Raw genomic sequence first — 54,962 nt, 5'->3', positions numbered from 1 at the left:
ACATCCAGGAGCACCACATCCGGTTGCTGTTCGGTGATCACCTCGATGGCTCCCTCCACGGTGCCAGCTTCCCCGACAATCTGGATGTCCTGGGCCAAATCGGCACGTAAACCGGAACGGAAGATGGCGTGGTCATCCACCAGCACTACACGGTAGTTCTCGGTGGTGTTCTCAGCGTTCATGTTTCTATTCTTCCTCCATGTTCAGTGGCATGCTCAGCTGCACCTCAGTTCCGGATTCACCGCTCCGGATATGCGCCATGCCGCCTGCGCGTTCCATGCGGCCAATGATTGATTCCCTGACGCCGTGCCGGTCCGCCGGTATTCCATCTACTTCGAAACCGGTGCCGCGGTCACGCACATACACTTCTACTTGTTCGGCCGAGCATTCGATGAATACCGAAATCTTGCCCTCGGCATGCTTCGCTGCGTTCATCATCGCCTCGCGGCTAGCGGCCACCAGTGCCTGCTGCCCGGCAAAGCCCTGAGCATTGCCTACGGATATGACTTCTACATCACGCAGTAGCAGCTGTTCGATGTGGCTTGCCTCGTGCTGGATCTCAACGATTACATCTTCATCATCAAGGTCATGGTTGCCGTACAGCCATTGGCGCAGTTCACGCTCTTGGACACGTGCCAAGGTTCTCACCGCCGCTGGGTCTTCACTGCGTTTTTGAATCACTGCCAAGGTCTGCAAGACCGAGTCGTGCAGGTGGGCCGCGAACTCTGCACGTTGGGCCGCCGCCTGGCGCGAGCTCCGTTCAGCGATGAAATCGCGCCACAGCCGAGTACCCCAGGGAAGCAAGACCACGAGTGCGCCGACAATGATCGCCAAGGCCGCCCACAAGCCGCCGAGCAGGTCTGCGGCTCCGACAGTATTGCCCAGCAGGGCCAGCAGACCGCCGATGACCAGGACCAGGCCAAAAGCCAGGCGCAGCAGGAAAGGCAATGACGGGCGCTTCTTGTGCTCGGTGATACCTTCATCGAACTGGATCCAAGCCAGCACAATACCGGCAATCACGCCCAAGGTAGGCCAGATCAGATCCCAGCGGATATTCCAGCCGGTCCACTGTCCATAAGCCATGACGGCGAGCGCCAGCAGGCCCGCACCGATCAGCGTGTCACGCCAGGTGGAGTTCCTTTCCCAACCTTCGCGTGGACGGAAGATGCCTTGCTGCACCCGGTTCATTTCTTCAGCAATGCTGCGTGATCTGGTGCCCCAGGAGCGAAGCTCGTCAGCGTGCGCCTCTTCGGCGCTCGGGACGAATACCCAAAGCCACGCGTAGAGCAGAATGCCGATGCCGCCCAGTGCGGACAATCCCAGGAACCCAATACGCACGTACCCCAGCGGGATGCCGAGGTGCTCCGCGAGGCCGCCGCAGACGCCGGCGATTAGCCGGTTCTCGCTGCGCACCATCAAACGCCGTTCAGGACTTTCCATAGTTCTAAGTCAAGCACGTTCTTGTCGTTTCTTCCCGGTTGATCACCGGATCTAGGGGCACCCCTAGGGGAAGTTCAGGGTATCCCCTCATAGCGCGGGACCCCTGCCACACGAGAACATTGGACTATGAACAACGAAGGCTCTCAACGTCGTCGCGGCTTTTACGACCAGCTGCGCAAATCACCGATCACTCGCCAGGACTCGCAGTGGCTCGGTGGCGTTGCAACTGGTATCGCCGATTATTTCAAGGTCGATGTAGTGCTGATCCGCGGCATCTTCGTGGTGCTCGGTGTCCTAGGCGGCTTGGGCATGGTGCTCTATGGACTGGCTTGGGCGTTGCTTCCTGATGCGGGAGGCAAAATGCATCTGGAAAGTGCCGTGAACCGGAACTGGACCAGCGGCATGACTGGCGCGGTGATCATCTTAGCGCTGGGCATCTTCCCTGCTCCCTGGTTCTTGGATTCGCTGGCACCGGTCCTGTGGCCCCTGGCTATTGTTGCGGCTATCGCATTCATTATCTTCAGCAGGAAGAACACCCGGTTTGCGCGTCCGGACCAAGCTCGCAATCCGGCAGCGACCGGTGACAGCTCTGCTGCCTCGCCAAGGGCTGCCGAGAAGAGCACCGCGTTGGAGCATCCTTGGCGTGAGGACGGCACCCAGAGTTTCAATGCGAGCGTAGCTAGCGGGTTCGGGACGAACTACCCGGATGCGCCGATGAAGGAGCACCCCATGAATTCAGGTGATTCTGGCCCAGCGGGCCAATACGAAAATAGCTATTCGCCGGATCCCGCATATACGAAGGCCTACAGTGCCAAGGCGAATCGCAAGCCGATCAGCCGCCCGATTCCGGGTTGGCTTGGCACCACCGTCTTCGGCGTTACCGTGCTGGTGGTCGCCGTGGTCATGCTGGCCGACTACCTGGATATCGTGGCCTTGCCTGGTTCGGGCTGGACCGTGGCTTTGGCTTGCGGCCTGTTGCTTGTTGGCATCACCATTGTCTTAGCGGCCCTCTCCGGGCGAACCAGTGGAGGCCTGTTGGGTTTGGCCATTCCATTGCTGGTCCTGACGGTGATCTTCTCTGCTACGTCTTTCGAGGAATCTGCCCGCGGGTTCGTTCGATCGGCTACCGGCAGCGACAGCCAATACAGCGCTGTTTTCAGCAGCTCAACGGTTGACCTGACCCATCTGGGCAGTATCACCAAACCCACCACGGTGGAGATCGATTCGGTCTTCTCCAGAATGGATCTGCTGCTGCCGGAGAATGTTCCGGTGAAGATCGAGACCGACGGCGCATTCCTTTCCGGAATGGATATGGAACTGCCGCAGGACCGGCGGTCCTTGCCGGGAAATGCACCAATGCTGACCATTGAAGTAGACGGAGTTTTTTCCTCGTTCTCCACGACCGTGGATGATCCCAGCATCCTGAACCCCAGCAACACGGATTTCTAAGGACTGAGCCCCATGAATACTTCTTCTACTCCCGCTAGGAAATTCCCTACCGGAACCTTGGTCTTCGGCCTGATTCTGATCGTTGTCGCCCTGGCATCGCTCAGCCGTCTGGTCTTGCAGTGGAGCTTTGACATGCCGCTGTTCTTCATCGCCATCGTCGCCTTGGCCGGCGTAGCCATGATCTTCTCCGGATTGGCATCGGCCGGCAAGGCCCGCAAATCCGAAGCCGAACCACCGGTTCCCACCGACCCCAATCTCTAAGCCCTCCAAGCTTTTCTAACAATTAGGAGTTCTCTGATGGACGCATTCTTCAACTCGCTTCGTTCCATGCCGCTTCGTCGCGGGCCAGGCCGATTGGCCGGTGGCGTCGCCGGGGGCATCGCCGACAAGTTCGGGTGGGATGTCACCTTGGTGCGTATCGCCCTACTGCTTTCGTTCTTGCTTCCGGTAATGGGTGTTGCCGCATATATCCTGGCGTGGATCCTGATCCCAGCGCAGGACAACACCATCATCTTGCAGAACTGGCTTCGCAAATTCTAAATACCGTTCCCGGCTGGCCTGCTCGGGAACGATGCTTGACATCGCTATCCGGCTAGGGCGAGGCTCGTGCACTTCCGTGACATGAGACTCGCCCTAGTGGCTTTAAGCACGTACAATGGCACGCAGAGTAGATGCTCAATGGCGCGCGGATATTGACTGAAATCCGAATGGAACTCTTTGCTGTTACAGCGTTATCACGGGGCCTGCACGCTCCAGCTGTCGCACAAGGCTTTCCCATTACTAAGCGAGGGCCAATGCGCATTGGAATCATGACCTCAGGCGGCGACTGCCCCGGTCTGAACGCCGTCATCCGCGGTGCGGTACTGAATGGCATCAAAAGCTACGACGACGAATTCGTCGGTTTCCGCGACGGCTGGCGCGGCGTCAAGGAAGGCGACTTCTTCGACCTTCCGCGAACCGCTGTGCGTGGCATCGCCAAGCAAGGCGGCACCATTTTGGGCACCTCACGCACCAATGCGTTTGAAGGGGAACTTGGTGGCGCGGAGAACATTTCCAAGGTTCTCAAATCCAATAGCATCGATGCGCTGATTGCCATCGGCGGGGAAGGCACCTTAGCTGGCGCCCAGCGCCTATGCGAAGCCGGCCTTCCTATCGTTGGCGTTCCCAAGACCATCGATAATGACTTGGACGCCACGGATTACACCTTCGGTTTCGATACCGCTAACCAGATTGCGGTCGAAGCCATTGACCGCCTGCGCACCACCGGCGATTCCCACCACCGCTGCATGGTGGCCGAGGTAATGGGCCGCCACGTAGGCTGGATTGCACTGCACGCGGGGATGGCATCCGGTGCGCACGCGGTGCTCATCCCGGAGGTTTCCACCACCATGGAGCAGATCTGCCAGTGGGTGAACGAAGCCCATGAGCGCGGACGCGCCCCGTTGGTGGTTGTGGCCGAAGGCTTTGTGCCAGAAGGCATGGAAGAAGCGTTCTCGGTACGTGGTCTCGATTCCTTCGGACGCGCCCGCCTTGGCGGCATCGGGGAGATGCTCGCCCCGGTCATTGAGGAACGTACCGGCATCGAAACGCGTGCAACCGTGCTGGGACATATTCAGCGCGGCGGCGTCCCCACCGCTTTTGACCGTGTCCTGGCCACCCGTTTGGGAATGGCTGCGGTGGATTCCATCCATGCCGAGGCGTGGGGCACCATGGTGGCGTTGCACGGCACCAAGGTGCTGCGCGTACCGCTGCGTGCCGCACTGAACAACCTCAAGCGTGTCCCCATGGAACGCTACGAAGAGGCCGCCGTGCTCTTCGGCTAGGCCTGGAGATACACCAAGGGCGTGGGTTGGAATGCTGTTCACAGCATTCCAACCCACACCCTTCTCTTTGGCCTTTAGCCTTGCGGCGGGGTTCTCAGGAACCCGGTAAAGCGCCCAGCGACCTGGCCGGCGTCGGTCGCCACAATGACTTCCTGCGTTGCCGGGTAGCTCGTTTCGGCGTCCACCACGGACAGAACCGCTTCCGGGTCAACGTTGCGCTTGACCACGGCCAAGGCGATTGGCCCGGCTTCATAGTGCAAAGTCGCGGAAGTGATCCGGCCAACCGTGCGCTCCCCCAGCTTCACTTCGGCGCCGGTGGCAGGCAGCGTGTGCATGGAACCGTCGAGGTCCAAGAAAACCATGCGACGAGGCGGGTGGCCGATGTTGTGCACCCGGGCAATTGTTTCCTGGCCTTTATAGCAGCCCTTGTCCATGTGCACCGCGGTACGCAGCCAATCCAACTCGTGGGGAATGGTCTTGTCGTCTATCTCGGCACCGAAGCGCGGCTCCCACGCGGCGATACGCAAGGCCTCGACAGCCATCATGCCTGACAGCTCTTCGTCAGCTACTGCGACGGCAAGCTGCTCCAACTCCACGATATGCAAGAACCACGGACGTTCCTTGCCCGGGTGATCCTCACGGGAATAGGCCCAACCACCGTCGGTGATTCCGGGCCATGGGTTCTCCCAGACCAGGCTCCCGGCAGTGCCAATCTTGCGGGTAGCCGCCAATACGCCATAGCTCTCGGAAAGATCATTGACCTCAACGCGCAGCATGAAGCGCATTGAGTTCAGGAACTGCGCCAACGCTGCTCCGGCACCAGGTTCAACGATCAGCAGCAAGCGATCTGCGGTGGCCAGCACCTTCATTTCGTGCTCAATGCGTCCTTGAACCGAAAGCAGCAGCGTCTGGGTGCTGTCTCCTGGCTTCAGGCTGGAAATGCGCTGGCTGCTGAGCGTATCGAGCCAACTCTGGCGGTCTTCGCCGCGGATCTCCACGACATCGAAGTGGCTCAGATCGGCAATTGCCTGGCCCTCAGCGAGTTTGCGAGCTTCGCGGGTAGGAGCGCCGTAGTGGGCTGCGACGCCGGCATCTACGCCGCCAGCTTCCACTGCAGCAGCACGGTCCAGCAGGACCGAACGGTATTCAGTGGCCATGATTAGTGCACCGTGCCTTCCAAGGTGACACGCTTGAGCGCCGCCGAGGCGTGCGCTTGAAGATCCATATTGCCCTTGGAAACATCCCAGCGCCAGAACAGCTCGCCATTGACCAGACCGTAGATCCGGGTTGAGGACGCGTAAGCTTGGGCGTTCTTGCTGCGCAGCAAGCTCTCGGTGGCCAGCTGAATGCGTGGTCCATTAATCAGGCCGTAATACAACTCTGAGATGCCGTCTGGTCGGACAATTTGCGCCTGGATCTTGAAGCCGTCTTCGGTATGCAGCTTCTGCACATCGTCGGCCGAACGCAGTACCGGGAAGATGTCACCGGGCTCCATGCCAGGACCGGCATCGGCTTCCTGCTGTTCACGGTCCAAGGACCAGAAGCCGGTTTCAACGGCTAGGATCCGCAGCTTCGTGCCATCGGCTTCGGTCAGCCAGGCTTCACTGCGGTATTCAAGGTACGGCCCGCCAACGTCACGGAAGGTGACTTGCTGCCAGAAAAACTCGTCCTCGGCTTCGCCTTCGCCAAGACGGCCAGCACCTTCCCAGGTGCCGATGAGCCATGCGAAAGGTACAAGTTCCGGGGTGAGGTCCGTAGGTAGGTCAAAAGCCATGGACTACTCGCTCCTAAGTCAGTTAGTGATGAAATGAAAACAGCGCACACGTTGTTGTGTGCGCTGTTTCTACTTCTGGCCCTGGAAGAGGCGCTTCACTACCAAGCCTGCGAACCCAGCCATTCCGAGACCGGCGATCACTACAAGTGCCTGGAAGAAAATTTCGATTGCAAGGTAATTTTCATTCATGGCTTCATCTTAGCGCGGGAGGCAGGAGAACTTCGACACGCGTGACGCAGCTAGCATCATATTTGAACCGCTCACCGCTAAATGAAAGCCAGCACTTCCATCGCGTACCAGCTGACCGCACCGCTCATCAGCAAGATGGCGCAGGCAAGGCCAAGGATTCCACTCATGTTTCGTACGCTGCGGCTGACCAAGGCCAATGCCCGTAATGAACCCACCAGCAAGCCGGTCAGCAGTCCCAGGGTCGCCCCTTGGTACCAGAGCATATCGATTGGCAGCGCGCTGGAGGCCGCGCCCAATGCGGCAGCGACCACAGGCGCCAGAATCATGGTCATCCGGTTTGGCAGGCGGGTAACGGCAACCGCACCAGCCCCAAGCAGAGCGACCACGGTTGTGACGGCCAGCCCAAAGCCGTAGGGCACATAAGCACTAGCGGCCCAGGCGGAACCCAGCACGCCCAGGACTATGCCGGTCACGCCAGAAACCACACCGGCCAGCCGGCCTTCGGCTTCTGCCCCGCGCAATACCTGGCTGATAAATACCAGAAGCACGCCAACGGCGATTGCTTCGACACTATGTGACATCACCGACCCGCCTGGCATGAACATGGTCGAAGCCGTAGCCGCCAAAGAGCACAACGCCAAGATGATGGTGATCGGCCATGGCGCATCGGAGCGGACCATTCGCGGCCAGGTATAGGCGAAAATCAGCTGCAAGACCGCGGTGAGCACACCCATCAGCCAGCTCATCGAATCCAGACTTGCAACAACGACAAGCAGTGCCGCTGCAACGAGTCCACTGAATAAAACCTTGATTCTCAAATTCTGATTCCTGACGGTAATGTGTCCGCACTTGCGTGTTCACATGCGTGCTTCAACTGATTCATTCCTTATACTGTGACACGTGAAAGTGATTTTTTCGCAACTATCTGGCAGGAGGAAGACCGATTGGCTCACCTACTGCTATTAAGTAATCATGCCGAAAATGCCGCTGAAGTTCTTCCGGCACTCGAACTGTTATTGCACGAGATTTCTTTCTTCCCTGCAACAACGGAGTCGCTGAGCCAAATCCCTGAGTGCGACGCGGTCATCCTCGATGCCCGTACAGATCTCATTCCGGCGCGCTCCCTGGCGCAGTTATTGCACGCCAATTTGAATCTGCCCTTGCTGCTGGTTGTCAGCGAAGGCGCACTGGGCATTTTGAACTCGGATTGGTTTGCGACTGATTTCCTGTTGCCTTCCGCCATCCCTGCCGAGCTTGATGCACGCATCCGCCTGATGCTCTCCGGAGCCACGGTTCCCGCCCCCGCACCGGTGGCCGCTGAAAGCACTTCGGGCCTGCGCATCGATGAGTTGAGCTACACCGCCCGTATCGATAACCGCATGCTGGACCTGACATACAAAGAGTTCGAACTGCTCAAGTACCTGGCACAGTTCCCCGGCCGAGTCTTCACCCGCGAACAGCTGCTGCATGAAGTGTGGGGATACGACTACTACGGAGGCACCCGTACCGTAGACGTGCATGTGCGACGTTTGCGCGCGAAACTCGGCACCGATCATGAACAGCTCATCGGAACGGTGCGCAACGTCGGCTACCGCTTCCACACCGAATCATAACTTTCAGATAACTCCTACCCACTTCGCACATTTTACGACTATCGTGAAATGCATGAGCGAACTGCCACAGAACACTGTTTCCATCCAGCACGTCCCCGGTGAGCTTGATGAACGGGCGCTATCCGACGTGCGCCAGCTAGCCCTCGATGCGCAGAAAGCCGATGGCAACCCGCCGTTGAGCGACCAGACCCTGGTGGCATTGGCAGCCGATGAGCCTAGCCAGAATCTGCTTGCCCTGCTGGCTGAAGCCGGCGAAGGCGCGGAGTCGACGTTGGCCGGCGTTGCCATCGCGGTTCGGGAATCCCCGGATCAGCCTTGGGTGCTGGAACTGGTAGTCCACCCCGAGCATCGCCGCGCTGGCATTGGCCGGGCCCTGCTGGGCGAGCTCGGTGAGCTGCTGGATCTCTCGACGATCCAGGCGTGGGCGCACGGCGACCACGATGCAGCCAAGAAGCTGGCCGCAGGTGTGGGCCTGGACCGCGTACGCGAGCTGTTCCGGATGCGCCGCGAAGGCACCGATTACCTAGAAGAGCCTGCGATTGATCGCCGGATTACGGTCCGCACCTTCCGTGTTGGCGAGGACGAGCCGCAATGGCTGGAGGCTAACGCCAAGTCCTTCGTGCATCATCCCGAGCAAGGTTCGCTAACCCTCAATGACCTCGAAGCGCGCATGTCCGAGGATTGGTTCGACCCATCCGGCTTCTTCCTGGCCTTTGACGCGGAGGAGAATCTGCTCGCCTACCACTGGACCAAGATCCACCCTGCTACCGCAGACGCGGTCCGCCCCACCGGCGAGGTTTACGTTGTCGGTGTCGTTCCCGAGGCGCAGGGACTAGGCCTGGGCCGTTCTTTGACCACCACCGGCATCAACTACCTGCTGGAACTGGGCGTCGATGCGGTGATCTTGTACGTGGATGCCGATAATGAAGCTGCAGTTAAGCTCTACCGCTCGCTGGGCTTCACACTTTGGGATGCGGACATTATGTACGGTCCGCAGAAGATAGACTAGGGGTACCGGCAGTCCCTGATTTATCGGGACTGCCGCCAGCGGTGTCTTTAGCGTCCACTTGCAGGAAAGAAGTGAGTTCAGCCGATGAATAGCTACCCCAAGGAAACTGGTACTCAGCTACGTGATGTTCCTTCCTCGAAGGTCAATGAAGATCGTATAGAGCCAGCAGATTCGCTACCGGATCTGCATCCCGATGGCGGATTCAAAAATGAGCGTTTCCTTGACCGTGAGCTCAGCTGGCTGCATTTCAACGCCCGCGTTCTGGAGCTGGCCGAAGACACCGATCTGCCCTTGCTTGAACGGGTGAACTTCCTGTCCATCTTCGCCTCGAACCTTGATGAGTTCTTCATGGTTCGCGTTGCCGGGCTGAAGCGCCGCATCCACGCTGGACTGGCGGTGCCGGCGGCTAACGGAATGAACCCGGTAGACCAGTTGGAGTTGCTGCTATCCTCGGCCCACGCGCTGCAGACCCGCCATGCCAAAGTCTTCGCCGACTCGGTATACCCCGATTTGGCCGAGCAGGGTATCCGCATCACCACCTGGGAAGACCTCTCGGCATCCGAGCGTGACCTGCTTTCCAAGTGGTTCGTTTCCCAGGTATTCCCGGTACTCACTCCGCTGGCGGTTGACCCTGCTCACCCATTCCCGTACATCTCCGGGCTGTCGCTGAATCTGGCTGTGGTGGTCCGCAACCCGCTGACCGGCAAGGAACTATTTGCCCGCTTGAAGGTGCCAGACACCATCGCCCGCCTGATCAGCATCGACGGCACCCGCGCGGCGCACTCTTCGTTGCGTACGGCCCGGTTCATCCCGCTCGAAGCACTTATTGCGGTGCACTTGGAGCTGTTGTTCCCGGGGATGGAAATCGTCGAGCACCACTTCTTCCGTGTCACCCGCAACGAGGACCTGGAAGTTGAAGAGGACGATGCAGAGAACCTGCTGCAGGCGCTGGAGAAGGAATTGCTGCGCCGCCGCTTCGGTCCTCCCGTTCGCCTGGAAGTCGCCAATGACATCAACCCTGAAATCATGGAGCTGCTCACCCGCGAGCTCGGTGTTGAAGAGGACGAGGTTTTCAAGCTTCCCACCCCATTGGACCTGCGCGGTTTGGGCGTTATCGCGTCGCTGGACCGTTCAGAGCTTCACTACACCAAGCATGTTGGCCATACCTCGAACTACCTGAACGAGTCAGAAACTGCCAAAGCCGCCAATGTGTTCGCGGCCGTTCGGCGCCGCGACATCCTGCTTCACCATCCCTATGATTCCTTCTCCACCAGCGTGCAGGCCTTCCTGGAACAGGCCGCAGCTGATCCGAAGGTCATGGCCATCAAGCAGACCCTGTACCGCACCAGCGGCGACTCGCCCATCGTCGATGCGCTGATTGATGCGGCCGAAGCTGGCAAGCAGGTTCTGGCCCTGGTAGAAATCAAGGCCCGCTTCGACGAGCAGGCCAACATCTCTTGGGCGCGCAAGCTGGAACAGGCGGGCGTGCACGTGGTCTACGGCATCGTGGGCCTGAAAACCCACTCCAAGCTCTCCTTGGTGGTTCGCCGCGAAGGCGACAAGCTGCGCCGCTATTGCCACATCGGCACCGGCAACTACCACCCGCGCACCGCGCGGTATTACGAAGACTTCGGCCTGCTCACCTGCGACGACGAAGTTGGCGAGGATATCTCCAAGCTGTTCAACCAGCTTTCGGGCTACGCCCCGCGCTCGACCTACAACCGCCTGCTGGTTGCTCCGCGCTCGGTACGCACCGGCTTGCTGGCGCATATCGAGAAGGAGATAGTCAACGCCGCGGCCGGCAAGCCGGCAAAGGTCGTCATCAAGGTCAATTCCATCGTGGATGAAGCCATCATCGATGCGCTGTACCGGGCCAGCCAGGCAAGGGTCAAGGTGGAAGTCATCGTTCGCGGCATCTGCGCCCTGCGCCCGGGAGTGCCGGGACTGAGCGAGAACATCGAAGTACGTTCCATCTTGGGCCGGTTCCTTGAGCACAGCCGCGTGTTCATGTTTGAAAACGGCGGAGATCCACTGGTGTACATCGGCTCCGCCGACATGATGCACCGCAACCTGGATCGTCGCGTGGAAGCCCTGGTCTCGCTGCGCAACCAGGAGGACATTGATCGCATGATCACCCTGCTGGCCCGCTACATGGACGACAAAACCGCTTCGTGGCACCTGAACTCCGATGGCGACTGGATTCGCCATTACCAGGACGAGGATGGCAAGGCGCTCTCGGACGTCCAATTCTGGTTAGTTGAAGAACATGCCCGCCGACGAAACAGTGGACGTAATAGCTAGTGACCGAACCAGAGCTGCGCGATACCCGCACCAGGGCTCGTGACATCATCCGTTCTGCAGATGCCGAGGAAATCCGCCTTGGCGAATACGACATCGTGGCCGCCGGGGCAATCCCCTGGCGCGTGAAGGACGGCAAACTCCAAGTTCTCCTGATCCACCGCCCAAAGTACGATGACTGGTCCTGGCCCAAGGGCAAACTGTATCAGGGTGAATCCATCGCCGAGTGTGCGCTGCGCGAGGTCCGCGAGGAAATCGGGTTGCGCATCACCTTGGGCATCCCGCTTTCAGCCACCGCCTACTCCGTGGGCCAGAAAACCAAGGTTGTCTACTATTGGGCAGCCAAGACCGATGCGCAGACGGTAATTGAGCCTGATGGCGCGGAATGCGACGAGGCTCTTTGGACCAGTCCCAAGAAGGCTGCCAAAATGCTGTCCATTGCCACGGACAACCAGCCGCTGTCCGATCTGGTCCTGGCCTATGAAGCCGGCGTGCTCGATACGCACCCGGTGCTCATTGTCCGCCATGCCAAGGCCAAGCCTCGTGGCAACTGGACTCGTGCCGAAGGAGACCGCCCGCTGGCGGCGACGGGGCGACGCCAGGCGCAGGCAGTTTCCCGGATGCTCGAAGCATGGAAGCCGATGCACGTGGCCTCTTCCCCGTGGATGCGGTGCGTCCAGACGATCACTCCCTATGCCGCCTTGCACGCCTTGAAGCTCAAGAGCATTAAAGCCCTGACCGAACATGCGGCGACACGCAATCCGGAGCGGGCACGCAAGGCCGTGCAAAAACTCTTCGACAAGTACCGTTCCCAGGTGATTTGCACCCATCGCCCGGTGCTGCCCTTCGTGTTGGAGGTTCTTGCCCAGAACTCCACTGACGAACTGGCCATGGCCCTGCCGGACCAGGATCCCTATTTGGAACCGGGGTCCCTGATCGTTGCGCAGCAGGTCCAATCCGGCAGCCCGCGAATTGTCTCCTTTGAGATTCATACGCCGTACCACGATTAGCCTGATGCGGCTGAAGCCCGGCATTGCATGCCGGGCTTCAGTGTTCTCTCAGGGCGTGGCACCAGCCGTTGCATCTGCCTCCGATTAGGGATAAGACTATGAATAGGAGACACGTCACAGCCAAGAATGAGGTAATGCCATGACTGCCCAGCAACCGAACCAGCCAGTCGAGAAGATTGTGCACCATGGACTGCGTTTGGATCACGATGCCAGCCGCGGCCGCTATTCGCTGTGGCACGGTTCCACTTTTGTCGGTTTCCTCGGCTACTACGAAGAAGATGGCATCGCCACCATCCAGCACACCATAGTCAATGAGGAATTCGGCCGTCGCGGATACGCTCGCGCGCTGGTGACCTTGGTTCTGGACAAGTTCCGCGACAAGGGGCTGAAGATCATTCCGGAGTGCAGCTACGTCCAGGACTACCTGCGCCGCTACCCGGAGTATAACGACATGGTGGCTGCGAGCTAGGCACGAGTGCGAGCAGCATCATCAATGCGCTTAGTTCCAGGAGCTTTCCGTTTGATCTAAACTGGGACGTGTGAATATGCCAGCGCCGACCACCAGCACGACAGGTAAGATGACGACTCCAATCGCAACCCCTTATGAAGATCTGCTTCGAGACGTGCTGGAGAACGGCGCCTCCAAGGAAGACCGCACCGGAACTGGAACGCTGTCGGTATTCGGCCGCCAGATCCGCTTCGATCTGAAGGATTCTTTCCCGCTGGTCACCACCAAACGCGTGCACTTCAAATCCGTGGCAGCAGAACTCTTGTGGTTCCTGCGCGGCGAATCCAATGTGAAGTGGCTGCAGGACCAGGGCGTGCGCATCTGGAATGAATGGGCTGACGAAGCCGGCGAACTCGGACCGGTCTATGGTGTCCAGTGGCGCAGCTGGCCAACTCCCGATGGCGGCCACATTGACCAGATCTCCCAGCTGGTCGACTCGCTGCGGAACAATCCGGACTCCCGCCGCCACATCGTCTCGGCGTGGAATGTCGCAGAGATCCAGAATATGGCGTTGCCTCCATGCCACGTGTTCTTCCAGTTCTACGTGGCCGAGGGCAAGCTCTCCTGCCAGCTCTACCAGCGCAGTGCAGACATGTTCCTGGGCGTACCGTTCAACATCGCTTCCTACGCACTGCTCACGCGCATGCTTGCCCACCAGCTCGATCTGGAGCCAGGCGAGTTCATCTGGACTGGTGGCGACGTGCATATCTACACCAACCACTTGGAACAGGTCAAGGAGCAGCTCTCCCGCGATCCTTACCCATACCCGACGCTCAGCTTCAATTCCAAGCCCGAGTCGATCTTCGACTACACGCTGGAAGATTTCAGCATCAACGACTACCAGCACCACCCGACGATCAAGGGAGCCGTAGCGGTATGACTCCCAAGCCTCGCCACGCACACGACGTTGAACCGCTGGTTGGCGCCATTTGGGCCCAAGCCGAGAACGGCATTATTGGCGCTGACGGCGCCATGCCATGGCACGTTCCCGAGGACCTGGCCCATTTCAAGCGCACGACCGCTGGCCATCCAGTGATCATGGGTCGTGCCACATGGAATTCCTTCCCGGCGAAGTTCCGTCCATTGCCAGGACGCACCAACATCGTGCTGACCACGCAGGCTGATGCCCACGCGCAGCTGCGCAAGGATGGCGCACTCCCCGTCTCCAGCTTGGAAGAAGCCATCGCGTTGGCACAGCGCAGCGCCGGCGGCGAAGAAGTATGGATCATTGGCGGCGGAAAGGTCTATGCCCAGGCACTGGCGCTGCTGGACGTCGCGGTGATTACCAAGCTCGATGCCTCCCCTGCTGGAGATACCTCCGCACCGAAGCTCACCGCTGGCTTCGCTCTGGGCGCATCCGATCCGTCCCTAGATTCGGAAGATGCCCACTGGCACACTTCCTCCACCGGTACCCGCTACCGCTTTGAAACCTGGCTTCGCCAAAAGGATTAGAACGACCATGAAAAAATACATCGGAGAGCTCAAGCAGCACCCCGAAGCACTCTTCATTCTCGGATACATGCTCTTCCCGCTGCTGGCCTTGGTGGTGGCCGTACTCGGCTTCTTCATGGTTCTCGGCGGCCACAAGGTATTCGGCCTGATCATGCTGCTGGTCCCGACGCAGATCTTTATCTTCTCCGCCATGTGGGCGATCAAGAACCGCAAGCTGCTGCTTGAGGAAAAGTAAAACTTTCGCTGCACCGAGTCACACCTGAACCCTGCTGGGGCTTGGGTGTGATTCTGCTTTAACTGGTGTAACGAACCGGGCTCTGCCGGATAAACGCCCCTACCATGGATACATGACTTCATCTGTTGGTTTTGTAGGTTACCGAGGCATGGTTGGTTCCGTGCTGATGCAGCGCATGCTCGACGAGGGCGATTTCGCCCAGATTGACCCGGTATTTTTCTCGACTTCCAATGCCGGCGGCAACGCCCCGGCATTTGCTGAGGGTGCTGGGCCGCTGCAGGACGCGTTCGATATTGAAACGCTGTCCAAGTTGCCGATCATCGTCACTGCCCAGGGCGGGGACTACACGACCAAGGTCCACACCGAGCTTCGCAAGTCCGGCTGGGACGGCCTGTGGATCGATGCGGCGTCCTCGCTGCGCATGAATGATGATTCGGTCATCGTTTTGGACCCGGTCAACCGAGCCGTGATCGATGAATCCCTGGCCTCTGGCGTCAAGGACTACATCGGCGGCAACTGCACCGTCTCGTGCATGCTCATGGGCTTGGGCGGGCTATTCAAGAACAACTTGGTCGAGTGGGGCACCGCGATGACCTACCAGGCCGCTTCCGGCGGCGGCGCACGCCATATGCGCGAACTGCTCACCCAGTTCGGCGACATCAATGCGTCGGTGGGCAGCGAGTTGGCTGATCCAGCCAGCGCCATCCTGGAAATCGACCGCAAGGTCCTGGAAACCCAGCGCGGAAACCTGGATGCCGCGCAATTCGGCGTACCACTGGGCGGCTCGCTGATCCCATGGATCGACGCTGATTTGGGCAACGGCCAGTCCCGCGAAGAGTGGAAGGCAGGCGTTGAGACCAACAAGATCCTGCAGACCCCCGGCGACAAGCAGATCATCATGGACGGCCTGTGCGTCCGCATCGGTGCCATGCGCTCGCACTCGCAGGCACTGACGCTGAAGCTGAAGGAAGACCTGCCGATCTCCGAAATCGAGTCGCTGCTCTCAGCAGACAACCAGTGGGCCAAGGTCGTTCCCAACGAGAAGGAAGCCACCATGGACCAGCTGACTCCGGTCGCGGCGTCCGGTACCTTGGATATCCCGGTCGGCCGTATCCGCAAGCTGGAAATGGGTCCTGAGTACATCTCGGCCTTTACCGTTGGAGACCAGCTGCTGTGGGGCGCTGCCGAGCCGCTGCGCCGCATGCTCGCTATCGCCCAGGGCCGCCTCTAGGCACCTCCGAGGCAAAGCCATGGCCAAGCCCAGAATAGAAATTTCTGTTCTGGGCTTGGCCATTTCCCCTGCGGATGAGCTCTAGTGGGCCCACTCATCCCGGAGTACTGAATAGATCAGCTGGTCGTGCCACGCACCGGCGCGCCACTGCGCTTGGCGGATGACACCCTCGCGGGTGAACCCCAGCTTCTCCAGGCACTTCTGCTCAGCCGCATTTTCTGCGGCTGTCGTAGCCTGGATCCGATGACGGGGGTAGTGGGTGAACAAGTAGTCGACGAGCATCTTCTGCCCCTGCGTGCCATGGCCCTGGCCGCGGTACTGGGCAAAGATGCCGATGGCGACTTCCCAGCAGGCCGAGGTGTTGGCCCGACCCCACGACGAAACGGTGAACCAATCGACTTTGCCGATTATTTGCCCCCAAGCAGACTGCCAGCGCGCCATCGGCGTTGCCGATCAACTGGTCCTGGCCGACACGGGCGCGCAGCTTGTTCGTATCCCAGAAGCCGAACCACTGGGCTTCACCGGCACCCTGCACGGATTGGAAGTTCGCTTCCAGCAGGTCGATATCCTCCAGCCCGAGCTTTCGAAATGACAAGTGCACCCTTGTTTTCCTCCCGTGTTCCGGCGATGGCTGGCATGCTGCTCGCTTAGAAAGCTAGGCCGATCAGCAACGGCTCATTGACCAGTTCAATGCCAAAACGCTGCTGCACGCCGGCGCGAACTGCCCGCGCAATGGCCACAATGTCCTGGGCGGTGGCTTCCCCGCGGTTGGTGATGGCCAGTGTGTGCTTGGTGGACAGGGACGCTCGGCCGCCAGCGAGCGCGAACCCCTCGGTCCCCTCCAAGCCGTAGCCCTTGCCGAAACCGGCCTGGTCGATGAGCCACGCGGCGGACAGCTTGAGGAAGCCAGCTTGTTCCGCCGGGTAGCTCGGAGCGTTCTCGGGAAGCTTGCCCATGACGCTGGATTCAACGATGGGGTTGGTGAAGAAGGAACCCGTGGAGTGCGAGTCGGCATCCCTGGCATCAAAGACCATGCCCTTGGAACGACGCAAGTCCAGAACGGTCTGGCGCACTTCGAGTGCGTCGGCGCGTTCGCCAGCTTCGACTCCGAGCCGGCGGGCCAGCTCTGCATAGCGGATAGGAGCCGATTCATTTTCACGGGTCAGCAGGAAGGCCACTTCCAGGACCACGTAGCGTGGGGATCCGTTGGTGCTCGTGCGCTTGATGACCGAATCGCGGTAGGCGAAACCAAGCTCGGAGTTATCCAGCTTGAGTACCTGGTTGCTCTGGCGGTCGTAGGCACGCACCCACGCCAGGGTCTGGGAAATGTCTGCCCCGTAGGCCCCGACGTTCTGCACCGGAGTGGCACCGGTGCACCCGGGGATGCCCGAGAGCGCTTCCAGTCCGCTCAGGCCCTCAGCCAGGCTGTATTCAACGGTCGTGTCCCAGTTCTCGCCGGCGGCAGCGCGCAGCAGCACCTTGCCATTAGGCTGCTCGTCCAGGTGCAGTCCGCGGGTGGCGATCTGCACTGCGACGCCCGGGTACCCCTCGTCGGAGATCACCAGGTTGGAACCCCCGCCAATGAGCAGAACGTCGTGCCCTGCGGTGTCTGCTGCCGCAACGGCTTGAGCCAGTTCAGCTTCGCTGGTAGCGGTCACCAATTGCTGGGCTGGCCCACCAACGTGGGTCGTGGTCAGATTCTTCAGCATTGCTTCAGTTTACTTTCCGTATGGGAACGAATAGGTGCGGCCGGCCGGCGTTCTACGCTTTGCCTGCGCCGCCGGTACGGTTTCCGGCGGCATTAGAGGACAAGCAGAAGGCCACGACCACCAGGATGGAAATGGAACCCAAAGCAGGGAGCAGGCCGATGACTTCAGCCAGCAGTCCCAAAAGCGGCGGGCCACCGAGGAAGGCGCCGTAGCCGATGGTGGACACTACCGAGACGCGGGTCGCGGCATGAACAGGATCATCCGATGCCGCGCTCATGGCCAGCGGGAAGGTCAGGGCCACTCCCATGCCCCAGATGGCCAAGGCCACGAAGGCCAGCGGCAGGTTGTTGCCAAAGGCGAAGAGCAGTACCCCGACCAGGGCGCTGATGGCGCTGGCCCGGATCATGACGACGCGGCCCAGGCGCAAGATCAGATCGCCGGACAGCAGCCGGGTCAGGGTCATGGCGGTAACGAAGACGCCGTAGCCGATGGCTCCCACGCCTTCCTTCGTGTGGTATCCATCCACCAGTGCCATGGCCACCCAGTCGCCGGCTGCGCCTTCAGCCAGGGCCATGCCCAGAACCAGAACGCCCAAGAGGACGGTCTGCGGTTCGGTCCATGCCTTCTTCAGCGAGGTCCCGCTGCTGGTGCGCGGGGTCCGGCTGTAGTCTTCTCCGTAGAATCGGGCACTGTAGAGCACGGTGAAGACGATAACCAGGCCCATGAAGCCGTAGTGGTACTGCAACGGGATCTGCAGTCGGGCACCTAGCGCACCAGCGCCGGCACCGATCACGGTGCCGATGGAGAAGAAACCGTGCAGGGCGGGCATGATGCTCTTGCCCAAGGCGCGTTCCATGGCCGCGCCTTGGACATTGGAGGCGACATTCCATGATGCGGTCCCCAGGCCCTGGGCGAAGAGGAAGATGCCGCAGATCAGGGCGCTGCCAAAGATTCCTGCGCCCACGCCTACAAGAATGAGTGAACAGCCGGCTATTGTCGCGGCGATGCGCATGACGCGGGTGGCCCCAAGGCGCAGAACCAGTTGTCCTGAGACCGAGACGGACAGGAAGGATCCTGCACTCATGCACAGCAGCAGCAGTCCAACGCTGGCGTGGTCCAGCTGCAGGGCATCACGCACTGCGGGCAAGCGCGAAACCAGGGCCGAGATCAGCAGGCCGCTGGCCAGGTAGGCGGCCATCAGCGCGTTGCGCCACTGGGTTACAGGCCTCTGCGCTTCACCGGGAAGTTGCATGCCTAGAGCTGCACCACGGCTTGGCACTTGAGCAGTACCTTGCTGTCATGGGCCGAGACTGCCAGATCGATGCGGGCGGTGCGGGCTTCGGAGTCCAAGGCGCCGACCTTGCCCTCCACCGAAATGGTGGTACCTTCGGGATCTTCGACGACTACCGGCTTGGTGAAGCGGGTCTGGTAGTCGATGATGGCTCCCGGGTTGCCGACCCACTGGGAGACCAGGTCGATGACCGATCCCATGGTGAACATGCCGTGGGCGATCACCGATGGCAGTTCCACTTCCTTGGCGAAGCGCTCATTCCAGTGAATCGGGTTGAAGTCGCCCGAGGCACCTGCATAGCGGACGAGGTCCGCGCGGTTGACCTGCACCGTGTGCGAGCCAATGACCTGGCCCTTTTCGAGGCTTTCGAATTCAATCATGCTTAGTCCTCAGCTCGTACCAGTAGCGATGAAACGGTGGTTGCGATCTTCTCGCCGGCCACGGTGGTTATTTCCGCGCGGGTGGTGATCATGGCACCGGCACCCATTTCACGGACCTGGTCCACGTAGAGCTCGGCAAGCAGTTCATCGCCGGCAACGATCGGACGGTGATGGGTGAAGCGCTGGTCGGCGTGCACCACGCGGGAGAAGTCGATGCCGCTGGCAGGGTCGGCAATCAGCTGCGCGTCAGCGCGCTGGGCGATGATGATCGCGAAGGTCGGAGGGGCAACGACATCGCTATAGCCCAGCTCGCGAGCGGCCTGCACATCGTAGTGCGCCTGGTTGGCGGCCTTGGTGGCCTTGGCGAATTCGCGGATCTTTTCGCGGCCTACCTGGTAGGACTCGCCGGCAGGGTAGATGCGCCCTACCAGGTCGGGGTTGATGCCCATGGATTCTCCTGAACGTTGTTGGAAGTGGCCAGGCGAGGCTGCCGCCGGATACGGGACCCGGGCGCAGCCAAGCGGTCACACGGTGGAATTCTTGCGGAGCCCTAGTCCTGCCCGTCCGCCGGGCGCTTCTTGGCTCGAGGGGCCGCCAGGCCATTGGCAATGCGCCACTGGCGCGCATCCCTGGCGCGGACAACCAGTCCGGCGATGTGGCAGAGCATGCCGATGACCATGATGCCGATTGCTGTGTAGACCGTTGGCAGCGATGGAATGTTGGCGCCGATGATGGCCAAGATGATGCCTGCGCCCATGATGCCCATGGCAGCGAAGACGAGCTTCTTATAGCGTGATGAGGCCGATTCCCAAGGAGTGTTGGTCATGGTTCAAGTCTAGTTCAGCTCCGGCTGTGTCCGCTCATTGAGGCCGGGGCATTTCCCCGTGACTCCCCCGACAACGCTGGGCCTGATTCAGAACAGGGCGGATTGCTCTTCCCTGAAATCTGCGCAGTTCTCCACGATGGCGACCTCGCGGGTCTTCAACTCGGCGGCATCCAGCAGGCGCACGGTGGTGCCTTCGCCGCTGTCTGCGAGGATGCTTTGCCCCAGCACGCCGCGGATGCGCAGATTCACGGTGTTCCCGCCCAGCGCGGTATTCCAGGCATGCAGCGCATGGGTATCCCAGGCGTCTACTACCGGGCGGGCGAAGGCCGGTTGTTCCCACAGCTCGTCGCGCAGCTGCACGCCGTAGGTTTCCAAGCCCCGCTGGGCGCCAAGGAAGGACCGGGCCCGGCTTGCCGCTTCGGAGTTGATCTGGTCCAGCTGGGCGTAGTCCAGTTCCCAGCTGGCCAGTCCCTTGATCTTGGACTTCTGCCGGACTTGCTGGCTCAGGCCCACGTGTTCAGTGACAAGGTCTTCGAGCACTCGAATAGCGGCTCCATCAGCGGCGCGGGCAATATAGCGGGCAATGACCGCTCCCTGCTGCGCCAAGCGAGTCCATTTGCTCTGGGTTGAGGTGGTACCGACTTTGGTCGCCCCATGGGCGAAGCTTGCGACATACAAGAAGTGCGGCTGCTCCAGGTACTTGCGCATGCCTTCCGGGGCTTCGCCGGTCTTGTGGAAATGATGCATGAACTTCGAATGATCCAGCCGGTGGCAGCGTTCGCACTGGGTTCCGGTACGCAGCGCTTTGTTCTTCGGGCAAGGCAAGGTGTTGCGAGAGCCATCGCTGTTCATCGTGATGTAGCCCAGGCAGAATTTCAGTTCGCCGATGCGCAAGCTTAGGGAACGGTTGGCTTCCAGGTATTCGGTGCTCCATTTTTCCGCTTGCCTAAGCCGGAGCATGGGGGCGCGTTCATGCTCTGAGAAGCTGATGCCGTGGCAGAGCTGCCGGTGGTCGCTGGCGAATTCCATCGATGCCTTCCTCGAAGTTACCTCTTCAACGATAGTTCACCGGACATGGCTAGCTCCTGCAAGGCAGGTTGGCCGGCGCCTGCAGCCCGAAAGTTTGCTGGACGAATTCCCGATTCGTTCTGGCCTAATTCCTAGGAGAAGCCCTTAGGCTGGAACTGCACCGGAACCGTACCGCGGGCCGGGCCATAATCTGCTGAGGTGATCCAGGATTTCTGTCCCATTTGATGACAAGACTCGTGCAGTGGCCATCGCAGCTGCCGAGACCGCCCCTTCGCCGGCCGAGCTGCAGCGATTGACGCAGGCTTTCCGCCATGATTTCCAGCGTTTCATGATGGAGTACCAGTTTGCGGTGGACGAGGTGCTGACCAAGGTCTCGATCTTGCGTGAAGAGTTCTTGTATTTGCACAATTACAATCCAATTGAGCACGTCACTTCCCGGGTGAAAACTCCGGAGAGCATCATGCGCAAGGTCTCCCGCCGGAACATCTCCCCGTCCCTGCCGGCCATTCGCGAGAACATCAGCGACATTGCCGGCGTGCGCATTACCTGCAGTTTCGTCAAGGACATCTACAAGGTTCTGAACACGCTAACCTCGCAGAATGACCTGAAGGTCCTCCAAATCAAGGACTACATCAAGAACCCGAAGCCCAACGGCTATAAAAGTGTCCATGCGATCGTGCAGATCCCGGTCTACTTATCCGATGGCCCGGTCGATGTCGTGGTGGAGCTGCAGATCCGTACCATTGCCCAGGATTTCTGGGCAAGCCTGGAACATAAGATCTTCTACAAGTACGAGGGCGAAGTTCCAGAACATCTAGTGCAAGAGCTTGCCGACGCGGCGGCCATGGCGACGAAACTCGACATGCAGATGCAGCGCTTGCATACCGAAGTCCACGGCCATGATGCCAATCAGGCACCGAGCCAAGAGGCGGATTTCGATACGACAGCGATCCAGGGGCTGCTGTCGCTGGCTCAGCAAGCCAAGGACGGGAACCAGGAGAAGGACTTGGATCACTAGCCGTTCATGCCCTCGAAGGACAATGCTGCTTCGGGGCCGGAAACCAAAAAAGATCCTCGGCCGAGGCCGAGGATCTTTGATTTGGTAGCGGCGCCGGGACTCGATCCCGGGACCTCACGATTATGAGTCGTGCGCTCTAACCAGCTGAGCTACGCCGCCACAAGTGAGAAGCAATCCAGTAGAAGCCAAGAATGCTTCTCACTCAGAGCCCCCTGCCGGAATCGATCCGGCGACCTCGTTCTTACCAAGAACGCGCTCTACCACTGAGCTAAGGGGGCAACGAGTAAATACTCTACACGGATTTCCCGGCAAAGAAAAATCGGCGGATCACCCCGGAAAAGACCAGGAGAATTCTGTAAAACCACTAGTCAATGACTATTTATCCTCTTACTCGCTACCCCGGGGACGAAGGGTGGGACAAAAAGTGCCCTGGTGACGATGCTCACGAGAGTGCTCCTCGCGGTCAATCGCGGATTTGCCATGACGCGCAGGATAGAATCCCGCGGATCATCCCCGGTGGCCAAGCATCGAATTACCCCGCTTGGAACTTCGGAACGCTGACACCTTTTCCCACTCCAGAACCCCTGACCGAGCGGCACTTGGGCAACACCCGATCCACCCAGGCGCCCAGGCACGGCTCCGGTGCCCGGCAGCTGGATCCCGGGCCGTGAACCGGGGTGCTGGAAACCGCCAGGAAGGCAACAGCTCCTTGCCGCCCATTCCGGTCTTGAGTAGGAATATTGTGACCTCAGCAACAAATTCCCGACGGATTTTGCAAACCTCAAAAACCTGTGTAAAGTATTTACCTGTTGCCCCCTTAGCTCAGTGGTAGAGCGCGTTCTTGGTAAGAACGAGGTCGCCGGATCGATTCCGGCAGGGGGCTCGAAATAAGAGAGGCAATCTGGTTCCAGATTGCCTCTCTTTTCGTTTATCCCGCAGATGCCGTGTAGCCACTGCGAGCATGGCCCAAGGCGCACCCCAAGCTGCAGCACCGGCTATCGGCCGCGTCTTGCGCCCCGGATTCCAGGTGCCCCCGGCAAGAGTCTCCGGCCAATGAAAAGCATCCTGGCCCGCCACAGCCGGCCCTTCCCACTTCCTTGATGTCAGGCCCTGACCACTGGGTTTGCGTTTTCTCCTCGCAAGCGTGCTAAGTTGTTCGCGACCACACGGGTGCCCTGGCAAGGGCTGAGATCGGGCTATCGCCGTCCGCGACCGTTGAACCTGTCCGGGTAATGCCGGCGAAGGAAGTGAGTTTCCCCAGTGGAACAAATTGAACAGCACCCTGCCCACACCCTTGCCTACCGTGAATCTGCGGGAATTTCTGTTCCCGTCACGCAGATCCAATTGGCAGACTCCCCCAATGGACAGCCCAACGAGCCGCTGGCGGTATATCGCACCAGCGGACCGGGAAGCGAGCCCACCCAAGGCCTGCAACCCTTCCGCGAGCGGTGGATCCTGGAACGCGGGGACGTGGAAACCTATGCAGGCCGCGAACGCAACCTGCACGACGACGGACGCTCAGCGGTCCGCCGCGGCACGGCCAGCGCGGAATGGGCCGGACGCTCAGCCCCGCCACTGCGGGCCGTTGGCGGAGCCCGCGTGACGCAGATGCACTATGCGCGTGCCGGGATCATCACCCCGGAAATGCGCTATGTGGCCCTGCGCGAGGAATGCGATGTCGAGCTGGTGCGCAGCGAGCTCGCGGCCGGGCGAGCCATCATCCCGGCGAACATCAACCACCCGGAATCCGAGCCGATGATCATCGGCAAGGCGTTCCTGGTCAAGATCAATGCGAATATCGGCAACTCGGCGGTGACCAGCTCCATCGCAGAAGAAGTCTCCAAGCTCCAGTGGGCGGCCAAATGGGGCGCGGACACGGTAATGGACCTGTCCACCGGAGATGACATCCACACCACCCGCGAGTGGATCATCCGCAACTCCCCGGTCCCCATCGGCACCGTGCCGATCTACCAGGCGTTGGAGAAGGTCAACGGCGAAGCCAACGAACTGACCTGGGAGATCTTCCGCGACACCGTCATTGAGCAGTGCGAGCAGGGCGTGGACTACATGACCATCCACGCCGGGGTGCTGCTGCGCTACATCCCGCTGACCGCCAACCGGGTCACCGGCATGGTCTCGCGTGGCGGGTCCATCATGGCCGGCTGGTGCTTGGCGCACCACCAGGAGAATTTCCTCTACACCCACTTCGATCAGCTGTGCGAGATCTTCGCGCAGTACGACGTGGCCTTCTCGCTGGGCGACGGGCTGCGCCCGGGCTCCATCGCAGATGCGAACGACGCCGCCCAGTTCGCCGAGCTGGACACCCTGGCCGAGCTGACCAAGCGCGCCTGGAAGTACGATGTGCAGGTGATGGTCGAAGGCCCGGGGCATATCCCGTTCCATCTGGTGCGCGAGAATGTGGAACGCCAGCAGCAGCTGTGCGACGGGGCGCCGTTCTATACCCTGGGCCCGCTGGTCACCGACATCGCCCCGGGCTACGACCACATCACCAGCGCCATTGGCGCCACGGAGATCGCACGGTACGGGACCGCGATGCTCTGCTACGTCACCCCCAAGGAGCATCTGGGACTGCCCAACCGGGATGATGTGAAGACCGGGGTGATCACCTACAAGATCGCTGCGCACGCCGCCGATCTGGCCAAGGGCCACCCGGGTGCCACAGCGCGGGATGATGCGCTGAGCAAGGCGCGCTTCGAATTCCGCTGGAATGACCAGTTCGCGTTGTCCCTTGACCCGGTCACCGCACAGGAATTCCATGATGAGACCTTGCCGGCCGAGCCGGCCAAGACCGCCCACTTCTGCTCCATGTGCGGGCCGAAGTTCTGCTCCATGCGCATCTCCCAGGATATCCGCGACGAGTACGGCTCGGCCGAGGCGCAAGCCGCATTGGCCGGGATGGCGCAGAAAAGCAAGCAGTTCCTGGAAAGCGGCGGCACGGTCTATCTCGGGGACGGGATCCCGGTGGGAACTCCTGCTCCGTAAATAGCCTGCGGCGCACGAAAAACGCCCTTGGGGCAAGCTTTCGGCTTGCCCCAAGGGCGTTATTCAATGCTGTTCAGCTGCGTGCGACTGGCTTAGTAGTCGCGACGTCCACCGCTGCGGCCCGAGTCGCTGAAGCGATCCTTGCCGCCGCGTCCGCCGCCGCCGAAGCCGCCACGTCCGCCGCCGCGTCCGCCACCGAAACCGCCACGGCCGCCACTGCGTCCGCCGCCGAAGCCACCACCACGGCCGCCACGGAAGCCACCGCGGTCGCCTTCGTCGTCACGGCGCGGGCTGCGGCCATTGTCGAGCTCGAGCTCGATGGCTTCGCCGCCGATGCGGGTCTTGGACAGTGCACGCCACTGGTCCTTGCTCAGCTCTGCTGGCAGCTCGACCAGGGTGTGGTCTGAACGGATCTCGATGCCGCCGATTTCCGAAGAATCGAAGCCGCCCTCGTTGGCCAGTGCGCCAACGATCGAGCCCGGCTGCACGCGGTTGCGTCGGCCTACGGCCAGACGGTACATGGCGTTGCCTTCGGCAGCGGTCTTGCGGGCACGTGGACCGCGATCGCCACGGTCACCGCGTTCGCTACGCTCGCCGCGCTCTGGGCGATCCATGCGTGCCTTCTTCGAAGGGGACATGACTGGTTCGGTCATCAGCAGCGGGCGGCCGCCCTGGGCCATCAGAGCCAGTGCAGCTGCGATTTCCAGCTGGTCCAGGTCTTCGTGCTCGGAAGCGAACTTCTCCACGATTTCGCGGAAGGTGGTCAGGTCCTGGCCGCTGATGGTCTTGTCGATGCGATCGGTGAACTTCTGGATACGACGGTCATTGACCGAATCCAGCGAAGGCAGCTGCATCTGGGTCACCGGCTGGCGGGTAGCCTTCTCGATGGCACGCAGCAAGTACTTCTCGCGCGGGGTCATGAACAGGATCGCGTCGCCCGAGCGGCCAGCACGGCCGGTACGGCCAATGCGGTGCACGTAGGACTCGGTGTCATGCGGGATGTCGAAGTTGATAACGTGCGAAATACGCTCAACGTCCAAGCCACGAGCTGCCACGTCGGTAGCAACCAGGATATCGATCTTGCCCGAGCGCAGGTTTTCCACGGTGCGCTCACGCTGCTGCTGAGGGATGTCGCCGTTGATGGCAGCCGCGGTGAAGCCGCGGGCCTTCAGCTTGTCGGCCAGGTCCTCGGTAGCCATCTTGGTGCGGACGAAGGTGATAACGCCTTCGAACGACTCGGATTCCAGGATGCGGGTCATGGCGTCCAGCTTGTGGGCGCCCATGACCTGCAGGTAGCGCTGGGTGATGTTGGTGCCGGTGGACTGCTTGGACTTCACGGCAACTTCCTGCGGGTTGCGCAGGTATTCCGAAGCGATGCGGCGGATGGTGCGTGGCATGGTTGCCGAGAACAGGGCAACCTGCTTGTCCTCCGGGGTAGCTTCCAAGATCTTGTCGACCTCTTCGGCGAAGCCCATGCGCAGCATTTCGTCGGCCTCATCAAGGACAACGTACTGCAGGTTCGACAGGTCCAAGGAACCCTTGTTGATGTGGTCGATAACGCGACCTGGGGTACCAACGACTACCTGGGCGCCACGGCGCAAGCCGTTGAGCTGCGGGCCGTATGGCGAGCCGCCGTACACTGGCAGAACGGTGAAGTTCGGCAGGTACTTGGCGTAGGAAGTGAAGGCTTCGGCGACCTGGAGGGCCAGCTCGCGGGTTGGAGCCAGAACCAGGATCTGCGGGGTCTTGGCTGGACCATTGGTGTCAGCCAGCTCTGCCATGCGGGACAGGGCAGGAAGCGCGAAAGCAGCGGTCTTGCCGGTACCGGTCTGGGCCAGGCCGACAACGTCGCGGCCTTCGAGAAGCAGTGGAATGGTCGCTGCCTGGATTGGCGATGGCTTTTCGTAGCCAAGGTCGGCAAGCGATGCAAGCACGCGGGCATCCAGGCCAAGTTCGGAGAAGAGCACGGTTGGCTCTTCCGGGGTCTGGTTGTCGTCGGTGTTTACGGGCATGTCAGAAGACACGAAGAATTACCTCATTCGTTAGGGGATAGGCCTTGGCCGTCCCCAAAGAAACGACGTATAGGCTGCACAGTCAGATACAAGTCACGCTCATCAAGCGCTCCCCTATGACATAAAGACCCGCACACACTTTGCGGAAAATACAACACGAGAAGGCTCCGGCCTCAAAAATTGGGCTGGATGCGAGAGGGATACCCTGATGTTCGCGAACACTTAATGCTAGCTTGAACAGGCCACTATTGTCAGTGTCGAGAGCGTGTGAGATCGGGCACCGCACCAAAGCACGTAGGGTTGAGAACGTGAAGAAACCACTTTTTCCGCGACGTCCAGATGAGCCCACCCCAGGCGGATTGTTCATCGCCCAAATGCTATGGCTCCTAGCCGGAGTGCTTTTTCTCGGCTTCGGAGGCTTCCTGGCTTACGAGCATATCCAGGATTCCGCGCTGGATTTCGGAGCCATTGCGCTGATGATCTTTTTCGCCGCTGCCGGCCTTGCCTGCTGTGTGCTGGGTTACCGCTTATTCACCGGGGACCGGGCCGCGCGCGCCCAGCTGTCCTGGTTGGGCCTGATTACCGCGCTGCCGCTGTTGCTGCGATTCGGCCGCTATTCGCTGTTGGCGGCCATCATCATGTTCAGCGTGGCCTTGATGTGGATGCCAGCGAGCAACAGGTATTTCAAGATCGTGGATCCCAAACCGGCCAAGCGCCGCCGGTAGCCGATCCGGAACTTCGTTCAAAGCACCAAGGACCTGGGTTCCGTTGCCCTTTGCGGGCAGCGGAACCCAGGTCCTTTGCGCTTGGTTCTTACAGGTTGGCGAAGGCCTTATCCAGGTCTTCAATCAAATCCGCAGGGTCCTCGATGCCAACGGACAGGCGCAACAGGTTCACCGGAACCGCCAGCTCGGTACCCTTCACTGAAGCGTGGGTCATCTCCGACGGGTAGTTCATCAGCGATTCGATGCCGCCCAGGGATTCTGCCAGGGTGAATAGCTTGGTGCTCTCGGCAATCTTGCGGGCCGCTGATTCTCCGCCCTTGAACTGGACGGACACCATGCCGCCGAAGCCGGACATCTGCTTCTTGGCAATCTCGTGGCCCGGGTGGTCTTCGAAGCCCGGGTAGAGCACGCGCTCGACTTCGCTGCGCTCACGCAGCCACCCGGCAACCTGTGCGGCGTTCTCCGAGTGGGCGCGCATGCGAACGCCCAGGGTCTTCAGGCCGCGGGTGGTCAAGAAGGCGTCCATCGGGCCCGAGACGGCGCCCACAGCGAACTGGATGAAGCCGATCTTTTCTGCCAGCTGCGCATCCTTGACGATCACCGCACCGCCCACCACATCGGAGTGGCCGCCGATGTACTTGGTGGTCGAGTGGACCACGATGTCAGCACCCAGGGTCAGCGGCTGCTGCAGGAATGGGCTGGCGAAGGTGTTGTCCACGACCAGCAATGCGCCGGCAGCATGGGCGATTTCAGCGACCTTGGCGATGTCGGTGATGGTCATCATCGGGTTCGAAGGGGTTTCAACCCACACGAGCTTGGCCTTGTTCTTTTCGATAGCGGCAGCCAGGGCTGCTTCGTCAGCCATGTTCACCGGGGTGTTGCCGATGCCCCAGTCGCCCAGCACACGGTCAATCAGGCGGAAGGTTCCACCGTAGGCGTCGTTGCCCAGCACAATGTGATCGCCCGGACGCAGGATCGCACGGATCAGCGAGTCCTCGGCGGCCAGGCCGGAGCTGAAGGAGAAGGCGTGGGTGCCGAATTCTGCGCCGGCCAGCTGCGCCTGCAGCGCGTCGCGGGTCGGGTTGGTGCCGCGGCCGTACTCGTAGCCGTTGCGCAGGCCGCCAATGCCGTCCTGCGCGTAGGTCGAGGAGAAGTGCAGCGGCGGAACTACCGCGCCGGTGACCGGTTCGAATTCCTGGCCCGCATGGACAAAGCGGGTGTTTGCTCCCTGATGGTTTTCAGTCATCGATATCAATCCTTTGAGGTGTTGTCTCTAGCGGGTGGAGTAGGCCAAGAGATCGGCTGCGGTAGCCGCGGCGATCACTTCGCCGCCCTTGGTCAGCAGTACGGCCGGGTGGCTCTTGAGCAGTTCCTGTGCATGTTCCGGGGTGTCTGCGGTGCCGATGAATGGCTTGGCCAAGTCGCCCAGGTCTGCCAGCGTACTGGTTGGTTCTGCGCCAGCCAGCAGTGCGTCGGTAATGTCCCCCGCGCCAATGACACCGCGGATCTCGCCGATACGCGCTGGCAGCGGCGAAGTGGACACGACCAGTGCGTCATCGCCCTGCTCGCGCAGTGCCTTGGCCGCTTCGGCCAGGGTTGTATCCAAAGCCACCGTGGTGGTGCCCTGCTTGGCAAGTGCCGCGCCGATGAAGTCCAAGGCGGAGTATTCATCGGTGGTGAAGCCCTGGTCCAGCATCCACTGGTCGTTGAAGATCTTGGCCAGGTAGCCGCGGCCGCCATCCGGGGCGATCACGACAACTATGTCGTCTTCGCCCAGGTCCTTGGCTGCACGCAGCGCGGCGACCACTGCCATGCCCGAAGAACCGCCCAGCAGCAGGCCTTCTTCCTTGGCCAACCGGCGGGTCATTTCAAAAGCCTCAGCGTCGGTGACTGGTTCCACGGCATCCGGCACGGATGGGTCGTAGTTCCCTGGCCACATATCTTCACCGACGCCCTCGACGAAGTATGGGCGTCCGGTGCCACCGGAGTAGACCGAGCCATCCGGGTCAGCGGCAATGATCTTGACCGGGCCCGAGGCGCGGCCGGCGGAAACCTGCTTGAGGTAGCGTCCGGTGCCGGTGATGGTGCCGCCGGTTCCTGCGCTGATGACCGCATGGGTCAGCTTGCCGTCGGTGTCGTTCCAGATTTCCGGTCCGGTGGTTTCGAAGTGGCTGTCAGGTGCTGCCGGGTTGGAGAACTGGTCGGGCTTGTAGGCGCCGTCGATCTCGGTAACCAGGCGGTCCGATACGCCGTAGTAGGACTGAGGGGAATCCGGGGCCACCGCGGTTGGGGTGACTACTACCTTGGCACCGTAGGCGCGCAGTACGTCGCGCTTTTCCTCGCCGACCTTATCCGGGGTGACGAAGATGGTGTTGTAGCCCTTGAGCTGGCCCACCATGGCCAAGCCGACACCGGTGTTGCCGCTGGTTGGTTCCACGATGGTTCCGCCGGGCTTGAGCTGGCCGGATTCTTCGGCGCGCTCGACCATCTTCAATGCGATGCGGTCCTTGATGGAACCACCCGGATTCAAGTATTCAAGCTTCACCAATACAGTGGCTTTGATCCCCTCGGTGACTCGATTGAGCTTCACCAAAGGGGTATTGCCGATCAGATCTAGGACTGTGGACGCATACTTCATGTCAAGAACTTTACCGGCGGTTGTCATACATGTCGTTCCGGCACGTAGCGAAACGTCACGCAGTGGACGGGCACTTTTCATCAGTGCTAGGCAAGCCTGCCGCAAGCTACTGCAGGCACGAGGCTATAGGATGCGATTCATGGAGAAGCCGTTGAGCGCCGATTACGATCCGCACCGCCCCGTGTCCTTGCTCAAGACTTTGGGAATCCTGCGCCGGGGACTGGGAGATCCGACCATCCGCCTGTCCCAGAGCGAAGCATGGCTGGCCTTTGGAACACCGTTCGGAGATGCCACGCTGCAAATCAGCAAGCCCGCGCCCACCGCCCCGGCAACGTTTCGAGCATGGGGTCCCGGAGCCCACTGGGCCATCGGCTCAGCTCCGAACCTTCTAGGGGCGCTCGATGACTGGAGCGATTTCGACGCGAGGATCAAAGAAGGAAAGTTCCCGGAAATCATCGCGCGTTCCCGCGTCGAGCATCCAGATTTCGTTCTGCCCAGTACCGGCAGGATCTTCGAGCACGCTGCTGGCGCGATCCTGGAACAACGCGTGACCGGGATTGAAGCGAATTATGCCTGGCGCTGGCTGATCCGCCACCTGGGACAGCGGGCTCCGGGTCCGGCTCCCGAGGGCCTGATGATTTTCCCCGGACCGCAAAAGCTAGCCTCGATGAGGCGCTGGGACTGGCAAAAGGCGCGCGTTGAAGGACAGCGGGCTAACACCATGGCACGCCTGCTGCAGGTTGCCGGCAGTTTGCAGTGGTGGGCAGAGAAGCCAATGGACCATGCACGGCCCACCGCCAAGGCTCCGGGCACCTTGGAAGCCGCCTTGGGTTCGGTGCCGGGCATTGGTCCCTGGACAATTGCCGAAACCCTGCAGCGCTCCCACGGATCCAGTGACCATATTTCGGTGGGAGATTTCCATCTGGCTGATTTCGTGGGCCAGGTGCTTACCGGTTGCCGAATCGGCGATGGGCAGATGCTGGAGCTATTGGCGCCATACGCCCCGCACCGTCAACGCGTAGTGCGCTTGCTGCTACTTTCGGGGCAGAAAAAACAAAGCTTCGGGCCCCGTTACGCACCGCTGGATCACCGGCGGAGGTAAAGGAGCCCGAAGCCTCTAATGGTTCTTAGGATTCAGCCTGCGCGGCTTCCTCGGCGATCTGCTTGTGCACTTCGCTCATGTCAATGCCCTTGACCGCGGTGACGAGATCTTCGAGCTGGGTCTGGTTCAACGCACCAGCCTGCGAGAACACGAGGACCTGTTCGCGGAACGCCATGATGGTAGGAATCGAGGTCACGTTAGCTGCACGTGCCAGGCCCTGCTCAGCTTCGGTATCCACCTTGGCAAAAACGACGTCGCTGAACTTTTCCGAGGTCTGGTCGTAAACCGGTGCAAACTGCTTGCACGGCCCGCACCAGTCGGCCCAGAAGTCCACGAGGACGATGTCGTTGTCTTCAATCAACTTCGCGAAGTCGTCTTCGCTCACATTTTTCGTTGCCATGGTTATACGGTAGCCGATCCTTATTTGAAATACGTAGAAAGGTGATCTTGTTCGGAACCGGGAATAGGAAAGATCCGGGTTGCCGTGCATTCCTTCCGCATGCAAAAAACTCCCGGATCCTGGGATCCGGGAGTTATTTTGTGGCAGATACTGGATTCGAACCAGTGAAGGCGTTGCCAGCTGATTTACAGTCAGCCCCCTTTGGCCACTCGGGTAATCTGCCGAGTACGTTCGCTTCAAGAACATTTGCTCTTGTCGGAACGAGAAATAACTCTACAGGAGTTTTTCGATGTTGTGAAATCGAGAGGGGCATTTTTGCTGTAAGCCTGATCACACCCTAAATCCAGGGGGCAAAACCGGTAGGCTATGAAGCGAATCAGACCCGTTTCAACTAGGAGTATTCACATGGCTAGTGATTCCACATTCGACGTCGTAAGCAAGGTTGATAGCCAGGAAGTCGCCAACGCGATGAACCAGGCCCAGAAGGAAATTGCCCAGCGCTACGACTTCAAGGGCGTTGGCGCTGAAGTTGATTTCAGCGGCGAGAAAATCCTGATGAAGGCCAACTCGGAAGAGCGCGTCAACGCAGTACTGGATGTTTTCCAGTCCAAGCTGGTCAAGCGCGGCATTTCCCTGAAGTCATTGGATGCCGGCGAGCCATTTGCATCCGGCAAGGAATACCGCATCGAGGCAAGCATCAAGGAGGGCATTGCCCAGGATGTCGCCAAGAAGATCAACAAGCTGATTCGCGATGAGGCGCCTAAGGGCATCAAGTCAACCATTCAGGGTGACGAGCTGCGCGTCTCTTCCAAGTCCCGCGATGACCTGCAGGCCACCATGGCTCTGCTGCGCGACTTCGAAGAAGCGGATCTGCAGTTCGTGAACTTCCGCTAGGACTGACCCAGCGTTAGAAATCACGTGATACACAGCGAGGGCTGTTTCCCATTCATCATGGGAAACAGCCCTCGCTGCCATTCTGCGCACCACTGGAGCATGGAACAGGGAAGGATCAGCGCTCATCCTCGTCGCGCTTCTGCTTCTTCAGCCACTTTGCTTCTTCGCGGGCCTTCTTCGCGTAGTACTGTTCACGAGTCCTTTCCCTGGCCCGCCGCTTGATATCAGCAACATCATCAGCGAAGTGGTCCTTGGTCATGGCTTTGAATTCATGGAACTTCGCGGCCATTTCTTCCGGCGAAGGGCCCGGCACCCATGGTTTGATCCAGAGGATCTCAGCGGCGTTGCATGCGGCAACGAGCACTGTCACAAAACTGCTGTCACGCAATGAGCTGGTAACTGCATAGGCCGCAGCAAAGCTGACCACGATGGACACCACGAATGGAAGGACGACGTACAGCACTCCCCCGGGGTTGGGACGGCGTTCTTTCAGGACAATCGGTCGAGCGATGATGGCGCCGAGGATTTCCGAGAGGAGATACGAGATCGCCAGCGCGATAGCGAATGTGCCGAAAGCAGTGTCGAGGGCAATCCATGATGAGCAAATCCAGGCCACAAGCAGGCAAGCCAATCCTTTGACCGTTCCGGTGGCCAGTTGACCGGCTATGGCATCCCCAAGCCTGGGCAGAAGTGCCGCGTCGTCGTCTCGCATCCTTGCTCCTTGCTCCTTCATCAGACGGCAGGGAGTCTTCTCCTCGGTGCCGCTACGATCAGCCTATCCGTGCTTGACTAGGGCAGACAAAGATCTTCGCCTCATCCTTTAGTAGGAGGGTCGATAACTATCAGTTCAACGGGAAAGGCCCAAAACAAGCTAAAGGCCGCATCTCCATATGAGATGCGGCCTTAAGCCCAGGAGCTGTTTGGCACTTAGTACCCGCGTCCGCCAGCCATCGCTTCAAGCCGTGCGATGCGATCCTCCATTGGCGGGTGGGTGGAGAACATGCGCTTGAGGCGCGAGCCGAATGGATTGGCGATCATCAGGTGCGAACTGTTGACCAGCTTCTGGTCATTGGAAGCCAGCGGAGCCTGCGTAATCCCCGATTCCAGTTTCCGAAGCGCGCTCGCCAAAGCCAGCGGATCATTGGTCAGCTTGGCTCCGTCCTCGTCTGCATCATATTCGCGGGTGCGGCTCACGGCCATCTGGATGATCGACGCTGCCAGTGGCGCCAGCAGGGAAAGGGCAATCAAGGCGATCGGATTCACCCCGCGGTTGTCATTGCTGTTGCCGCCGCCGAAGAACATCAGGAACTGGGCAACGGAGGTGATGACGCCCGCAACCGCGGCGGCGACCGAAGAAGTGAGGATGTCCCGGTTGTAGACATGCATCAGCTCGTGGCCCAGCACCCCGCGCAATTCGCGTTCGTTCAGCAACTGCAGGATGCCTTCGGTGCAGCACACCGCCGAATTCTGCGGGTTGCGGCCGGTGGCAAAGGCGTTCGGCGAAGTGGTTGGCGAAACGTACAGTCGCGGCATCGGCTGCTGCGCGTTCATCGACAGCTCACGCACGATTCGGTACATTCCCGGCTGTTCCGCTTCGCTGACCGGGTAGGCGTGCATCGAGCGCAGAGCCAGCTTGTCGCTATTCCAATAGCTGTAGGCAGTAGTTCCGAGGCCGATCAAGGCAAATATCCAAATGAACATTGAACGGCCGGTGCCCGCAGATATCAGCGAGCCAATGGCCAGCAGCAGGGCAAACATTCCGCCCATCAAAAAGGCGGTTTTGAGTCCGTTGTTATGTCCATGCACGGCGATGCACTCCCTCAATGAAGCAAACCAAGTTGGTGTTCTCTAGTCTAGTCAACGACTGGAATTCCATTTATGTTCCGGTGAAAATATCACAGTGCCGCGTGCAATGGCAGGCACCGCCGGCCTCGGGGAATATCCAGACGGCGGGAACGTTGTAGTTTTAAGATGCGGTACCACAACTTAATTCCCGGTGGGCCGCTCCCTTCATCCATTTTGTTTCTGAAAGTGTGCGTCCTGCATGTCCGTAAGTACCGCTAAACCGATCCGTTCAGAACATAGCTACGGACTGATCCAAGGCACCGCCGCGTACCTGATTTGGGGCATGCTCCCGGCTTACTTCCTATTGCTGCCTGACATCTCGGCCTTCGAATTCGTTGGCGTTCGCGTGATCTTCTCGCTGGTTTTCTGCCTGCTGCTGCTGGCGTTCACGCGCCAGGTCAAGCAGTTCCTTGCGATGTTCAAGGATTCCAAGACCATCTGGCAGTTGGGACTGGCTAGTGTTCTGATTGCAGCTAACTGGACTCTCTATGCACTGGCGGTCTTGACCGGACATGTGCTGGAAGCCTCGCTGGGCTACTTCATCAACCCAATTGTGGCAATCCTTCTGGGTGTCGTCGTCCTGAAAGAAAAATTGCGTCGGCTGCAATGGATCGCTGTTGCCATAGCCACCGTTGCTGTACTTGTCTTGACGATCGGCTTGGGACAGGTCCCTTGGATTTCCCTCGGCTTGGCTTTCTCCTTTGGCTTCTATGGCCTGGTGAAGAACAAAGTGGGCCAAAGCGGAACTGCGCTGGGGTCCTTGACCATTGAAACCGTCTGGCTGACCCCGTTGGCCATCGGCTATCTGGTTTGGCTGGCCGTTGACGGGAAGTCTGCGCTGTTCTCGGCTGATGTTCCTGGCCTCTCGCTTTTGGCAGCGAGCGGCATCATCACCGCCGTTCCGCTCTTGCTCTTCGGGGGCGCGGCTCGCCGCCTGCCTTTGAGCACCTTGGGCTCATTGCAATTCCTCGCCCCGCTCTTGCAGTTCATCCTGGGACTGCTGGTCTTTGGCGAGCACATGCCATTCGAACGCTGGGTTGGTTTCGCCTTGGTATGGGTTGCGGTGCTCTTCGTGCTCGTGGACATGATGCGAACTCCACGCATTGGCTCCATGCCGGAACCGAAAAAGTTGGTCTGAACGCCCGGTTGCACTCACCGCCGATACGGCGAATGCCTCGAATCTCCCGTGGGAGGTTCGAGGCATTCGCCGTTTAGGACCAGTTTTGAGCTACTTAGGCGACAGCCTTGCGGATCGCATCTTCCAATACGTTGAATGCATCTTCGAGCAGCTCGTCGCCGATCACCAGCGGAGGCAAGAGGCGAACCACGTTGCCGTAGGTGCCGCAGGTGAGGATCAAGACGCCCTGGGCCAGGCATTCGGCTGCGATGGCCTTGGTCAGCTCGGCGTCCGGCTCCTTGCCACCAGCCTTGACGAATTCCATTGCGACCATGCCGCCACGGCCACGGATGTCGCCCAGTTCCTTGATGTCCTTCTGCAGCGCACCGAAGCGGGTGAAGAACTTCTCTTCGATCTCGCGGGCGCGGCCCGCCAAGTCCTGCTCTTCCATGAACTTGATGGATTCCAGAGCCGCGGCCACAGCAACCGGGTTGCCGCCGTAGGTGCCGCCCAGGCCGCCACCGTGCACCGAATCCAGCAGTTCGGCACGGCCGATAATGCCAGACAGCGGCATGCCGCCGGCGATGCCCTTGGCCAGGGTGATGATGTCAGGCTCAATGCCTTCGATGTCCGAGGCGAACCAGGCACCGGAGCGTGCGAAGCCTGCCTGGACTTCGTCGGCAACGAAGACAATGCCGTTTTCCTTGGCCCATTCGGCGATGCGCGGCAGGAAGCCGGTGGCCGGAACGATGAAGCCGCCCTCGCCCTGGATCGGCTCGATGATGATCGCAGCGATCTGGTCGCCGCCGATCTGCTTTTCCATGGCCAGGATCGCGCGCTCGGCTGCTTCCTTGCCGGAGATGTTCGGGTTCTCTTCGCGGTATGGGTAGCTCATTGGCATGCGGTAGATCTCCGGTGCCAGTGGGCCGAAGCCGCGCTTGTATGGGGCGGCCTTGGCGGTCAAGCCCATGGTGAGGTTGGTGCGGCCATGGTAGGCGTGGTCGAAGGCGACTACTGCCTGGCGGCCGGTGGCAATGCGGGCTACCTTGATGGCGTTCTCTACCGCTTCGGCACCGGAGTTGAAGAAGACTGCACGCTTCTCGAAGTTGCCCGGAGTGATGGCAGCCAGCTTCTCGGCTAGCTCGATGTAGTTCTCGTACGGAGCGACCATGAAGCAGGTGTGGGTGAAGCGCGCGGCCTGTTCGGCGACGGCTTTGGCTACTGCCTGATTCGAGGCGCCAATGGTCGTTACGGCAATGCCGGAGCCCAGGTCAATCAGCTGGTTGCCATCGACATCGACAATGATGCCGCCATCAACCTCTGCCGCGTACACCGGCAGGCTGGAAGCTACGCCGGCAGCAACTGCTTTGGCTCGGCGTGCGGTCAGTTCCTGCGACTTCGGGCCGGGGAACGGACCATTGATCTTGCGCTTCTGGTCAATGCGGTAGGTAACGTCCATGTGATTGTCCTTCCATAACTTATTCGTGAGCTCACTGGCCCTGTTGTCTCTATAACTAGAGAGTATTCTCCCGGCTGCCCGGCCACTACGCGGATCGGCACAACACGTTTCGTGTCGCATAGTGCATCTGCACAGGAAAAGGCCTCTTCATTCCAAGCCGGGGCTTGAAACGAAGAGGCCTTCGATCCAGATGCTGCTTGCAGGTTCTAGTTGCCTGCCGAGCCAGCTGGCTCGATCACATCGTCGTCGTGCTTTTCAGGGTGGCGGTTCAGGCTGATCAACGAGATCGCCAGGCCGCCCCAGATGGTGAGCATGGAAATAATCATGAAGACAATCGCGATAGCGCTCATGGCTAGTATTCCTTTCCGGAAGCTTCAGGAACTTCTTCCGCCTCGACATTCGCACGATGCTGGTCGAATTCGGGATCATCGATCTTCGAGTTCTTGCTCCATGGAACCAGCGACAGCAGGACTGCGCCAACAATCAGCGCTCCAGCCATGCCCCAACCGAAGACACCGTTGAACCAAACCGGGTAACCGCTGTAGGACTCAGCCATCTTGCTCTGGATTTCATTGATCAGCATGTAGCCCAAAGCTGCTGGGCCGATGCCGCCAACCAGGACCTTCCAACCGGTACCCAGCTTGATGGAACTGTGGCGGTTCAGGTGCTTGGCCAGCTTAGGCAGCATGCCCAGGCCTGCACCGAAGACGATCACCATGACCAAAGCACAGGCCAGGATGCCGAATTGGTTCACGAAAGCGTCCATGGTGTCCAGCAGATACAGGCCCGTGGTGGTCGGGAACAGCACCAGCGAAACCAGGGCCACAGGAATTCCCACGACCAGGGTCGCCGGAACACGCTTCCAGCCCAGCTTGTCCTGGAAAGCTGCCACGATAACTTCAAGGATGGAAATCAGCGATGTCAGGCCAGCGAAGACCAGCGAACCGAAGAACAGCACACCGATTAGCGCGCCCAGGGGCGCCTCGGAAACGATGGTCGGGAAGGCAATGAAGGCCAGGCCGATGCCGGAGGTGGCAACTTCGTCCACAGAGCTGCCGGCGTTGTAGGCCATGAAGCCAAGCGCCGCGAACACGCCGATACCTGCAAGCAGTTCGAAGCTTGAGTTGGCAAAGGCAACAACGTAGCCCGAACCGGTCAGATCGCTCTTGCGCTTCATGTACGACGAGTACGTCACCATGATGCCGAAAGCCACGGACAGCGAGAAGAAGATGTGCCCGAAGGCTGCAGCCCACACCGCAGGGTTTGACAGTGCCGCGAAGTCAGGGGTGAAGAATGCGTTCAGGCCATCGATAGCTCCCGGCAGGAAGACCGACTGGACTACCAGAATCAGGAACATGACGATAAGCAGCGGCATGAAGACGGCGTTTGCCCGGGAAATACCCTTGTTCACACCGGCGACCATGATCACGATGGTCACCAGCCAAACGAAGAACATCGGGATGAAGATGTTGCCGACGAAGTCGAAGCCGACGTTGACGTTTTCCGAGACCTTGAGGAAGTCGTTCATGAAGAACCCGGCGGCGCCGTCGGCGTTCTTGTCCCAAGCCTTGGTGATGGAGAACCAGCAGTACATGGCCGCCCACGCAATGATGGCCGCGTAGTAGATGGCGATGATGAAGCAGATCAGTACCTGCCACCAGCCCAGGACCTCGGCCTTGCGGTTGGCCCGGCGGTACGCCAGCGGAGCAGAGCCGCGGTAGCGGTGGCCGATGGAGTAGTCGAGGAACAGCAACGGAATACCGGCGCAGAGAATTGCGACCAGGTATGGGATCAAGAATGCGCCGCCGCCGTTTTCGTAGGCGACGTAAGGGAAACGCCAGATGTTTCCCAGACCAACGGCCGAACCAATCGCTGAAAGGATGAACAACTTTCGGGAGCTGAAAGTCTCACGCTTCTCGGTTGCGAGTGGAGCGCCCTGTGATGAAGATGGAGTGCTCATGTGTCTAAGCTACTGCAAAACTTTCACATTGTGGTCATTTCTAGGGGTCGCGTGTCCACATTTTGAGCATATTGCTAAATCGGGAACTTTTCGCCATCCCTCTAGAATGGCTATATGGCAATTAGTTTACGCGGTCTTCTGGAACATGACGAGCTCGATCTTCGACCGCTGACTGAACACACCCACCGCGATGGCATGGTCATCACCTGGGGCGCGGTGACCGAGCTGCTTGACCCGTCGCAGTTCCTGACCGGGCGAGAAATTGTGTTGACCACCGGCGTGCGCCAGAAGACAAAAGCCGCACAGCGGCAGTTCGTCAAAGTCCTTGCGGCCAACGATGCCGTCGCTTTAGGTTTCGGTACAGGTCTGGAACACGCTTCAGTACCGCAAGCGACCGTTGAAGCCGCCCGCGAAGTAGGGCTTCCTGTCTTCGAGGTGCCCTATCAGATACCCTTTGCCGCAATTACCCGGCTAATCGCCGAAGCACTGAATTCCGACCATCTCAAGCGTGTTGAAAGTCTGTTGAAATCCCACCAGAAGCTGGCCCAGACGCTGCTTTCCTCGGATCTGGACAGCATGCTCGAGGAACTCGAGCGAATGCTCGGCACCCAGGTAGCGCTGACCCTGCACGGCGAAGTGATCAGCGGGGACTATGACCCTGCACGTTCCTGGAATGAGCGCCCAGTGGCCACGGGCCTGCGTGATAAGTGCACCCTGCATATTGCAGAACCCTATGTCCACCATCCAGTAGTCGATTACGCGCAGTCGCTGATCGGGCTGGAACTGGCCAATAAATCCCGCCTGCGCGCCTCGCAGCGCCATGCCAACGGCCAGGTGCTCGAGGACCTCGCCACTGGCGCCCTGATTGGCGCCGATGCCGCTGGCCGCCTTGGGGCACTTGGCTTGAATACCCAGCGTGAGCACTCAGTCATCCTGGTGCAGGCTCCATCACAGGTCGAGCGTTTGCAAACTCTGCCACTGCCCGCAGATCTGTCCTCGCAGGTCTCAGCCATCATAGATGGCCGCTTGGCGATCGTTGTCGCGCACAGCAAGCTGCAGCTGTCCATCAAGCACCTCGATGAGTATCTGCTCGCGGCCGGCCTTCCGGCTCGGGTGGGCTACGGCGGGCGCTACCCGAATACCACCGGCATCCGCTGGAGCTACTTCGAGGCCCTGGAGTCCCTGCGCCACGGAGAGCGGGTCAACGAACCCACCAAGCTTTCTCTCACCTCGCTCTTGCTCGCCGCCCACGATGTTCCGCTGCAGGATTTGGCCATCGAAGCCCTGGGCCCGTTGCAGGAATTCGACGCCTCCCACGATTCTGACCTATTGCTGACCTTGCGTGAATACCTCAACCGCGATGGCTCGGTGGGGGCAGTGGCCGAGTCCTTGGGCCTGCACCGCAATACGGTGCGCTACCGGATCCAGCAGATTTCCGATCTTTCTGGCTACGACCCTAATGTGACTAGCGACCGAGTCCAGCTCTGGATCGCGTTGAGTGCCCTTGAGCTGGGCTAATCTCGATAGGATAAAGACATGGCAGACATGTTTCTAGAGAAGTTCTGTTCCCTGGTTCCCAAGTACTTGGAAGACCAGTGGAACGAAGCCGATGGCTTGAGCGCCGAAGAATTGCGCGAAGGGCTGGCGCAGTCCGAGGTTTCAATTCCATTTGTCCTTGAAGAGTTCTATCGTGCTCTGGGCAACAATGAGGATTTCATGGAGGCCTACCACTACTTCTTCGACCCTGAAGAACTGGAAATCGAAGACGGCTACCTCCTGTTCCTGGAAGATGAGGAAGAGAAGTTCGTGTGGGGCTTCAAGGCATCCCAGCTCAATGTTCCGGATCCAATCGTCTACCGCCGCAGCAATGCCAAGGGAAAATGGACCAGCGAGGAAGGCACCTTCAGCGAATTCACCCTGGACATGTACACCTGGGTGTTTGAAGAGCTGGCCGCCGAATTGGAGGACTAGTGCTCCACCGTTCCCATGAACCAGCCAACTACCAGTGTCCCTTCTGCGAGCTGGTCAACGACCAGCCTTTCAGCCTGGACAACTTGTGCGCGCCCACGGATCTGATCTACCAGACAGATCTGGTGGCAGCAATCATGGCTTGTGATGGGTTCGGCAATTACGGCGGGCACGTGATGATCATTCCGACCGCGCATCTGGAAGCGCTCTACGATCTGGACGAGCAGACCGGCGCCGCGATCATGCGGGAGACCAAGCGCGTTGCCTTGGCGATGAAGCTCGCCTGGAATCCCGAGGGCACGAGCACTCGGCAGCATAATGAGCCTGCGGGCAATCAGCATGTTTGGCATTACCATCAGCACGTTTTCCCGCGCTACGCCGATGACGAGCTCTATCGGCAGCTGCGCCACCGGGTATCGATCCAGGATCGGGCCGGCAAAGCGCAGCAGCTGCGCCAAGCGCTCTTTTCCCCCGAGCATCCGCAGCCGCTGGTCCCGGAGAACATCGTCCGATAAGCACGAGGGCATGACGCTGGCGCGAGCGGGCCCCGGGAACGAGAATTCGTTGCCGGGGCCCGCTCGCCACTTATGGGAGACCTCAGGCATTTTCCGCTCAGCACTAGGGCCATGCTCCCGGTTTACAGGAATATCATCACTGAGGTGGTACTGCATCTGTCAGGACCTTCATAAGATGAAGACATGAATCCCCTGGTCCCGAATACCTACGAACTGATTATTTTCTACATCATCCCGGCGCTTGTGGCCATTGGCCTGGTCATTCTCGCCGTCAGATTCTTTACCGCCAGCAAGAATCGTCCTGGGAGTAAAGCGTCGACCGACGACGGGCAGAACTGCAACGACCAGCTCTAGCAGGGATCTGGCAGCAGCCGCGGGCAAAACAGAACCCCGGAAGACCTTCGCAGTCTTCCGGGGTTTTGCTTGTTCAAGCTTGCCTAGGCTTCGCGGGTAACAACCGCATCCGCGAAGGAAATCAGCGCCTGCTTCACGGTGCCCTCGGGCAGTGGAGCCAAGACGGCAATCGCGTCATCGGCCCACTGGCGTGCGGCCTTCCATGCATCATGGATTGCCTGGTGCGAGGTGACAGCTTCCACAGCGGCCGCCAGTGCTTCATCGGTGGCCAGGTCCGCATCAACCAGTTCGACAGCCTGCTGCGCTTGCGCGTCGCCCTCGGCTGCTGCCTGGCGCAGCAGCAGAATTGGCAAGGTCGGCACGCCTTCACGCAAATCGGTGCCCGGAGTCTTGCCCGAGTCGGCTTCCGTGGATGCCAAGTCGATCACGTCATCGGCGACCTGGAAGGCAACGCCAACCTTTTCGCCATACTCGCGCAGTACCTCAATGTACTGCGGGGCGCCACCGAAACGGGCGCCGAAGGCTCCGGAGGTGGAGAGCAGCGACGCGGTCTTGTCGCTGATTACCTGGATGTGGTGCTCGATGGCATCGTCGCCCTCGCGCGGGCCGATGGATTCATGCAGCTGTCCGAGGCACAAGCGCTCGAAGGTGCGCGACTGCCACATGACTGCTTCTGGGCCCAGCTCGGATCCGAAGACTGATGCACGGGCGAAGATCAGGTCGCCGGCGAGAATCGCCACCGAGTTGCCCCACACCTCGTGAGCTGTTGGTGCACCGCGGCGCATTGGAGCGGAGTCCATGACGTCATCGTGGTACAGGGTTGCCAGGTGGGTGAGTTCCACTACGGCAGCGGCCTTGATGACATCGTCATTCACGCCGTCGCCCAGCAGGGAAGTCAGCAGCACCAGCAGCGGACGCACTCGCTTGCCTCCGGCCTCAACGAGGTGGCGGCTGGATGCGTCGATCAAGGGGTCGGAGTTGGCCAGCGCGTCGCGCAGCAGCTTCTCCACCTTTGCCATGCCGATGGAAATAGCCGGACCGAAGTCCGGGTCCTCGGCCAGCAAAGCGAAGCCCGAGGGAAGATTGATGGCCGCAGCTAATGCAGCGGTTTCAGGATTCAGCTCAATCGAGTCGGACACGTCGTGTCCGGCTGCGGTCCAGTTGCTCTTCGAATCAGTCACTGTTCTACGGCTTACTTATCTTTCATCGGGTTGGCCATCGCGGTATGCGAAGGCAATCTGCCTGCAAGATGCACGCAAACATCTCTTCACTCTAGCCGATGCTTTCCACTGCACATTGCTGGCATGGCCAGACCGGGCATACCGGTCTGGTACCAGCGACCTAGGAGGTCGTTTTAGAGTTTACCGGGTTCCCCCGGCACTTCTCACCAGACCCGGCCGATCTCACAGGGGTGACCACGGACACCCGCAAGCCTTTTCCCCCGGCATTGCGCGGTAGGCTTAGCCTTATCATGTCTGCAGATTCGCCCGTTCTTAGCGCCAGCGCTCATCAGCCGTCGGCTCCTGTTCTCACCAGCATCACCTTTGAATACCTTGATGCCCCCGAAACACTAGTTGCCGACTCATTGCGTCACCGAAGCTTGGTCTGGACCCGCAACGGCCACGGTCTGGTTGGCTTTGGCACTGCGGCCCGCTTGCACACCCACGGCGAAGAGCGCTTTGCACGTGCCCGCGCCTGGCTTGAACAGGTCATCGAACAGGCACAGATCATTGACCCGATCGCCCGCCCCGGCAGCGGCCTGGTGTCCTTCGGTTCTTTTGCGTTCTCCTTCACCAGCGTCTTCGAATCGCGTATGGTGATCCCGCAGCTGGTGATCGGTCGCGATGAGGAAAAGTCCTGGATTACCATCACCGGCAGCGCAGAGGAACTCGACGGGCTGACCTACCAGCAGGCCTTGGCCCGCGCCGAAGCCGCGATGGCCGATGCGTCGTTGCCAGCGAGCGAACCGGGCAGCATCGAACTGACCAGCGGGCAGCTGACCGCCGGTTCCTACCTTGATGCCGTGGATCAGGCGCTGGGCCGTTTCGAGGAACGCGGAATTTCCAAGCTGGTGCTGGCCCGCGATGTGTTGGCACATAGTTCCACCCCGATCAATCTTGCCCGCGTGGTCGATGCGCTGACCGAGCACTATGGCAATTGCTGGACCTATTCAGTGGACGGCCTGGTAGGCGCTACCCCGGAGATGCTGGTGCGCGTTACCGACGGCTTGGCCGAGGCCCGCGTATTAGCTGGCACGCTGGACCGCGCGGCCACTGGCGCTGAGGACCCCGGTTTCGCGCACCGCAACCTCTTTGAAGATCCGAAGCAGCGCAACGAGCACCAGCTGGCCATAGATTCGCTCACGGCTTCCCTGAATCCCATTTCGCACGGCATGAGCGCGCCGGAAGAACCTTTTATTCTGCAGCTTCCCAATGTTTGGCATTTGGCCAGCGACGTACGCGCCCAGCTGCGCGCCGATGCCGCCGGCGTTCTGCCTACCGCACTGGATGTTGCCGAGATTTTCCATCCGACCGCTGCCGTGTGCGGCACGCCGACCAAGAAGGCTGGCGTGCTCTTGCGCGAGCTGGAAGGCATGGACCGCGGACCGTATGCCGGCCCCGTGGGCTGGGTTGACAGCCGTGGCGATGGCGAATTCGGCATCGCGCTGCGTGGCGGAATCCTGGAAGACGAAAAGCTGATGCGCTTGTACGCGGGTTGCGGCATTGTTCCGGGCTCGGTGCCCGAGGATGAACTAGCCGAATCATGGGCGAAGATGCGCCCCATGCGCCAAGCCCTCGGAGCCGAGTAGGCGCAGGCTGCACAGCGGATCAAGGCCGCTAGGATCGCACTGAGCATAAATAATACTTAGCCTCGACGCGACATGTGTGAGGTGAATCTCAGCCTAGTGTTGCCCCGGTTATGATTGTGGCTACGCACTGATCCACTCGCATAACCCGAAAGTAGGTTCTGATCCTATGCGTAGTCTCAAGAAGAAGTTCGCCTCCGCTGTTGCCGTCACGTCCGTTGCACTGCTGGCTCTCACCGCCTGCGGTTCCGGCTCCAGTTCCGAAGGTGAAGCCGAAGCTGGTTCCTTCCCGCTCAACGAAGGCAAACTCACCATTTGCTCAGACATTCCTTACGAACCATTCGAATTCGTCAAGGACGGCAAGAACGTCGGCTTCGATATGGATATCGCTGCCGAGATTGCCAAGGATGCAGAACTGGATCTGAACGTCATCGACGCCAGCTTCGACTCCATTGAATCCGGCCTGTTCAGCACCCAGTGCGATATCGCGATCTCCTCGGTATCGATCACCGAAGAGCGTTCGGCCAAGATGGACTTCTCCACCCCTTATATGGATGACGATCTGGTGCTGATTTCGGCTGACGGTTCTGAAATCAAGGATCTTGAATCCGCCAAGGACAAGAAGGTCGGCGTCCAGCAGGCCACCACCGGCGAGAAGTACGCCAAGGAACAGGGCTTGAGCAACATCGTTGGCTTCGAGGATGCCGGTTTGCAAACCCAGGCACTTCTGGCTGGCCAAGTGGATGCGTTGCTGGGCAACCAGTCGGTATTGGGCTACGCGATCAAGGATAAGGACGGCTTCAGCGTCGTGGCCGACTTCAAGACCGGCGAGCAGCTGGGCATTGCAGTTCCGCAGGACCAGCCCAAGACCCTGGAACTGGTCAATGGCACCCTCAAGCGGCTGGCCGATGCAGGAACCATGGAAGAACTGACTGTGAAGTGGTTCGGCGAGAAGTAATTCTCGAGCATCAACTGATTCCAAGGCAAGCGGGGGCATGGACTGCACCCACAGGTTGGCAGTCCAGCTTCCGCTTCCTTTATGAGAGGCAATCAAGCATGGCAATGACTACACGTCAGCGCGCCCGCATGAGCAAGACCATTCAAATCGCCATCTTCATCATCGCGATCATCGCACTGGTCTTGGCCGTTGATTGGAACAAGGCCATTTATGCCTTCTTCTCCTTCGACAAATTGGGACCGATGTTCCCTGGCATGATCTTGGTCGGTCTGAAGAACACGATCTTCTACACGATCATCTCCTTCGCCTTCGGCCTCATCCTGGGTCTGCTTCTGGCCCTGATGAAAATGGCGTCCTTCGCGCCATATCGCTGGTTCGCCACTGCATTTATCGAATTCTTCCGCGGTATTCCAGCCATCCTGGTCCTATTGGCCTTCGGCTTCGGCTTGCCTCAGGCGTTCGGAACCCAGTGGCCGCAGCCGGTCAATGTCATGTGCGCCTTGGGCCTGGTCTCGGCCGCCTACATCGCTGAGACCCTGCGTGCAGGCCTGCAGGCGGTGCCCAAGGGGCAGACCGAAGCTGCCCGTTCGTTGGGCATGCCAGCGTGGCGTGCCATGGTCACCATCGTGATTCCGCAGGCGTTCAAGATCGTCTTGCCGCCCATGACCAACGAAATCATCTTGCTGACCAAGGACACCTCGTTGGCATTCATCCTCGGTGCGTCGATGGCCCAGTACGAAATGACCAAGTTTGGCCGTGACGGCATCTCGCAAATCGATGCCGGCATCACCCCGCTGGTCGTCGCCGGCCTGTTCTACTTGGTGATCACCATCCCGCTGAGCTTGGTGGCCCGCAAGTTTGAATCCCGCGCCGCCAAGACCAAGCGATAGATAGGACTTGAAAATGTCGACTGACACCAATGAACTTTCAGTCCATGCTTCGGGCGTGGAAATCACCGGACTGCGCAAGTCCTACGGTAGCAACGAAGTGCTCAAGGGCATTGACCTGAATGTTGCTCCGGGCGAGGTTGTCTGCCTGATCGGCCCATCCGGTTCAGGCAAGTCCACTCTGCTGCGTTGCGTGAATTTGCTGGAGCAGCCAAACGGAGGAACCATTATGGTCGGTGGCTTCAATGTCACCGATCCCGATGTGAACCTGGACAAGATGCGCCAGCAAGTAGGCATGGTCTTCCAGCAGTTCAACCTCTTCCCGCACCTGACCGTGCTGGAGAACTGCACGATATCCCCTATCAAGGTGCTCAAGCGCAAGAAGGCCGACGCCCAGAAGGTCGCGTTGCGCAATCTGGAACGTGTAGGCCTGGGCGACTTCGGCGATCGCTACCCCGACCAGCTTTCCGGCGGCCAGCAGCAGCGCGTGGCCATTGCCCGAGCGCTATCCATGGAACCAACGCTGATGCTCTTCGATGAGCCAACCAGTGCATTGGATCCGGAGACCGTGGGCGAGGTCCTGTCCATTATGAAGAATCTGGCCCAAGCGGGCATGACCATGCTGGTGGTCACCCACGAGATGGCTTTCGCCAAGGAAGTTGCTGACCGCGTGTTCTTCATGGACGGTGGCGTCGTGGTGGAAGAAGGCAAGGCCGTGGATGTCATTGGCAATCCGCAGCAGCCACGTACCCAGGACTTCCTGCGTCGCGTGCTCGATCCCACGCACGTGGATATCTGAGTTCAACTGCAAAAATTCCCCTGCGTTGCCCGTCTTTGCCGACGGGCAAGGCAGGGGAATTTCTTTTGCCCTAGGTCGTTGGCCAGGAAAGCTGCCCGATCTTCCGGTTCAACTCAAGATTCTCCGCGCGCAGGCTGCTCCGTGATGCCGGCACTTCAATCAGGCGCAGGTTCGCCGGCTGCCTTGCAGCCAAGATGGCGCTAAGCTCTTCCTTGCTTGCCGCCATGGCGTACTGCCAACCATAGGCTTCGGCGAGCGCAGGCAGGCTCAGCTGCTGCGGCGTGGCAAAGAGGCGTTCCACCGCATTGGCGTAGCGGCCCGAGGCATCCACGGCTCCGTGCTCCAGTGTGGAGAAGATTGCTCCTCCCCCGTCGTTGTAGACCACGATATCCACCATTGGCTGCTCCTCGCCGGGGGTCCAGGACAGCGAACTGGCGTCATGGGCGAAGGTGATATCTCCCATTACCGCCAGTGTGCGCCGCTTGCCGCCCTGGGCCAGGCCCAAGGCGGTGGCAATGGTTCCATCAATTCCGGCAAGGCCGCGGTTGGCATGCACGGTCATGGTTCGTCCGGGCGCGGGGCGGGCCGCCAAGTCGAAGTCGCGAACTATATTCGATGAGCCAAGCAGGAGAACTTCTGGTGCGTGTTCCCAAATGGCGTCGGCGACATCTACCCCGTTAATCGCCGATTCGCGGCTGAGGCCCTGGCGCACGGCCAAGGCCTGGGCATCGAGCTGCTGCCATGCTTCCAGCCACCCCTTTGCACCGGTGCCGGCGAACTCCTGCAATTCGCTCCAAGAGCTGACCGGGGTTTCGCGACGCCGGCCCGCTTCATACCAGGCCACCGGCTGAGGCTGCCAAATCACCGATTCGATCGCCGGGTTGGCCAGGAGCTGGCCCACCGGGCGGCTCAACGTCGGACGGCCAAAGAGCACCACGCGTTCAATGCGGTCCAGGCCTGCCGCGATCAGGGGACGGTAGTGGCCGATGGCATTGGCCGAGAAGCGTGCGTTAGAAGATGGTTCGGCAAATAATGGCAGCCCCATAGCCTGGGCGAAACGTTGTGCCTCTTCTCCGGCGCCATGCCCGGCGATGACAACGCTCCGGCGTGGCTCCAGCTGCTGGACCGGCAAGCTCGCCCTGTCCAGCTGGTCGTGTGTCTGCCACTGCCCCGGCTCAACTGCCGTCCAGCTTTGGCTCTCGATCCTCTCGTCCTGTGCGGGGGTGAGCGGATCCCGGAACTGCAGATTCAATTGGACCGGACCTGCGGCAGTGTGCTGGTCACCGGCCAAGGCCAGTAATGCGCGTTGGACCTCGTGTTGCGGATCTGCCCCAGCGGGGACATTGGCGGCCAGACGAACGTGCTCGCCAAAGAGGGTTTTCTGGCGCGTGCTCTGGCTGGCACCGGTGCCGTGCAATTCATCGGGACGGTCGGCAGAAAGGACCAGAAGTGGTGTCGCGGTGTGGTTGGCTTCCATTACTGCAGGCAGCATCTGCCCGACGGCCGAGCCGCTGGTGGCGGCGAGGGCTACCGGCCGCATGGTGCTTTGGGCGAGGCCCAGTGCCATGAAGGCCGCGGAGCGTTCGTCGATGCGCACATGGATATCCAGGATCCCCGCGGCTTCTGCCTCGGCTGCAGCATAGGCCAAGGGCGCGCTGCGCGAACCGGGAGAAATCACCAGATCCCTGATCCCGGCACTGATCAGGGCGGAGAGCACATGGCGAGCTGTAGTGATGGCGCGTTGCTCGCCAGGTTGCTGCATTCCCACGCCGCATGACTCCTTAGATTCCAAAGCTGAAGGCAATGATCCAAGTCTATGCCTTGACGTGCCGGTCAACCGACTTGGAACGGCAAAGGGCGCCGGCCGGATCCCGGAGAGGATCCTGCCGACGCCCTTGCACTGCGGGCTAGTCCGACTTATTTGTCGTGTCCCTTGCCTTTGTCGTGTCCCTTGCCCTTGCCGTTGCCCGGCTTCACATCCTGCTTGAAGACCTGGACGACCGATGGGCGCGGGCCGTAGAACTCGCCCTTGCCGGCTCCTCCTGCGTTCTTCACGAAGTCCGGGAACAGCGAGGTAGGGCTGGCAAAACTGCCGCCTTCACCCGGGTGCTGCACCGCGACAAAGACCGAGTTGTCCCTGTCATGGATCAGCGGGCCGCAGGTCTCTGCACCGGTTGGCACGGCCAGGAACTGCTCGACACGGCCGCGATCCTTGCCGGTCAGGGTGACCTTGTGCAGTGCATCGGAGTAGCCGATGGTGCCAGGGGCGCCGTCGGTGGAGATCCACAGGTTGCCCTTGGAATCGAATGCCAGGTTATCCGGGCAGGAAATTGGCGAGACCTTGTCCGTTGGGTAGCCGGAGAAGTAGGTCGATCCGTTCACATTTGGATCGCCGGCAACCAGCAAGATGTTCCAGGTGAACTTCGCGGCGGTGGCGTCGTTGCCGGCTTCGGTGATTTCCAAGACGTGGCCGTCGCGGTTGCGTACCCGTGGGCTGACCTCGGTTGCGCCTTCCTTGCCGTCCTTGCCGCGGTCGGTGTTGTTGGTCAGTGCCACATAGACCTTGCCGGATACCGGGCTTGGCTCAACATCTTCGGGACGGTCCAGCTTGGTGGCGCCGACCTTGTCAGCTGCTTGGCGGGTGTAGACCAGCACCTCGTCGATGCCCATGCCCTCCACCTTGGATTCGCCGTTCTTCACCAGTGGCAGCCAGGTTCCCATGCCGTCGAAAGCACCATCAGACGGAACTGCGCCGCTGCCGTCGATCTCGCTAGCTGGAGAGTTGCCGGCGAACTTGGCAACGTACAGGTCGCCTTCGGAGAGCAAGCCCATATTGTGCTTGCGATCGTGCTTGGAGAAAGTGTTTTTCGAGACGAACTTGTACAGGTACTCGAAGCGCGAGTCATCGCCGGAGTAGGCAACAACCTTGCCGTTCTTGGCAATGCGAACGTTGGCGCCCTCGTGCTTGAAACGGCCCAGGTTGGTGTGCTTGACCGGGGTGGACGAAGGGTCCTGCGGATCGATTTCGACTACCCAGCCGAAACGGTTGGCTTCGTTTTCGAAGCCTTCGTTGTGCAGGCCGAAGCGCGGGTCGCTTTCTTCCCAGCCGCGGTCGGTCGCGGCGGTGCCAATGCCGTAGCGGGATTCCTCGGCGGTGCCCTTACCGCGGAAATACTGGTCGAAGTTTTCTTCACCGGAGAGTACGGTGCCCCATGGGGTGGTGCCTCCGGCGCAGTTGTTCAAGGTGCCAAGAACCTTGGTACCGGTTGGATCTGCGGCGGTCTTGAGCAGGTCGCTGCCTGCGGCTGGGCCATCGACCCGGAATTCAGTACTAGCGGTGATGCGGCGGTTGCGTTCGCCGCCCTGCACGTAACTCCACTTCTTGTCATTCTTCTTGCGCTTGACCTCAACCACTGAGAAGCCATGCGCGTTCATCGCGATCTTGCGGGCTTCTTCCTGGTTCGCTTCGAACCAAGCCGAGTCGAACATCATGTCTTCATTGGTGTATTCGTGGTTGGCAACCAGCACGCCGGTGCGTCCCGAGTACTTGTCGACAATGATGTCCAGGTAGTCGCAGTTGTAGCCGAACTGCTCAGCCTGCTTGCGGGCGGACTGCTTGGAAGCATCGAATTCCGCGGTGTTCTTGAAGAGCGGGTCGCCCCAGCGGATGATGGCATTCCAGTCATAGCCTTCTGGAACGGAAACAGTATCCACCGAACGCGACACCGGCTCAATGGCATCGAATGAAAGGTGCCCGCCCTTGCCTGGCTTCATTGGAACCAGTGGTGCCGCGGTAGCGTCGGCTGCACCGAAAAGCTGCGGGCCGATGACCAGGGCTGAAGCACCGACGGCGCCCAGGCCCAGCATGCTGCGGCGGGAGAGCGATTTGTCGGCAATGTCCTTGAAGTAGCCGTTGGACGAAGTGTTGCAATCTGGCTTGGTGCAGGCGTCGGCGCACTTGAAGTGGCAAGTAGCTGCAGAACGACCGCCGCGGGTGTGGCCCAGCATTGGCAAAAGGGTACGGGTTGGATTCATGATCCGCTCACTTCCTCAGTATGTGGCTCATTGTCAGGGGAATGACTCGAACTGAGGTTTTCACTTGGAAGTGTTCTAAATGCAACGCAAAGGTTAACGCCGGGGAAATAGATTCTTGCCTGGGGTTATCCCCTAGTCAGCTCGGCATAACAGGACTCCAGGCGTTGCAGCCACCAGCGCACGCGCGCCTCTTGCGGACGCAAGCCATCCAATTTCTGGTGATCCGGCTCAATGCGACGCACCGGCAAGTACCCAGCGGTGGCCAGCAACGGCTCGGCACATACGTCTTCGGCGAACAAGGTGCCCGTCGCAAGGCCGCAGGCATAGGGCAGTTCTGGCAGCGCGCTGGCTAAGGCGGCGGCTTGGGCCAGCCCTACCGAAGTATCCAGGGCGCTGGACACGACAACATCCAGTTCGGCTTGCTTGGCAATTTGCAGCACCGCACCGATGCCGCCCAGCGGTTGGGCCTTGATGACCATCAGATCTGCTGCGCCCAACCGCGAGACTTCCAAGGGGTCGGTGTGCTTCCGCACCGCTTCATCAGCGGCGATCTTCAAGGGGTTGCCGGCGTTGCGCAGTTGCTCGCGGACTTCTGCCAGCCCGGTAATGCCAGGCACGGGTTGCTCCGCGTATTGCAGGTCGTACTCGCTCAGGGCCTTCAAGGCCGGGACCGCCTGGGCAATATCCCATCCCATATTCGCGTCCACGCGCAGCGCTGCTTGCGGGTAGAGCCGACGGGCCTCAGCTACACGCGCCAGGTCCTGCTCAATCCCCTGGCCTTTTTCTGCCACTTTGATCTTGATGGTGTGCGGCGCGTCATAGCGTTCGAGAACCGCTCCGACATCTTTGACCGCAACTGCAGGCAAGGTGGCGTTGACCGGAATGCTGGTGCGCAACGGTTCCGGGAACGGCTGGTAAGCGGCCTCGATTCCGGCGGCTAGCCACCGTGAGGCTTCGGCCGGTCCGTACTCGGTAAATGCGGAGAACTCGCCCCAACCTTCCGGCCCGTTGATCAGCAGCGCTTCACGCTGGGTGACACCACGGAATTTCACACGCATCGGCAAGCGGACAACATGGGAATTTGCCAGCAGATCTTCAAGGGGCGGAAGTTCAACACTCATGCTCTAAGCTTATCGAGGGTGGGCATAGTTACATGCCTGAACTGTGCCGTTCCCCGTGCCGGATATGACACCCTAGAGATATGCCTCGCAATCCAGCATCCGCGCGCCCGCACCATATCAGGTGGTGGTGGGCTCTGCTGTTGCTGATTTCGCTGTTCTGCCTCGAATACGTATTTTTCGTCCAGCAGCGTGTGGGGCAATGGGCCGATCAGGCTGGATTCATAGCGTGGTCGCAATGGTGGCCCCGGACGGACCTGATTAATCCGATCCGTGAATTCCTGAATCTCTTGCCGGCAATCTGCGGCATCATTGCGGCAGTTTTCCTGCTGTATCGCGTGATTCGAGACCGGCGCTTCCTGCGGGCCATCGTGGCGGTCATCGCGGCCGCAGCCGCAGCGGGCAGCACGCAATTGCTCAAGCACGAGATCTTGTCGCGCCCGGATTTCAACTTCGGCACCACAGGAAATTCTTTTCCCTCAGGACACACCACCGCCGCTGCCGCCGCAATGGGACTGATGTACCTGGTTTCACCACCGAAACTGCGTCCGGTAGTCCAGCCGATCGCGTGGTTGTTTGCGACGGTGACCGGGGTGGCCACTTTGATCTGCGGTTGGCACCGTCCAAGTGACATTGCAGCTGGTTTCGTGGTGGCCGGATTCTGGATGGTCTTGGCCTCGGTAGTGCTCCAGCGCATCCAGCCGCTGAGCCATGAACTGCCAAAGGGCACCTGGTCGAGGAAAGTTGGGGCCGGCAGCCTGGTTGTCTGGGCTGCGGTAATTGGGCTCTCGTTCCTCCTGCCGCACCCGCATATCCAGAAGATCCCGGAGTTCCTGCAATTGGTCTACGCGGCATTGGGGATCATCCATGTCGTGGCCGCTTCGCTGGTATCCGGCTTGGTGCTGCGCTCGGTGGTTATCGGGCCCATGCGCACCTTCAATAAGTAGTGCGCAGGCCCAGAAACGTTGTTCGCTACTGTTTCCCGCAGGCCATGCGGGCATTGAGCAGGTCTGCGGCTTGCTGCGATTCCGGGATGGTCACGGCGAAACGCTTCTTGTTCTTGAGTTCGAAAACGAGGCCTTCGTGTTCTTTCATCACGATGGCCGAACCGCTTGGAATGATTCGCCAGCCCCAGCCTCCCCACATCATGGGAACGATCTTTTCGCTGGTCGCAGATTCAATTTCGTCGATTTTGATGGTTCGCATCGGGAACCCCAAGACCGCTGATGATACCCGGAAGCGATCGCCCCTGATCGATACCCGAATCCAGATCAAACCCAGGATCGATACGCACGCCACGGCCGACAGGGTCATGGCAACGATGAAGCCCACCCAGTCGCCATCTTGGCTGTCACCGGTCAGCAGCGGCAACGCAACAGCAATGAAAAGCGCCGCGAACACCACCAGGCATAGCAGCCACATCCACCACGGTGCTGCCATCGTTTGATTGAATTCTTGCCGTGCCATGGCTGGTGTCCCCGCCGCAACAGGCCGCTGGATGCCCTGCGCTGCATCAATTCGTGCCTGGCGGGCCTCAACGGATTGCCTGGTGTATTGCTGGTAGATGCCGCTGACCCACAGTGGCGCAATGCCCAGCAGCGAGCAGGCAATCAGCACAACCATCATGCCACCCAGCACTGCGGTTTCAGGTGTCTCGGCGAGCGCTGTAGGCACCGCCGAGCCGACGAATACGCCAGCTGCACTCCAGGAGAGCAACCCGCCGGCGAAGAGCAGCACCATGAGCAGTGCCGGTTTGCTGCGCAGCGCCAAGGAAATCACTCCGGTGATGGCACCAAGAATGCATAGCCCGATGCAGACGGGAACAAACACCGCGGTGCGGGTAAACCCGTCCGGATAGGTCGAACTCCAGTGAGTGGCGGTCATTTCCGGCAGTTTGCCGGCGAGCAGAGCGTAGGCGCCCAGCACAATGGCCGTCGGCAGCAGGAGCAGCAGGTAGATGAATGCCCGGTTCTTGATTCCGGTCCCCGCTTTTGACATCTCAATCCCCTGTTCCTGCTGCCTAGCCCGCGTCATTAGCGGCTAGGAAGCAACCCAACATATTTCCATCATAGAAATAATAATT

General features: G+C 60.1%; 54 protein-coding genes, 4 tRNA genes and 1 riboswitch (1 of these 59 running past the window's edge). Of the genes, 29 read left to right on the top strand and 29 right to left on the bottom strand.

Annotated features, from left to right (window positions below; all coding sequences use genetic code 11):
• Both AC1Z36_RS08080 and AC1Z36_RS08075 read right to left on the bottom strand, forming a co-directional pair.
• Nucleotides 1-182, bottom strand: partial view of a LuxR C-terminal-related transcriptional regulator gene (locus AC1Z36_RS08080; RefSeq protein ID WP_105656867.1) — the beginning only. 487 nt of this gene lie to the left of the window's left edge; the window shows 182 of its 669 coding nt (coding positions 1-182); the start codon lies at nucleotides 180-182; the stop codon falls past the left edge of the window.
• A 4-nt stretch (nucleotides 183-186) separates the two neighbouring features.
• Nucleotides 187-1,440: an ATP-binding protein gene (locus AC1Z36_RS08075; RefSeq protein ID WP_483561928.1), complete on the bottom strand. Its 1,254-nt coding sequence runs from the start codon at nucleotides 1,438-1,440 to the stop codon at nucleotides 187-189.
• Between the two features lie 126 nt (nucleotides 1,441-1,566).
• On the opposite strand from AC1Z36_RS08075, the gene AC1Z36_RS08070 reads away from it, so the two are divergent.
• The 4 genes from AC1Z36_RS08070 (at nucleotide 1,567) to AC1Z36_RS08055 (ending at nucleotide 4,712) form a co-directional block, all read left to right on the top strand.
• Entirely contained in the window at nucleotides 1,567-2,889 is a 1,323-nt protein-coding gene (locus AC1Z36_RS08070) for a PspC domain-containing protein (RefSeq protein WP_105656869.1), read from the top strand.
• Nucleotides 2,890-2,901: 12 nt separating this feature from the next.
• Complete coding sequence (locus tag AC1Z36_RS08065; protein WP_133833616.1) at nucleotides 2,902-3,150, top strand: hypothetical protein; 249 nt, start codon at nucleotides 2,902-2,904, stop codon at nucleotides 3,148-3,150.
• A gap of 36 nt (nucleotides 3,151-3,186) precedes the next feature.
• Nucleotides 3,187-3,429 carry a PspC domain-containing protein gene (locus AC1Z36_RS08060; RefSeq protein ID WP_105656871.1) on the top strand — a complete coding sequence of 81 codons (243 nt, stop codon included), beginning with the start codon at nucleotides 3,187-3,189 and terminating at the stop codon, nucleotides 3,427-3,429.
• Between the two features lie 254 nt (nucleotides 3,430-3,683).
• Nucleotides 3,684-4,712 (top strand): 6-phosphofructokinase, encoded by a 1,029-nt coding sequence (locus AC1Z36_RS08055; protein WP_105656872.1) that lies wholly within the window; start codon nucleotides 3,684-3,686, stop codon nucleotides 4,710-4,712.
• 74 nt (nucleotides 4,713-4,786) lie between these two features.
• On the opposite strand, the gene ygfZ is transcribed toward AC1Z36_RS08055, so the two are convergent.
• The 3 genes from ygfZ to AC1Z36_RS08040 all read right to left on the bottom strand — a co-directional run bounded on the left by ygfZ (nucleotide 4,787) and on the right by AC1Z36_RS08040 (nucleotide 7,421).
• Nucleotides 4,787-5,869 carry a CAF17-like 4Fe-4S cluster assembly/insertion protein YgfZ gene (gene ygfZ, locus AC1Z36_RS08050; RefSeq protein WP_105656873.1) on the bottom strand — a complete coding sequence of 361 codons (1,083 nt, stop codon included), beginning with the start codon at nucleotides 5,867-5,869 and terminating at the stop codon, nucleotides 4,787-4,789.
• A 2-nt stretch (nucleotides 5,870-5,871) separates the two neighbouring features.
• The gene (locus AC1Z36_RS08045; protein WP_105656874.1) at nucleotides 5,872-6,486 is read right to left on the bottom strand and encodes a heme-binding beta-barrel domain-containing protein; all 615 of its coding nucleotides are present in this window, start codon (nucleotides 6,484-6,486) and stop codon (nucleotides 5,872-5,874) included.
• A gap of 266 nt (nucleotides 6,487-6,752) precedes the next feature.
• Entirely contained in the window at nucleotides 6,753-7,421 is a 669-nt protein-coding gene (locus tag AC1Z36_RS08040; protein WP_105661542.1) for a hypothetical protein, read from the bottom strand.
• Between the two features lie 198 nt (nucleotides 7,422-7,619).
• On the opposite strand from AC1Z36_RS08040, the gene AC1Z36_RS08035 reads away from it, so the two are divergent.
• The 9 genes from AC1Z36_RS08035 (at nucleotide 7,620) to asd (ending at nucleotide 16,031) form a co-directional block, all read left to right on the top strand.
• Nucleotides 7,620-8,288: a winged helix-turn-helix domain-containing protein gene (locus AC1Z36_RS08035; protein ID WP_105656876.1), complete on the top strand. Its 669-nt coding sequence runs from the start codon at nucleotides 7,620-7,622 to the stop codon at nucleotides 8,286-8,288.
• A gap of 52 nt (nucleotides 8,289-8,340) precedes the next feature.
• Nucleotides 8,341-9,297, top strand: coding sequence for a mycothiol synthase (gene mshD, locus AC1Z36_RS08030; protein ID WP_105656877.1), 957 nt, complete (start codon nucleotides 8,341-8,343; stop codon nucleotides 9,295-9,297).
• A gap of 84 nt (nucleotides 9,298-9,381) precedes the next feature.
• Nucleotides 9,382-11,598, top strand: a complete 2,217-nt coding sequence (locus tag AC1Z36_RS08025; protein WP_105656878.1) for an RNA degradosome polyphosphate kinase — start codon at nucleotides 9,382-9,384, stop codon at nucleotides 11,596-11,598.
• Entirely contained in the window at nucleotides 11,598-12,605 is a 1,008-nt protein-coding gene (locus AC1Z36_RS08020; RefSeq protein WP_483561926.1) for an NUDIX hydrolase, read from the top strand. The genes AC1Z36_RS08025 and AC1Z36_RS08020 overlap by 1 nt, the downstream gene beginning before the upstream one ends.
• Before the next feature lie 139 nt (nucleotides 12,606-12,744).
• Nucleotides 12,745-13,074, top strand: a complete 330-nt coding sequence (locus AC1Z36_RS08015; protein WP_105656880.1) for a GNAT family N-acetyltransferase — start codon at nucleotides 12,745-12,747, stop codon at nucleotides 13,072-13,074.
• 109 nt (nucleotides 13,075-13,183) lie between these two features.
• Nucleotides 13,184-13,993 (top strand): thymidylate synthase, encoded by an 810-nt coding sequence (locus AC1Z36_RS08010; protein ID WP_105657074.1) that lies wholly within the window; start codon nucleotides 13,184-13,186, stop codon nucleotides 13,991-13,993.
• Nucleotides 13,990-14,565: a dihydrofolate reductase gene (locus AC1Z36_RS08005; protein WP_483561925.1), complete on the top strand. Its 576-nt coding sequence runs from the start codon at nucleotides 13,990-13,992 to the stop codon at nucleotides 14,563-14,565. The genes AC1Z36_RS08010 and AC1Z36_RS08005 overlap by 4 nt, the downstream gene beginning before the upstream one ends.
• 7 nt (nucleotides 14,566-14,572) lie before the next feature.
• Nucleotides 14,573-14,800: an NF038396 family protein gene (locus AC1Z36_RS08000; protein ID WP_105656882.1), complete on the top strand. Its 228-nt coding sequence runs from the start codon at nucleotides 14,573-14,575 to the stop codon at nucleotides 14,798-14,800.
• Between the two features lie 112 nt (nucleotides 14,801-14,912).
• The gene (gene asd / locus AC1Z36_RS07995) at nucleotides 14,913-16,031 is read left to right on the top strand and encodes an aspartate-semialdehyde dehydrogenase (RefSeq protein WP_105656883.1); all 1,119 of its coding nucleotides are present in this window, start codon (nucleotides 14,913-14,915) and stop codon (nucleotides 16,029-16,031) included.
• Nucleotides 16,032-16,112: 81 nt separating this feature from the next.
• Here the strand turns inward: asd and AC1Z36_RS07990 are convergent, their stop codons facing one another.
• The 7 genes from AC1Z36_RS07990 to AC1Z36_RS07960 form a co-directional block, all read right to left on the bottom strand.
• On the bottom strand, nucleotides 16,113-16,472 hold the full coding sequence (locus tag AC1Z36_RS07990) for a GNAT family N-acetyltransferase (protein WP_105656884.1): 360 nt from the start codon (nucleotides 16,470-16,472) through the stop codon (nucleotides 16,113-16,115).
• Between the two features lie 206 nt (nucleotides 16,473-16,678).
• Complete coding sequence (locus AC1Z36_RS07985; protein WP_105661543.1) at nucleotides 16,679-17,740, bottom strand: UDP-N-acetylmuramate dehydrogenase; 1,062 nt, start codon at nucleotides 17,738-17,740, stop codon at nucleotides 16,679-16,681.
• Nucleotides 17,741-17,792: 52 nt separating this feature from the next.
• Nucleotides 17,793-18,992, bottom strand: a complete 1,200-nt coding sequence (locus AC1Z36_RS07980; protein WP_105656886.1) for an MFS transporter — start codon at nucleotides 18,990-18,992, stop codon at nucleotides 17,793-17,795.
• 2 nt (nucleotides 18,993-18,994) lie between these two features.
• The gene (locus tag AC1Z36_RS07975; protein ID WP_105656887.1) at nucleotides 18,995-19,411 is read right to left on the bottom strand and encodes a MaoC family dehydratase; all 417 of its coding nucleotides are present in this window, start codon (nucleotides 19,409-19,411) and stop codon (nucleotides 18,995-18,997) included.
• Between the two features lie 2 nt (nucleotides 19,412-19,413).
• Nucleotides 19,414-19,860, bottom strand: coding sequence for a MaoC family dehydratase N-terminal domain-containing protein (locus AC1Z36_RS07970; RefSeq protein ID WP_105656888.1), 447 nt, complete (start codon nucleotides 19,858-19,860; stop codon nucleotides 19,414-19,416).
• Nucleotides 19,861-19,961: 101 nt separating this feature from the next.
• Nucleotides 19,962-20,237, bottom strand: a complete 276-nt coding sequence (locus AC1Z36_RS07965) for a hypothetical protein (RefSeq protein ID WP_332487064.1) — start codon at nucleotides 20,235-20,237, stop codon at nucleotides 19,962-19,964.
• 87 nt (nucleotides 20,238-20,324) lie between these two features.
• Nucleotides 20,325-21,266, bottom strand: coding sequence for a DUF2797 domain-containing protein (locus AC1Z36_RS07960; RefSeq protein ID WP_105656890.1), 942 nt, complete (start codon nucleotides 21,264-21,266; stop codon nucleotides 20,325-20,327).
• Between the two features lie 241 nt (nucleotides 21,267-21,507).
• On the opposite strand from AC1Z36_RS07960, the gene AC1Z36_RS07955 reads away from it, so the two are divergent.
• Nucleotides 21,508-22,284 carry a GTP pyrophosphokinase gene (locus AC1Z36_RS07955; RefSeq protein ID WP_286134123.1) on the top strand — a complete coding sequence of 259 codons (777 nt, stop codon included), beginning with the start codon at nucleotides 21,508-21,510 and terminating at the stop codon, nucleotides 22,282-22,284.
• An 82-nt stretch (nucleotides 22,285-22,366) separates the two neighbouring features.
• Here the strand turns inward: AC1Z36_RS07955 and AC1Z36_RS07950 are convergent.
• Both AC1Z36_RS07950 and AC1Z36_RS07945 read right to left on the bottom strand, forming a co-directional pair.
• Nucleotides 22,367-22,443: transfer RNA gene (locus AC1Z36_RS07950), tRNA-Met, on the bottom strand.
• Nucleotides 22,444-22,490: 47 nt separating this feature from the next.
• Nucleotides 22,491-22,562: transfer RNA gene (locus AC1Z36_RS07945), tRNA-Thr, on the bottom strand.
• Between the two features lie 533 nt (nucleotides 22,563-23,095).
• Between AC1Z36_RS07945 and AC1Z36_RS07940 the strand changes: the two genes are divergently transcribed.
• Nucleotides 23,096-23,167 (top strand) — tRNA-Thr (locus tag AC1Z36_RS07940).
• A gap of 273 nt (nucleotides 23,168-23,440) precedes the next feature.
• A riboswitch (TPP riboswitch) is annotated at nucleotides 23,441-23,548 on the top strand.
• Entirely contained in the window at nucleotides 23,545-25,287 is a 1,743-nt protein-coding gene (gene thiC, locus AC1Z36_RS07935; protein ID WP_105656891.1) for a phosphomethylpyrimidine synthase ThiC, read from the top strand. Its footprint overlaps the riboswitch before it by 4 nt.
• Nucleotides 25,288-25,379: 92 nt before the next feature.
• On the opposite strand, the gene AC1Z36_RS07930 is transcribed toward thiC, so the two are convergent.
• Entirely contained in the window at nucleotides 25,380-27,299 is a 1,920-nt protein-coding gene (locus AC1Z36_RS07930) for a DEAD/DEAH box helicase (RefSeq protein WP_105662540.1), read from the bottom strand.
• Between the two features lie 308 nt (nucleotides 27,300-27,607).
• On the opposite strand from AC1Z36_RS07930, the gene AC1Z36_RS07925 reads away from it, so the two are divergent.
• Complete coding sequence (locus AC1Z36_RS07925; RefSeq protein WP_133833604.1) at nucleotides 27,608-28,024, top strand: hypothetical protein; 417 nt, start codon at nucleotides 27,608-27,610, stop codon at nucleotides 28,022-28,024.
• Nucleotides 28,025-28,112: 88 nt separating this feature from the next.
• Here the strand turns inward: AC1Z36_RS07925 and AC1Z36_RS07920 are convergent, their stop codons facing one another.
• Together AC1Z36_RS07920 and AC1Z36_RS07915 are read right to left on the bottom strand one after the other, a co-directional pair.
• Entirely contained in the window at nucleotides 28,113-29,270 is a 1,158-nt protein-coding gene (locus AC1Z36_RS07920) for a cystathionine gamma-synthase (protein ID WP_400342037.1), read from the bottom strand.
• 27 nt (nucleotides 29,271-29,297) lie between these two features.
• The gene (locus tag AC1Z36_RS07915; RefSeq protein WP_105657076.1) at nucleotides 29,298-30,662 is read right to left on the bottom strand and encodes a pyridoxal-phosphate dependent enzyme; all 1,365 of its coding nucleotides are present in this window, start codon (nucleotides 30,660-30,662) and stop codon (nucleotides 29,298-29,300) included.
• A gap of 139 nt (nucleotides 30,663-30,801) precedes the next feature.
• Here AC1Z36_RS07915 and AC1Z36_RS07910 point away from each other — a divergent pair, with 139 nt between their 5' ends.
• On the top strand, nucleotides 30,802-31,764 hold the full coding sequence (locus tag AC1Z36_RS07910; protein WP_483561923.1) for a DNA-3-methyladenine glycosylase family protein: 963 nt from the start codon (nucleotides 30,802-30,804) through the stop codon (nucleotides 31,762-31,764).
• Nucleotides 31,765-31,789: 25 nt separating this feature from the next.
• On the opposite strand, the gene trxA is transcribed toward AC1Z36_RS07910, so the two are convergent.
• Both trxA and AC1Z36_RS07900 read right to left on the bottom strand, forming a co-directional pair.
• Nucleotides 31,790-32,164 (bottom strand): thioredoxin, encoded by a 375-nt coding sequence (trxA, locus tag AC1Z36_RS07905; protein ID WP_483561922.1) that lies wholly within the window; start codon nucleotides 32,162-32,164, stop codon nucleotides 31,790-31,792.
• 141 nt (nucleotides 32,165-32,305) lie between these two features.
• Nucleotides 32,306-32,387, bottom strand: a tRNA-Tyr gene (locus AC1Z36_RS07900).
• 182 nt (nucleotides 32,388-32,569) lie between these two features.
• Between AC1Z36_RS07900 and AC1Z36_RS07895 the strand changes: the two genes are divergently transcribed.
• Nucleotides 32,570-33,058: a YajQ family cyclic di-GMP-binding protein gene (locus AC1Z36_RS07895; protein ID WP_105656897.1), complete on the top strand. Its 489-nt coding sequence runs from the start codon at nucleotides 32,570-32,572 to the stop codon at nucleotides 33,056-33,058.
• A 115-nt stretch (nucleotides 33,059-33,173) separates the two neighbouring features.
• Here AC1Z36_RS07895 and AC1Z36_RS07890 read toward each other — a convergent pair whose 3' ends face one another.
• A complete protein-coding gene (locus tag AC1Z36_RS07890) occupies nucleotides 33,174-33,770 on the bottom strand; it encodes a hypothetical protein (RefSeq protein ID WP_483561921.1) in 597 nt (198 codons plus the stop codon).
• A 215-nt stretch (nucleotides 33,771-33,985) separates the two neighbouring features.
• Nucleotides 33,986-34,864, bottom strand: coding sequence for a zinc metalloprotease HtpX (gene htpX / locus AC1Z36_RS07885; protein WP_105656899.1), 879 nt, complete (start codon nucleotides 34,862-34,864; stop codon nucleotides 33,986-33,988).
• A 238-nt stretch (nucleotides 34,865-35,102) separates the two neighbouring features.
• Between htpX and rarD the strand changes: the two genes are divergently transcribed.
• Nucleotides 35,103-36,041 (top strand): EamA family transporter RarD, encoded by a 939-nt coding sequence (rarD, locus tag AC1Z36_RS07880; RefSeq protein ID WP_105656900.1) that lies wholly within the window; start codon nucleotides 35,103-35,105, stop codon nucleotides 36,039-36,041.
• Between the two features lie 94 nt (nucleotides 36,042-36,135).
• On the opposite strand, the gene gabT is transcribed toward rarD, so the two are convergent.
• The 3 genes from gabT to AC1Z36_RS07865 form a co-directional block, all read right to left on the bottom strand.
• A complete protein-coding gene (gene gabT / locus AC1Z36_RS07875) occupies nucleotides 36,136-37,479 on the bottom strand; it encodes a 4-aminobutyrate--2-oxoglutarate transaminase (protein ID WP_105662539.1) in 1,344 nt (447 codons plus the stop codon).
• Nucleotides 37,480-37,685: 206 nt separating this feature from the next.
• The gene (locus AC1Z36_RS07870) at nucleotides 37,686-37,829 is read right to left on the bottom strand and encodes a methionine/alanine import family NSS transporter small subunit (RefSeq protein WP_105656902.1); all 144 of its coding nucleotides are present in this window, start codon (nucleotides 37,827-37,829) and stop codon (nucleotides 37,686-37,688) included.
• A 2-nt stretch (nucleotides 37,830-37,831) separates the two neighbouring features.
• Nucleotides 37,832-39,439 (bottom strand): sodium-dependent transporter, encoded by a 1,608-nt coding sequence (locus AC1Z36_RS07865; protein WP_105656903.1) that lies wholly within the window; start codon nucleotides 39,437-39,439, stop codon nucleotides 37,832-37,834.
• A gap of 114 nt (nucleotides 39,440-39,553) precedes the next feature.
• Here AC1Z36_RS07865 and AC1Z36_RS07860 point away from each other — a divergent pair, with 114 nt between their 5' ends.
• From AC1Z36_RS07860 to AC1Z36_RS07845, 4 genes are all read left to right on the top strand, one after another.
• Nucleotides 39,554-40,957 carry a PucR family transcriptional regulator gene (locus tag AC1Z36_RS07860; protein WP_483561920.1) on the top strand — a complete coding sequence of 468 codons (1,404 nt, stop codon included), beginning with the start codon at nucleotides 39,554-39,556 and terminating at the stop codon, nucleotides 40,955-40,957.
• Between the two features lie 18 nt (nucleotides 40,958-40,975).
• On the top strand, nucleotides 40,976-41,410 hold the full coding sequence (locus AC1Z36_RS07855) for a hypothetical protein (protein WP_483561919.1): 435 nt from the start codon (nucleotides 40,976-40,978) through the stop codon (nucleotides 41,408-41,410).
• The gene (locus AC1Z36_RS07850) at nucleotides 41,410-41,922 is read left to right on the top strand and encodes an HIT family protein (RefSeq protein ID WP_133833596.1); all 513 of its coding nucleotides are present in this window, start codon (nucleotides 41,410-41,412) and stop codon (nucleotides 41,920-41,922) included. Before AC1Z36_RS07855 ends, AC1Z36_RS07850 begins: the two co-directional genes overlap by 1 nt.
• Before the next feature lie 183 nt (nucleotides 41,923-42,105).
• Complete coding sequence (locus AC1Z36_RS07845) at nucleotides 42,106-42,276, top strand: hypothetical protein (protein ID WP_166650716.1); 171 nt, start codon at nucleotides 42,106-42,108, stop codon at nucleotides 42,274-42,276.
• 83 nt (nucleotides 42,277-42,359) lie between these two features.
• On the opposite strand, the gene AC1Z36_RS07840 is transcribed toward AC1Z36_RS07845, so the two are convergent.
• On the bottom strand, nucleotides 42,360-43,457 hold the full coding sequence (locus tag AC1Z36_RS07840; RefSeq protein WP_332489060.1) for a polyprenyl synthetase family protein: 1,098 nt from the start codon (nucleotides 43,455-43,457) through the stop codon (nucleotides 42,360-42,362).
• A 290-nt stretch (nucleotides 43,458-43,747) separates the two neighbouring features.
• Here AC1Z36_RS07840 and AC1Z36_RS07835 point away from each other — a divergent pair, with 290 nt between their 5' ends.
• From AC1Z36_RS07835 to AC1Z36_RS07820, 4 genes are all read left to right on the top strand, one after another.
• Nucleotides 43,748-45,085 carry an isochorismate synthase gene (locus tag AC1Z36_RS07835; protein WP_483561918.1) on the top strand — a complete coding sequence of 446 codons (1,338 nt, stop codon included), beginning with the start codon at nucleotides 43,748-43,750 and terminating at the stop codon, nucleotides 45,083-45,085.
• Between the two features lie 166 nt (nucleotides 45,086-45,251).
• Nucleotides 45,252-46,040 carry an ABC transporter substrate-binding protein gene (locus AC1Z36_RS07830; protein WP_133833594.1) on the top strand — a complete coding sequence of 263 codons (789 nt, stop codon included), beginning with the start codon at nucleotides 45,252-45,254 and terminating at the stop codon, nucleotides 46,038-46,040.
• 98 nt (nucleotides 46,041-46,138) lie between these two features.
• Nucleotides 46,139-46,930, top strand: a complete 792-nt coding sequence (locus AC1Z36_RS07825; protein ID WP_105656910.1) for an amino acid ABC transporter permease — start codon at nucleotides 46,139-46,141, stop codon at nucleotides 46,928-46,930.
• Nucleotides 46,931-46,943: 13 nt separating this feature from the next.
• Nucleotides 46,944-47,726: an amino acid ABC transporter ATP-binding protein gene (locus AC1Z36_RS07820; RefSeq protein ID WP_133833593.1), complete on the top strand. Its 783-nt coding sequence runs from the start codon at nucleotides 46,944-46,946 to the stop codon at nucleotides 47,724-47,726.
• 70 nt (nucleotides 47,727-47,796) lie between these two features.
• On the opposite strand, the gene menD is transcribed toward AC1Z36_RS07820, so the two are convergent.
• The 3 genes from menD to AC1Z36_RS07805 form a co-directional block, all read right to left on the bottom strand.
• Nucleotides 47,797-49,488, bottom strand: coding sequence for a 2-succinyl-5-enolpyruvyl-6-hydroxy-3-cyclohexene-1-carboxylic-acid synthase (menD, locus tag AC1Z36_RS07815; protein WP_483561959.1), 1,692 nt, complete (start codon nucleotides 49,486-49,488; stop codon nucleotides 47,797-47,799).
• 155 nt (nucleotides 49,489-49,643) lie between these two features.
• Nucleotides 49,644-51,761, bottom strand: coding sequence for a PhoX family protein (locus AC1Z36_RS07810; RefSeq protein ID WP_402741099.1), 2,118 nt, complete (start codon nucleotides 51,759-51,761; stop codon nucleotides 49,644-49,646).
• Between the two features lie 125 nt (nucleotides 51,762-51,886).
• Nucleotides 51,887-52,882 (bottom strand): o-succinylbenzoate synthase, encoded by a 996-nt coding sequence (locus AC1Z36_RS07805; RefSeq protein WP_332489063.1) that lies wholly within the window; start codon nucleotides 52,880-52,882, stop codon nucleotides 51,887-51,889.
• An 80-nt stretch (nucleotides 52,883-52,962) separates the two neighbouring features.
• On the opposite strand from AC1Z36_RS07805, the gene AC1Z36_RS07800 reads away from it, so the two are divergent.
• Entirely contained in the window at nucleotides 52,963-53,826 is an 864-nt protein-coding gene (locus AC1Z36_RS07800) for a phosphatase PAP2 family protein (protein WP_105656915.1), read from the top strand.
• A 25-nt stretch (nucleotides 53,827-53,851) separates the two neighbouring features.
• Here the strand turns inward: AC1Z36_RS07800 and AC1Z36_RS07795 are convergent, their stop codons facing one another.
• Complete coding sequence (locus tag AC1Z36_RS07795) at nucleotides 53,852-54,877, bottom strand: hypothetical protein (protein ID WP_483561917.1); 1,026 nt, start codon at nucleotides 54,875-54,877, stop codon at nucleotides 53,852-53,854.
• Nucleotides 54,878-54,962: the final 85 nt, after the last annotated feature.

The organism is Glutamicibacter sp. BS14 (assembly GCF_056934375.1).
Note: the sequence above shows the minus strand (reverse complement) of the source record. Positions and strands in the feature narration are given on the sequence as shown.

What these genes read in the sequence shown, in the direction of transcription:
- AC1Z36_RS08075 (WP_483561928.1), bottom strand. Translation starts at nt 1,440, where the DNA reads ATGGAAAGTCCTGAACGGCGTTTGATGGTGCGCAGCGAGAACCGGCTA.
- AC1Z36_RS08070 (WP_105656869.1), top strand. Translation starts at nt 1,567, where the DNA reads ATGAACAACGAAGGCTCTCAACGTCGTCGCGGCTTTTACGACCAGCTG.
- AC1Z36_RS08065 (WP_133833616.1), top strand. Translation starts at nt 2,902, where the DNA reads ATGAATACTTCTTCTACTCCCGCTAGGAAATTCCCTACCGGAACCTTG.
- AC1Z36_RS08060 (WP_105656871.1), top strand. Translation starts at nt 3,187, where the DNA reads ATGGACGCATTCTTCAACTCGCTTCGTTCCATGCCGCTTCGTCGCGGG.
- AC1Z36_RS08055 (WP_105656872.1), top strand. Translation starts at nt 3,684, where the DNA reads ATGCGCATTGGAATCATGACCTCAGGCGGCGACTGCCCCGGTCTGAAC.
- ygfZ (WP_105656873.1), bottom strand. Translation starts at nt 5,869, where the DNA reads ATGGCCACTGAATACCGTTCGGTCCTGCTGGACCGTGCTGCTGCAGTG.
- AC1Z36_RS08045 (WP_105656874.1), bottom strand. Translation starts at nt 6,486, where the DNA reads ATGGCTTTTGACCTACCTACGGACCTCACCCCGGAACTTGTACCTTTC.
- AC1Z36_RS08040 (WP_105661542.1), bottom strand. Translation starts at nt 7,421, where the DNA reads ATGAGCTGGCTGATGGGTGTGCTCACCGCGGTCTTGCAGCTGATTTTC.
- mshD (WP_105656877.1), top strand. Translation starts at nt 8,341, where the DNA reads ATGAGCGAACTGCCACAGAACACTGTTTCCATCCAGCACGTCCCCGGT.
- AC1Z36_RS08025 (WP_105656878.1), top strand. Translation starts at nt 9,382, where the DNA reads ATGAATAGCTACCCCAAGGAAACTGGTACTCAGCTACGTGATGTTCCT.
- AC1Z36_RS08015 (WP_105656880.1), top strand. Translation starts at nt 12,745, where the DNA reads ATGACTGCCCAGCAACCGAACCAGCCAGTCGAGAAGATTGTGCACCAT.
- AC1Z36_RS08010 (WP_105657074.1), top strand. Translation starts at nt 13,184, where the DNA reads ATGACGACTCCAATCGCAACCCCTTATGAAGATCTGCTTCGAGACGTG.
- AC1Z36_RS08005 (WP_483561925.1), top strand. Translation starts at nt 13,990, where the DNA reads ATGACTCCCAAGCCTCGCCACGCACACGACGTTGAACCGCTGGTTGGC.
- AC1Z36_RS08000 (WP_105656882.1), top strand. Translation starts at nt 14,573, where the DNA reads ATGAAAAAATACATCGGAGAGCTCAAGCAGCACCCCGAAGCACTCTTC.
- asd (WP_105656883.1), top strand. Translation starts at nt 14,913, where the DNA reads ATGACTTCATCTGTTGGTTTTGTAGGTTACCGAGGCATGGTTGGTTCC.
- AC1Z36_RS07990 (WP_105656884.1), bottom strand. Translation starts at nt 16,472, where the DNA reads ATGGCGCGCTGGCAGTCTGCTTGGGGGCAAATAATCGGCAAAGTCGAT.
- AC1Z36_RS07985 (WP_105661543.1), bottom strand. Translation starts at nt 17,740, where the DNA reads ATGCTGAAGAATCTGACCACGACCCACGTTGGTGGGCCAGCCCAGCAA.
- AC1Z36_RS07980 (WP_105656886.1), bottom strand. Translation starts at nt 18,992, where the DNA reads ATGCAACTTCCCGGTGAAGCGCAGAGGCCTGTAACCCAGTGGCGCAAC.
- AC1Z36_RS07975 (WP_105656887.1), bottom strand. Translation starts at nt 19,411, where the DNA reads ATGATTGAATTCGAAAGCCTCGAAAAGGGCCAGGTCATTGGCTCGCAC.
- AC1Z36_RS07970 (WP_105656888.1), bottom strand. Translation starts at nt 19,860, where the DNA reads ATGGGCATCAACCCCGACCTGGTAGGGCGCATCTACCCTGCCGGCGAG.
- AC1Z36_RS07965 (WP_332487064.1), bottom strand. Translation starts at nt 20,237, where the DNA reads ATGACCAACACTCCTTGGGAATCGGCCTCATCACGCTATAAGAAGCTC.
- AC1Z36_RS07960 (WP_105656890.1), bottom strand. Translation starts at nt 21,266, where the DNA reads ATGGAATTCGCCAGCGACCACCGGCAGCTCTGCCACGGCATCAGCTTC.
- AC1Z36_RS07930 (WP_105662540.1), bottom strand. Translation starts at nt 27,299, where the DNA reads ATGCCCGTAAACACCGACGACAACCAGACCCCGGAAGAGCCAACCGTG.
- AC1Z36_RS07920 (WP_400342037.1), bottom strand. Translation starts at nt 29,270, where the DNA reads ATGACTGAAAACCATCAGGGAGCAAACACCCGCTTTGTCCATGCGGGC.
- AC1Z36_RS07915 (WP_105657076.1), bottom strand. Translation starts at nt 30,662, where the DNA reads ATGAAGTATGCGTCCACAGTCCTAGATCTGATCGGCAATACCCCTTTG.
- AC1Z36_RS07910 (WP_483561923.1), top strand. Translation starts at nt 30,802, where the DNA reads ATGGAGAAGCCGTTGAGCGCCGATTACGATCCGCACCGCCCCGTGTCC.
- trxA (WP_483561922.1), bottom strand. Translation starts at nt 32,164, where the DNA reads ATGGCAACGAAAAATGTGAGCGAAGACGACTTCGCGAAGTTGATTGAA.
- AC1Z36_RS07895 (WP_105656897.1), top strand. Translation starts at nt 32,570, where the DNA reads ATGGCTAGTGATTCCACATTCGACGTCGTAAGCAAGGTTGATAGCCAG.
- AC1Z36_RS07890 (WP_483561921.1), bottom strand. Translation starts at nt 33,770, where the DNA reads ATGCGAGACGACGACGCGGCACTTCTGCCCAGGCTTGGGGATGCCATA.
- rarD (WP_105656900.1), top strand. Translation starts at nt 35,103, where the DNA reads ATGTCCGTAAGTACCGCTAAACCGATCCGTTCAGAACATAGCTACGGA.
- gabT (WP_105662539.1), bottom strand. Translation starts at nt 37,479, where the DNA reads ATGGACGTTACCTACCGCATTGACCAGAAGCGCAAGATCAATGGTCCG.
- AC1Z36_RS07870 (WP_105656902.1), bottom strand. Translation starts at nt 37,829, where the DNA reads ATGAGCGCTATCGCGATTGTCTTCATGATTATTTCCATGCTCACCATC.
- AC1Z36_RS07865 (WP_105656903.1), bottom strand. Translation starts at nt 39,439, where the DNA reads ATGAGCACTCCATCTTCATCACAGGGCGCTCCACTCGCAACCGAGAAG.
- AC1Z36_RS07860 (WP_483561920.1), top strand. Translation starts at nt 39,554, where the DNA reads ATGGCAATTAGTTTACGCGGTCTTCTGGAACATGACGAGCTCGATCTT.
- AC1Z36_RS07855 (WP_483561919.1), top strand. Translation starts at nt 40,976, where the DNA reads ATGGCAGACATGTTTCTAGAGAAGTTCTGTTCCCTGGTTCCCAAGTAC.
- AC1Z36_RS07845 (WP_166650716.1), top strand. Translation starts at nt 42,106, where the DNA reads ATGAATCCCCTGGTCCCGAATACCTACGAACTGATTATTTTCTACATC.
- AC1Z36_RS07835 (WP_483561918.1), top strand. Translation starts at nt 43,748, where the DNA reads ATGTCTGCAGATTCGCCCGTTCTTAGCGCCAGCGCTCATCAGCCGTCG.
- AC1Z36_RS07830 (WP_133833594.1), top strand. Translation starts at nt 45,252, where the DNA reads ATGCGTAGTCTCAAGAAGAAGTTCGCCTCCGCTGTTGCCGTCACGTCC.
- AC1Z36_RS07825 (WP_105656910.1), top strand. Translation starts at nt 46,139, where the DNA reads ATGGCAATGACTACACGTCAGCGCGCCCGCATGAGCAAGACCATTCAA.
- AC1Z36_RS07820 (WP_133833593.1), top strand. Translation starts at nt 46,944, where the DNA reads ATGTCGACTGACACCAATGAACTTTCAGTCCATGCTTCGGGCGTGGAA.
- menD (WP_483561959.1), bottom strand. Translation starts at nt 49,488, where the DNA reads ATGCAGCAACCTGGCGAGCAACGCGCCATCACTACAGCTCGCCATGTG.
- AC1Z36_RS07810 (WP_402741099.1), bottom strand. Translation starts at nt 51,761, where the DNA reads ATGAATCCAACCCGTACCCTTTTGCCAATGCTGGGCCACACCCGCGGC.
- AC1Z36_RS07805 (WP_332489063.1), bottom strand. Translation starts at nt 52,882, where the DNA reads ATGAGTGTTGAACTTCCGCCCCTTGAAGATCTGCTGGCAAATTCCCAT.
- AC1Z36_RS07800 (WP_105656915.1), top strand. Translation starts at nt 52,963, where the DNA reads ATGCCTCGCAATCCAGCATCCGCGCGCCCGCACCATATCAGGTGGTGG.
- AC1Z36_RS07795 (WP_483561917.1), bottom strand. Translation starts at nt 54,877, where the DNA reads ATGTCAAAAGCGGGGACCGGAATCAAGAACCGGGCATTCATCTACCTG.